General features: G+C 67.9%; 59 protein-coding genes (1 of these 59 running past the window's edge). 36 read left to right on the top strand and 23 right to left on the bottom strand.

What is annotated here, in order from left to right; translation table 11 throughout:
* Nucleotides 1-384 carry the final stretch of a ribosome biogenesis GTPase Der gene (der, locus tag QNJ67_16990; GenBank protein MDJ0610674.1) on the top strand. 1008 nt of this gene lie to the left of the window's left edge, so only the last 384 of its 1392 coding nucleotides appear in the window; the start codon falls outside the window, past its left edge; it ends in the stop codon at nt 382-384.
* A gap of 58 nt (nt 385-442) precedes the next feature.
* Here the strand turns inward: der and QNJ67_16985 are convergent, their stop codons facing one another.
* The 7 genes from QNJ67_16985 to QNJ67_16955 all read right to left on the bottom strand — a co-directional run bounded on the left by QNJ67_16985 (nt 443) and on the right by QNJ67_16955 (nt 5757).
* On the bottom strand, nt 443-1003 hold the full coding sequence (locus QNJ67_16985) for a hypothetical protein (GenBank protein MDJ0610673.1): 561 nt from the start codon (nt 1001-1003) through the stop codon (nt 443-445).
* A gap of 100 nt (nt 1004-1103) precedes the next feature.
* Complete coding sequence (locus tag QNJ67_16980) at nt 1104-1766, bottom strand: DUF1523 family protein (protein MDJ0610672.1); 663 nt, start codon at nt 1764-1766, stop codon at nt 1104-1106.
* A 130-nt stretch (nt 1767-1896) separates the two neighbouring features.
* Nucleotides 1897-2178, bottom strand: a complete 282-nt coding sequence (locus tag QNJ67_16975; GenBank protein ID MDJ0610671.1) for a hypothetical protein — start codon at nt 2176-2178, stop codon at nt 1897-1899.
* Nucleotide 2179: 1 nt separating this feature from the next.
* Nucleotides 2180-2905 (bottom strand): DnaA/Hda family protein, encoded by a 726-nt coding sequence (locus QNJ67_16970; GenBank protein MDJ0610670.1) that lies wholly within the window; start codon nt 2903-2905, stop codon nt 2180-2182.
* Nucleotides 2902-4029, bottom strand: a complete 1128-nt coding sequence (locus QNJ67_16965) for an AI-2E family transporter (protein MDJ0610669.1) — start codon at nt 4027-4029, stop codon at nt 2902-2904. The genes QNJ67_16970 and QNJ67_16965 overlap by 4 nt, the downstream gene beginning before the upstream one ends.
* Nucleotides 4026-4589 carry a CDP-alcohol phosphatidyltransferase family protein gene (locus QNJ67_16960; GenBank protein ID MDJ0610668.1) on the bottom strand — a complete coding sequence of 188 codons (564 nt, stop codon included), beginning with the start codon at nt 4587-4589 and terminating at the stop codon, nt 4026-4028. Before QNJ67_16960 ends, QNJ67_16965 begins: the two co-directional genes overlap by 4 nt.
* 7 nt (nt 4590-4596) lie before the next feature.
* Entirely contained in the window at nt 4597-5757 is a 1161-nt protein-coding gene (locus tag QNJ67_16955) for a DUF2066 domain-containing protein (GenBank protein MDJ0610667.1), read from the bottom strand.
* 4 nt (nt 5758-5761) lie between these two features.
* On the opposite strand from QNJ67_16955, the gene purM reads away from it, so the two are divergent.
* From purM to QNJ67_16940, 3 genes are all read left to right on the top strand, one after another.
* On the top strand, nt 5762-6916 hold the full coding sequence (gene purM, locus QNJ67_16950) for a phosphoribosylformylglycinamidine cyclo-ligase (protein ID MDJ0610666.1): 1155 nt from the start codon (nt 5762-5764) through the stop codon (nt 6914-6916).
* A complete protein-coding gene (gene purN / locus QNJ67_16945; protein ID MDJ0610665.1) occupies nt 6913-7563 on the top strand; it encodes a phosphoribosylglycinamide formyltransferase in 651 nt (216 codons plus the stop codon). The genes purM and purN overlap by 4 nt, the downstream gene beginning before the upstream one ends.
* Nucleotides 7564-7648: 85 nt before the next feature.
* Nucleotides 7649-7771, top strand: a complete 123-nt coding sequence (locus QNJ67_16940; protein ID MDJ0610664.1) for an aa3-type cytochrome c oxidase subunit IV — start codon at nt 7649-7651, stop codon at nt 7769-7771.
* 7 nt (nt 7772-7778) lie between these two features.
* Here QNJ67_16940 and ndk read toward each other — a convergent pair whose 3' ends face one another.
* Complete coding sequence (gene ndk / locus QNJ67_16935; protein ID MDJ0610663.1) at nt 7779-8201, bottom strand: nucleoside-diphosphate kinase; 423 nt, start codon at nt 8199-8201, stop codon at nt 7779-7781.
* 158 nt (nt 8202-8359) lie between these two features.
* Here ndk and QNJ67_16930 point away from each other — a divergent pair, with 158 nt between their 5' ends.
* From QNJ67_16930 to QNJ67_16915, 4 genes are all read left to right on the top strand, one after another.
* Complete coding sequence (locus QNJ67_16930) at nt 8360-10249, top strand: ABC-F family ATP-binding cassette domain-containing protein (protein MDJ0610662.1); 1890 nt, start codon at nt 8360-8362, stop codon at nt 10247-10249.
* Entirely contained in the window at nt 10246-10416 is a 171-nt protein-coding gene (locus QNJ67_16925) for a hypothetical protein (protein ID MDJ0610661.1), read from the top strand. The genes QNJ67_16930 and QNJ67_16925 overlap by 4 nt, the downstream gene beginning before the upstream one ends.
* Before the next feature lie 21 nt (nt 10417-10437).
* Complete coding sequence (locus QNJ67_16920) at nt 10438-10944, top strand: hypothetical protein (protein ID MDJ0610660.1); 507 nt, start codon at nt 10438-10440, stop codon at nt 10942-10944.
* Nucleotides 10945-11097: 153 nt separating this feature from the next.
* Complete coding sequence (locus QNJ67_16915; GenBank protein MDJ0610659.1) at nt 11098-12051, top strand: DMT family transporter; 954 nt, start codon at nt 11098-11100, stop codon at nt 12049-12051.
* Between the two features lie 40 nt (nt 12052-12091).
* Here QNJ67_16915 and QNJ67_16910 read toward each other — a convergent pair whose 3' ends face one another.
* The 3 genes from QNJ67_16910 to QNJ67_16900 are packed head-to-tail and all read right to left on the bottom strand — an operon-like array spanning nt 12092 to nt 14519.
* Nucleotides 12092-12541 (bottom strand): DNA polymerase III subunit chi, encoded by a 450-nt coding sequence (locus tag QNJ67_16910; GenBank protein ID MDJ0610658.1) that lies wholly within the window; start codon nt 12539-12541, stop codon nt 12092-12094.
* 2 nt (nt 12542-12543) lie between these two features.
* A complete protein-coding gene (locus tag QNJ67_16905) occupies nt 12544-13011 on the bottom strand; it encodes a GNAT family N-acetyltransferase (protein ID MDJ0610657.1) in 468 nt (155 codons plus the stop codon).
* 11 nt (nt 13012-13022) lie between these two features.
* Nucleotides 13023-14519 (bottom strand): leucyl aminopeptidase, encoded by a 1497-nt coding sequence (locus tag QNJ67_16900; protein MDJ0610656.1) that lies wholly within the window; start codon nt 14517-14519, stop codon nt 13023-13025.
* Between the two features lie 386 nt (nt 14520-14905).
* On the opposite strand from QNJ67_16900, the gene lptD reads away from it, so the two are divergent.
* The 3 genes from lptD (at nt 14906) to rsmA (ending at nt 19439) form a co-directional block, all read left to right on the top strand.
* Complete coding sequence (gene lptD / locus QNJ67_16895; GenBank protein MDJ0610655.1) at nt 14906-17137, top strand: LPS assembly protein LptD; 2232 nt, start codon at nt 14906-14908, stop codon at nt 17135-17137.
* 141 nt (nt 17138-17278) lie between these two features.
* Complete coding sequence (locus tag QNJ67_16890; protein MDJ0610654.1) at nt 17279-18541, top strand: peptidylprolyl isomerase; 1263 nt, start codon at nt 17279-17281, stop codon at nt 18539-18541.
* Between the two features lie 37 nt (nt 18542-18578).
* Nucleotides 18579-19439, top strand: a complete 861-nt coding sequence (gene rsmA, locus QNJ67_16885; GenBank protein ID MDJ0610653.1) for a 16S rRNA (adenine(1518)-N(6)/adenine(1519)-N(6))-dimethyltransferase RsmA — start codon at nt 18579-18581, stop codon at nt 19437-19439.
* A gap of 25 nt (nt 19440-19464) precedes the next feature.
* Here rsmA and gmk read toward each other — a convergent pair whose 3' ends face one another.
* A complete protein-coding gene (gene gmk / locus QNJ67_16880) occupies nt 19465-20070 on the bottom strand; it encodes a guanylate kinase (protein ID MDJ0610652.1) in 606 nt (201 codons plus the stop codon).
* Between the two features lie 53 nt (nt 20071-20123).
* Nucleotides 20124-21008, bottom strand: coding sequence for a YicC/YloC family endoribonuclease (locus tag QNJ67_16875; protein MDJ0610651.1), 885 nt, complete (start codon nt 21006-21008; stop codon nt 20124-20126).
* Between the two features lie 146 nt (nt 21009-21154).
* On the opposite strand from QNJ67_16875, the gene QNJ67_16870 reads away from it, so the two are divergent.
* A complete protein-coding gene (locus QNJ67_16870; protein ID MDJ0610650.1) occupies nt 21155-21922 on the top strand; it encodes an SDR family NAD(P)-dependent oxidoreductase in 768 nt (255 codons plus the stop codon).
* Nucleotides 21923-21939: 17 nt separating this feature from the next.
* Here the strand turns inward: QNJ67_16870 and mltG are convergent, their stop codons facing one another.
* The 5 genes from mltG to fabD all read right to left on the bottom strand — a co-directional run bounded on the left by mltG (nt 21940) and on the right by fabD (nt 26450).
* Nucleotides 21940-22938 carry an endolytic transglycosylase MltG gene (gene mltG / locus QNJ67_16865; GenBank protein ID MDJ0610649.1) on the bottom strand — a complete coding sequence of 333 codons (999 nt, stop codon included), beginning with the start codon at nt 22936-22938 and terminating at the stop codon, nt 21940-21942.
* A gap of 11 nt (nt 22939-22949) precedes the next feature.
* Complete coding sequence (gene fabF / locus QNJ67_16860; GenBank protein ID MDJ0610648.1) at nt 22950-24215, bottom strand: beta-ketoacyl-ACP synthase II; 1266 nt, start codon at nt 24213-24215, stop codon at nt 22950-22952.
* A gap of 77 nt (nt 24216-24292) precedes the next feature.
* Nucleotides 24293-24529: an acyl carrier protein gene (locus QNJ67_16855; protein MDJ0610647.1), complete on the bottom strand. Its 237-nt coding sequence runs from the start codon at nt 24527-24529 to the stop codon at nt 24293-24295.
* 185 nt (nt 24530-24714) lie between these two features.
* The gene (gene fabG, locus QNJ67_16850; protein ID MDJ0610646.1) at nt 24715-25452 is read right to left on the bottom strand and encodes a 3-oxoacyl-[acyl-carrier-protein] reductase; all 738 of its coding nucleotides are present in this window, start codon (nt 25450-25452) and stop codon (nt 24715-24717) included.
* 38 nt (nt 25453-25490) lie between these two features.
* Complete coding sequence (gene fabD / locus QNJ67_16845; protein MDJ0610645.1) at nt 25491-26450, bottom strand: ACP S-malonyltransferase; 960 nt, start codon at nt 26448-26450, stop codon at nt 25491-25493.
* Nucleotides 26451-26769: 319 nt separating this feature from the next.
* Here fabD and rpsF point away from each other — a divergent pair, with 319 nt between their 5' ends.
* From rpsF to QNJ67_16780, 13 genes are all read left to right on the top strand, one after another.
* Entirely contained in the window at nt 26770-27243 is a 474-nt protein-coding gene (gene rpsF, locus QNJ67_16840; protein MDJ0610644.1) for a 30S ribosomal protein S6, read from the top strand.
* Nucleotides 27240-27497 carry a 30S ribosomal protein S18 gene (gene rpsR, locus QNJ67_16835; protein ID MDJ0610643.1) on the top strand — a complete coding sequence of 86 codons (258 nt, stop codon included), beginning with the start codon at nt 27240-27242 and terminating at the stop codon, nt 27495-27497. The genes rpsF and rpsR overlap by 4 nt, the downstream gene beginning before the upstream one ends.
* Before the next feature lie 20 nt (nt 27498-27517).
* Complete coding sequence (rplI, locus tag QNJ67_16830) at nt 27518-28150, top strand: 50S ribosomal protein L9 (GenBank protein ID MDJ0610642.1); 633 nt, start codon at nt 27518-27520, stop codon at nt 28148-28150.
* Between the two features lie 347 nt (nt 28151-28497).
* On the top strand, nt 28498-29730 hold the full coding sequence (locus tag QNJ67_16825) for a cyclopropane-fatty-acyl-phospholipid synthase family protein (protein ID MDJ0610641.1): 1233 nt from the start codon (nt 28498-28500) through the stop codon (nt 29728-29730).
* Nucleotides 29731-29820: 90 nt separating this feature from the next.
* Entirely contained in the window at nt 29821-31350 is a 1530-nt protein-coding gene (locus QNJ67_16820) for a replicative DNA helicase (GenBank protein ID MDJ0610640.1), read from the top strand.
* Nucleotides 31343-32449, top strand: a complete 1107-nt coding sequence (gene alr, locus QNJ67_16815; protein ID MDJ0610639.1) for an alanine racemase — start codon at nt 31343-31345, stop codon at nt 32447-32449. Before QNJ67_16820 ends, alr begins: the two co-directional genes overlap by 8 nt.
* Nucleotides 32450-32453: 4 nt before the next feature.
* Nucleotides 32454-33227 carry an ABC transporter permease gene (locus QNJ67_16810; protein ID MDJ0610638.1) on the top strand — a complete coding sequence of 258 codons (774 nt, stop codon included), beginning with the start codon at nt 32454-32456 and terminating at the stop codon, nt 33225-33227.
* On the top strand, nt 33224-34003 hold the full coding sequence (locus QNJ67_16805) for an ATP-binding cassette domain-containing protein (protein MDJ0610637.1): 780 nt from the start codon (nt 33224-33226) through the stop codon (nt 34001-34003). The genes QNJ67_16810 and QNJ67_16805 overlap by 4 nt, the downstream gene beginning before the upstream one ends.
* A 51-nt stretch (nt 34004-34054) precedes the next feature.
* On the top strand, nt 34055-35500 hold the full coding sequence (radA, locus tag QNJ67_16800) for a DNA repair protein RadA (GenBank protein MDJ0610636.1): 1446 nt from the start codon (nt 34055-34057) through the stop codon (nt 35498-35500).
* 58 nt (nt 35501-35558) lie between these two features.
* Nucleotides 35559-36197 carry a CvpA family protein gene (locus QNJ67_16795; GenBank protein ID MDJ0610635.1) on the top strand — a complete coding sequence of 213 codons (639 nt, stop codon included), beginning with the start codon at nt 35559-35561 and terminating at the stop codon, nt 36195-36197.
* Between the two features lie 20 nt (nt 36198-36217).
* Nucleotides 36218-37675: an amidophosphoribosyltransferase gene (gene purF, locus QNJ67_16790; GenBank protein MDJ0610634.1), complete on the top strand. Its 1458-nt coding sequence runs from the start codon at nt 36218-36220 to the stop codon at nt 37673-37675.
* A gap of 37 nt (nt 37676-37712) precedes the next feature.
* The gene (locus QNJ67_16785) at nt 37713-38222 is read left to right on the top strand and encodes a DUF2937 family protein (GenBank protein ID MDJ0610633.1); all 510 of its coding nucleotides are present in this window, start codon (nt 37713-37715) and stop codon (nt 38220-38222) included.
* Nucleotides 38219-38950 carry an SDR family NAD(P)-dependent oxidoreductase gene (locus QNJ67_16780; GenBank protein ID MDJ0610632.1) on the top strand — a complete coding sequence of 244 codons (732 nt, stop codon included), beginning with the start codon at nt 38219-38221 and terminating at the stop codon, nt 38948-38950. Before QNJ67_16785 ends, QNJ67_16780 begins: the two co-directional genes overlap by 4 nt.
* 10 nt (nt 38951-38960) lie before the next feature.
* Here the strand turns inward: QNJ67_16780 and rnd are convergent, their stop codons facing one another.
* Nucleotides 38961-40118, bottom strand: a complete 1158-nt coding sequence (rnd, locus tag QNJ67_16775) for a ribonuclease D (protein MDJ0610631.1) — start codon at nt 40116-40118, stop codon at nt 38961-38963.
* A 184-nt stretch (nt 40119-40302) separates the two neighbouring features.
* Between rnd and aspS the strand changes: the two genes are divergently transcribed.
* Both aspS and QNJ67_16765 read left to right on the top strand, forming a co-directional pair.
* Nucleotides 40303-42090 carry an aspartate--tRNA ligase gene (gene aspS / locus QNJ67_16770; protein MDJ0610630.1) on the top strand — a complete coding sequence of 596 codons (1788 nt, stop codon included), beginning with the start codon at nt 40303-40305 and terminating at the stop codon, nt 42088-42090.
* 71 nt (nt 42091-42161) lie between these two features.
* Nucleotides 42162-42731, top strand: a complete 570-nt coding sequence (locus QNJ67_16765; protein MDJ0610629.1) for a pentapeptide repeat-containing protein — start codon at nt 42162-42164, stop codon at nt 42729-42731.
* A 196-nt stretch (nt 42732-42927) separates the two neighbouring features.
* Here QNJ67_16765 and QNJ67_16760 read toward each other — a convergent pair whose 3' ends face one another.
* Nucleotides 42928-43128: a hypothetical protein gene (locus QNJ67_16760; protein MDJ0610628.1), complete on the bottom strand. Its 201-nt coding sequence runs from the start codon at nt 43126-43128 to the stop codon at nt 42928-42930.
* 83 nt (nt 43129-43211) lie between these two features.
* On the opposite strand from QNJ67_16760, the gene QNJ67_16755 reads away from it, so the two are divergent.
* Together QNJ67_16755 and QNJ67_16750 are read left to right on the top strand one after the other, a co-directional pair.
* Nucleotides 43212-43460: a hypothetical protein gene (locus QNJ67_16755; protein ID MDJ0610627.1), complete on the top strand. Its 249-nt coding sequence runs from the start codon at nt 43212-43214 to the stop codon at nt 43458-43460.
* On the top strand, nt 43427-44428 hold the full coding sequence (locus tag QNJ67_16750) for a DMT family transporter (GenBank protein ID MDJ0610626.1): 1002 nt from the start codon (nt 43427-43429) through the stop codon (nt 44426-44428). The genes QNJ67_16755 and QNJ67_16750 overlap by 34 nt, the downstream gene beginning before the upstream one ends.
* Nucleotides 44429-44436: 8 nt before the next feature.
* Here the strand turns inward: QNJ67_16750 and QNJ67_16745 are convergent, their stop codons facing one another.
* The 3 genes from QNJ67_16745 to QNJ67_16735 form a co-directional block, all read right to left on the bottom strand.
* A complete protein-coding gene (locus QNJ67_16745) occupies nt 44437-45366 on the bottom strand; it encodes a dihydrodipicolinate synthase family protein (protein ID MDJ0610625.1) in 930 nt (309 codons plus the stop codon).
* Nucleotides 45367-45429: 63 nt separating this feature from the next.
* Nucleotides 45430-45642 carry a hypothetical protein gene (locus tag QNJ67_16740; protein ID MDJ0610624.1) on the bottom strand — a complete coding sequence of 71 codons (213 nt, stop codon included), beginning with the start codon at nt 45640-45642 and terminating at the stop codon, nt 45430-45432.
* Between the two features lie 80 nt (nt 45643-45722).
* Nucleotides 45723-46598, bottom strand: a complete 876-nt coding sequence (locus tag QNJ67_16735; protein ID MDJ0610623.1) for a LysR family transcriptional regulator — start codon at nt 46596-46598, stop codon at nt 45723-45725.
* Between the two features lie 230 nt (nt 46599-46828).
* Here QNJ67_16735 and QNJ67_16730 point away from each other — a divergent pair, with 230 nt between their 5' ends.
* The 7 genes from QNJ67_16730 to QNJ67_16700 form a co-directional block, all read left to right on the top strand.
* Nucleotides 46829-47308: a hypothetical protein gene (locus tag QNJ67_16730; protein MDJ0610622.1), complete on the top strand. Its 480-nt coding sequence runs from the start codon at nt 46829-46831 to the stop codon at nt 47306-47308.
* A 113-nt stretch (nt 47309-47421) separates the two neighbouring features.
* Entirely contained in the window at nt 47422-48849 is a 1428-nt protein-coding gene (locus QNJ67_16725) for a mercuric reductase (protein ID MDJ0610621.1), read from the top strand.
* Nucleotides 48850-48878: 29 nt separating this feature from the next.
* Complete coding sequence (locus QNJ67_16720; protein ID MDJ0610620.1) at nt 48879-49634, top strand: VTT domain-containing protein; 756 nt, start codon at nt 48879-48881, stop codon at nt 49632-49634.
* 96 nt (nt 49635-49730) lie between these two features.
* Nucleotides 49731-50636 (top strand): phytanoyl-CoA dioxygenase family protein, encoded by a 906-nt coding sequence (locus QNJ67_16715; protein ID MDJ0610619.1) that lies wholly within the window; start codon nt 49731-49733, stop codon nt 50634-50636.
* Between the two features lie 43 nt (nt 50637-50679).
* Nucleotides 50680-51093 carry a hypothetical protein gene (locus QNJ67_16710; protein ID MDJ0610618.1) on the top strand — a complete coding sequence of 138 codons (414 nt, stop codon included), beginning with the start codon at nt 50680-50682 and terminating at the stop codon, nt 51091-51093.
* A gap of 154 nt (nt 51094-51247) precedes the next feature.
* The gene (locus tag QNJ67_16705) at nt 51248-51751 is read left to right on the top strand and encodes a hypothetical protein (protein ID MDJ0610617.1); all 504 of its coding nucleotides are present in this window, start codon (nt 51248-51250) and stop codon (nt 51749-51751) included.
* Between the two features lie 297 nt (nt 51752-52048).
* Nucleotides 52049-54185, top strand: a 2137-nt coding sequence (locus QNJ67_16700; protein ID MDJ0610616.1) for a PKD domain-containing protein, incomplete at its 3' end; no start/stop codon positions are given.

Raw genomic sequence — 54185 nt, 5'->3', positions numbered from 1 at the left:
ACCAAGGGCCTGCCGGTGGTGCCGATCTCGGCGCTCTACGACCGCCGGCTCGATAAGCTGCTCGACGCGGTGCTCGCGGTCTACGAGACCTGGAACAAGCGTATCCCGACGGCGCGGCTCAACCAGTGGCTCGAGAGCGTCACCGCGAGCCACCCGCCGCCCGCGCCCGGCGGCCGCCGCATCCGCCTGAAGTACATGACCCAGGCCAAGTCCCGCCCGCCGACCTTCGCGGTCTTCTGCACCAAGCCGTCGGACCTGCCGGACTCCTATATCCGCTATCTCGAAAACACCCTGCGCGAGGACTTCAAGCTGCCCGGCACGCCGATCCGGATACAGCTCAGGAAGGGGGAAAATCCCTACGCCAAGAAAAAGCGGCGGAGATGATCTTCTCGTAGGCTTGGGGCCTTCCGGGACGAGACTAAACGGCTTTCCATGCCTCTCCTCAAGTTCCGAGGAAGAATAGGTTCAGCATGACCCTTCCCTTGTCGAATTCCTTCTCCCAGTCTTCTTCGGGGGCCTCGAACAAGATCATCGTCCACGTATCGCTGGAGTCCATGCCAATTGAGAGGTAGTGGATGATCGTGTTCTTCTCACCGTTGTTTCCACGAACTCGAGAAAAATACATGCTGTGCGAGTTTCCCTCGATCGCACCAGTCTTAATCACGTTCTTTTCTGAGTTGATCTTGCTGATGAATACCGGCGCGTAGGCCGCCGCTAGAGTTGAAGTTGACTCCGACCAAGACCGGAACTGGTTCACGGTGAACCCGGTGGTGAACCTGCCGGCTTCATCGAAGCTCTTGGCGATGAAGACTGACCTGGTCTTGCCGGCGTCTTCCTCTTTGGCCACCCAATCGGTCGGCATCAGGAAATCGCCCGCGCCGTTCTTGGCCGTGTACCACTGGAAGCCAGCGGGAGCTGGCGGGAGGGAGCTCTGTTGCGTCGTGCAACCGACCGGAATCAGGAGCAGAGCCAAAAAGCAGTAGAGCTTTCCACGAGATCTCATGCCTTGAGGCCTTTCCCCCTTATTCCAGCGATGCCGCGTGGCCGCTCGGCATGCTCTCACTGACTATGAAAGGAGCTGGTTGAAGTTTCGATGCGGGCGCTCACGCCTTCTTGTCGAACTTGTCGCGCATGTTTGCCTTCATCCAGCGGCTGACCTGGCCGGCGGAGTTGGAGGCGTTGTCGAAGCGCTCGTCGAGCTCCAGGCGCTCCAGGAAGGGCTTCCACCAGTTCTCGACCCAGGCGCGCCACAGGCGCCAGAGGAAGATCAGCGTCAGGCCCAGGATCACGAAGAAGCCGATGTTGAACCAGGGAACGGGCGTGTCGTCGGGGCTGGCCACCGGCTCGATCGCGATCGCGTTGGGGAACATGGAGAAGAGCTCGATGCGCCAGCCGTAGTGGGTGATGACGACCCAGGCCGGGCTCTCTTTGGTCGAGCGCAGGTCCTGGGCCAGGGTCTGGAGGTTCCCCGAATCGAACTTGAAGTACCAGGGGAAGCCCCAGTTCGTCTCCTCGTTTCGGTAGACCCTCGGCTTGCCGTCGGGCCAGGCGGCGTTGATGAAGCGCACGTCGCGGGTCCGTGTCGCCTGGCTGCCGCTGTCCTCCTGAACCAGGTCCTTGGACTGAACGTCCATGCGCTTGACGTCGGTGTCGACGATGCGCACCACGTCGTGGCTCGGCAGGTAGAAGTGCAGGAAGGCCGCGATCACCGCCACCGGCAGCAGGCGGAGGAACCAGAAGAAGGCGGTCCAGGCGAAGGAGTTCATGGGGCGGGGCCTTGGTTCACTTTACTCGTCATTGCCGAATGTGAGCCGGCAATCGGGGGGCGGCCGGCATCCCCGAATGCCCGGCTAGCGTCCGGGTAAGAAAAGCCGGGGTGATGGAAGCGCTCGTCAATCATAGTTGGGCGAGCGCGACCAGGAGCGCAATGGCGCCGAAGGGAATCAGGTAGACCAGAATCACCAGCTTGCGGCGCAGCGAGCGCTCGTAGTGGTTCATGCCTTCGGCGACGAAGGCGTCGCGGCCGCCGGCCGGCGCGCCCTCCTCGGCCTCCCTCCGGGAGTACTCGGCGGCGAGCCGCCGCCGCTCGGACCAGCGGTTGTAGAGCGAGAGCCCGATGTAGAGCGCCGTGAGCACGGCGAAGAGGCCGACGATGCGCCAGATCCAGGCCAGGAACATGTCAGGGATGCTCGTTGCCCGTTTTGTCGCTCAACAATGCAGCCTCACCCTCGGCCTGGTCTCGCAGGACGGCGCGCGCCAGGGGCACTGTGACGGCGCGGCCGGTTTCCAGGGCCCGGCGGTCGAGCGCCTCGACCAGGGCCCGGGCGGCGGCCGCCGAGCGGTCCATGCGGGCCGAGAGGAAGCGGATGACTTCGGGCGCGACGGCGATCTGCCGGTCGGCGAAGAGCTTGACCAGCAAGGCTTCCAGCAGGGTGTCGTCCGGCGCACCGAGCGCGGCCGCCTGGACCGCTGCGAGGCGTGAGGCGAGGTCGGGCAGGGCGATCGGCCAACGCCCCGGCGCCTCGCGCCCAGTTATCAGCAGGTGGCCCCGGCGCTCGGCGACCAGGTTGTAGAGGTGCAGCAGCGCCTCCTGGCGCGCCGGGGAGCCGGGCAGGGCGCGGTCCAGGTCGTCGAGCGCGGCCGCCCGGGCCGGCCCGAGGAGACCGGGCGGCGGCGTGCGGTCGAGGTCCCGGGGATCGATCGCTACCGCGCCGCTGGTACCCAGCCAGACGTGCAGCAGGTGGGTCCTCCCGCATCCGGACGGCCCATGGAGTGCCAGCGCCGGCCCCGGCCAGTCGGGCCAGCGGTCGATCCAGGCGACCGCCACCTCGTTGGCCGGCGTGACCAGGAAGTCCTCGCGGTCCAGGGCCGGCCTCTGGCCCAGGTCGAAGGCGAGTTGGGTCACGCCTGATCTCCGGCCGCGTCGCCGTCCGCCTCGCCGAGTTCGCCCGCCTGGTCGCCCCGATGGAAGGTGCTGTCCAGGTATTGGGCCAGGAGGAAACGGGTCAGGACGCCGACCACGGCGGCCACGGGCACGGCCAGCAGCACGCCGACGAAGCCGAAGAGAAAGCCGCCCGCGAGCAATGCGAAGATGACCCAGACCGGGTGCAGGCCGACCCGGTCGCCGACCAGCTTCGGCGTCAGGAAATTGCCCTCGACCGCCTGCCCGATCACGAAGATGGCGGCGACGATGCCGATGCGCAGCCAGTCATCGAACTGGACCAGCGCCATGCCGACCGAGGCGACGAAGCCGACCGCGGAGCCGACGAAGGGGATGAAGGACAGCAGCCCGGCCACCAACCCGATGACAAGGCCGAAATTGAGGCCGGCGACGGTCAGGCCAATAGCGTAGAACAGCGCCAGCACTACGCAGACCGAGGATTGGCCGCGCACGAAGCCGGCCAGGATCTCGTCCACGTTGCGCACCTCGCTGCGCACGGTCTCGGCGTAGTGCCGGGGCAGCCAGCTGTCGATCTTGGCCACCAGGTGGTCCCAGTCGCGCAGGAGGTAGAAGGTGACCACCGGGGTGATCACCAGCAGCGAAGTCAGGCTGAGCGCCGCGTCGACCCCGCTGATCAGGCCGCTGACGGCCTGGCCGATCCACTTGACCAGGTCCTTGGCCGAGCCGGCGACCGCGCTCTCGATCTTGCCCAGCAGTTCCGGGTCGATCCGCGCCTCGACCAGGTCCAGGACCTGCGCCGAGGTCGCCTGCAGGTAGGCGAGGAGCTCGGGAAACTGCGCGCCCAGCCCGGCGATCTGGTTGACCAGCAGGGGGACCGCGACGAGCAGCGCGCCGACCAGGATGAGCAGGAAGGCCAGCGTGAGCAGGCTGGTCGCCGCGGTGCGTGACAATCCCTTTTTTTCCAGCCAGTCGCAGGACGGATCGAGCAGATAGGCGACCGCCATGCCGGCCACGAAGGGCAGAAGGATGCCGCTCAGGAGGTAGACCGTGGCGAAGAAGACGGCGAAGCAGATCAGCCAGAAGCGAAGCTCGCGGCCCAGCTCGGCGGTCGCTCGAGTTCGGTTCATGGCCTTTGCTCCCGGTGGTACCTGCGACCCCAGGTGACGACGTAGGCCACGCCAGAGGCGACGGTCGTCGCCGTCGTGACATAGACCATGACGTGAATCAAGGCGGGCAAGCCGATCCCCAAGCCGAGCTTGGCCATGACCAGCGCCGCCAGGACGATCTGGGCCAGGGTGTTGGTCTTGCTGACCATCAGCGGCTCCATGCGCAGAGCGCGGGTCAGCGCGTGAAACAGGATCGCGCCGCAGATGATCAGAAGATCGCGAAACACGATCAGGACGACGAGCCACATGGCGACATGCCCGAGATACCCCAGCGTGATGAAGATCGACACCAGCAGAGCCTTGTCGGCCAGGGGGTCGAGGTAGGCGCCCAACTCGCTGGTCAAGCCGAAACGCTTGGCGATGATGCCGTCGAGGGCGTCGGATACGCCGGCGGCGACGAAGAGCCAGAAGGCCTCGGTATGGTGGTTCTCGAGCAGCAGGTAGACTGTGACCGGCACGGCCAGCAGGCGGGCCAGGGTGATCAGGTTGGGCACCCAGGCCAGCACACCTCGCAGGCTCACCTCGGGCCTATTCGATTGCGGAGGCCGACGCCGAGGCGAGGTCGAGGCGCCACCAGCCCTCGTTCAGGTCCTGGGTCAGCCGCAGTTCCTGCTGGGCCAGCGCACGGGTCAACTGGTCCTGCCCGCCGACGTAGGTGATCTTGAGATCGACGCTGCTGCGCGTCATGTAGGCGAGCTCGCTCTCGACCACGGTCACGACCTGATCGAGCCGCTCCTTGACCTGCAGCCACTGCCCCAGGTCGGTCACGGGCACGGTGACCATGATGCTGCTTTGCTCGGCCAGGCGCAGCAGGTTCTGCTGCTTCCAGACCTCGGTGATCTCGACGATCGCCGCGCGCGCGATGCGCTGCAGGAAGCCGTTACGGCTCTCGTCCTCCCGCTGCAGGTGGGACTGATAGATCGGCGCCTCGGGCTGGAGCGCGCCGAAGCGGCGCAGCGTCAGCTCAGCGGTGGCCAGCCCCGTCGAAGGGTCGACGCCCAGCACGAGGTGGCAGAGGTAGATCCGCGAGACGTTGTAGCGCTGCGCCAGGGATTCCAGCGGGATGGTGTCGCCGGCGAGCGCCTGCGACGCCTTGACCGTGGAAATGTCCGTCAGATCGCCCAGGGGCAGCAGCATGGGGACGAGCTCCGCGCCGAGCTGGAAGCCGTCCCAGGCGCGCCGCCACTGGTTGGGCTGGCGCCACAGATAGACCTGCCGGTTCTCTTCGAGGATCGGCAGGATCAGGACCGGTTCGCTGCGAATCTCGGCGAAGGGGATCTGCTGGCTGCCCAGGAAGTTGCGCACGGCCTCGGGATTGAAGCGGAAATTCAGCGTCGCCAGGTAGCGAACGGCCGAGGTGCGCTCGTTGTCGACCGAGAACTCCTGGACCAGGGCGCCGATCCCGGCCGGGTCGAGTTGGGGTACGTTGAAGATCTCGTCTTCCGGGACCAGCCGCGCCACCAGCATCTCGAAGGCGATCAGGTGGCCGCTGTCGTGAGCCGCGACGCGTGCCGACGCCGCGTTATCGTCGGTGGCGTCGACCGGAATGTTGGACACGGCATAGAGATCGCTCTGGGCCTGGACCGCCGCCGGCGCCAGACCGAGGCCCGCCAGAAGAAACAGGGCCGCCGTCAACAGCCGCCGCGACGGCGGGAGGGGGTGGCCGAGCAAGAGGGAGCGAATCCGCATTGCAATGAACCCCGGTTCAAGTATTTTCCGCAAGAGGCGTCGGCGCGCGCCGAGCCCGCGGCGTCCTAGATACTCCAACTTCCCCGAGGACGCCATAACCAGCCGAAACCACATCACCTACAAGGACGCCGGTGTCGACATCGATGCCGGGGCGCGCCTGGTCGAGGCGGTCAAGCCACTGGCCCGCGCGACCGCGCGCAAGGGCGCTGAGCCGGCGCTCGGTGGCTTCGGCGGCCTGTTCGATCTCAAGCAGGCCGGCTTCCAGGACCCGGTCCTGGTGGCCAGCACCGACGGGGTTGGCACCAAGCTGACCGTGGCGAAAGAGGCGGGAAGCCATCGCGGCGTCGGCATCGACCTGGTCGCCATGTGCGTCAACGACCTGGTGGTCCAGGGCGCCGAGCCGCTCTTTTTCCTGGACTACTTCGCCACCTCGGCGTTGGACGTCGACCAGGCGCGCGAGGTGATCGCCGGGATCGCCGAGGGATGCCAGGCGGCGGGTTGCGCGCTGATCGGCGGCGAGACCGCCGAGATGCCGGGTCTCTACGGGCCGGGCGACTACGACCTGGCCGGCTTCGCCGTCGGCGCGGTCGAGCGCGGCCGGGCGCTCAGCGGGGCGGAAATCTCGCCGGGCGACGTGGTGCTCGGTCTGGCCTCGAGCGGCGTCCACGCCAACGGCTTCTCCCTGGTGCGCCGCCTGGTCGCGGCGGCCGGGCTCGACTACGGCGAAACCGCCCCCTTCGACCCGGACCGCGGCCTGGGCGAGGCCCTGCTGGCGCCGACCCGGATCTACGTCAAGGCGTGCCTGGCGGCGCTGGAGGCCGGTGGACTTCATGGCTTGGCTCACGTCACGGGTGGTGGGCTGTCGGAAAACCTGCCCCGCGTCTTGCCGGAGACCTGCCGGGCCGCGCTGAACGGCCAAGCCTGGCCTCTGCCGCCGGTCTTCGCCTGGCTGGCCGAGACCTCCGGCCTGCCGGAAGACGAGCTGATCCGAACATTCAATTGCGGCATCGGTATGGCGGCCGTGGTCGAGGCCGGCGCCGCGGAAACCCTGACCAGCGTGTTCCGGGAGGCGGGCGAGACCGTGTTCCCGATCGGCGTCATCGAGGCCCGCGGCGCGGGGGAAAGCCAGTTCCGGCTCTCTGCGCCGGTCTTCCCATGACCAAGCGCCGGGTCGCGGTCCTGATTTCCGGTCGGGGCAGCAACCTGGCGGCCCTGATCGAGGCCGCGCGCGCCGCGGATTTCCCGGCCGAGATCGTCCAGGTCATCTCCAACCGGCCCGCCGCCGCCGGTCTGGACCTAGCCCGCCGCGCCGGGATCGAGGCCTTGACCATCGATCACACACGCTTCGACGGCCGGGCCGCCTTCGAGGCCGAGGTCGGCGCGGCGCTGGAGCGGGCCGGTGCCGAGCTGGTCTGTCTGGCCGGCTTCATGCGGCTGCTGACCGGCGGCTTCATCGCCCGCTGGCGCGACCGCCTGATCAACATCCATCCCTCGCTGCTGCCGCTGTTCCCGGGCCTGGACACCCACGCCCGCGCGCTGGCCGCCGGGGTCAAGCTGGCCGGCTGCACCGTCCATTTCGTCCGGGAGGAGACCGATAACGGGCCGATCCTCGGCCAGGCGGCGGTCCCGGTGTTGCCGGACGACACGGAGGAAAGCCTGGCGGCCCGGGTGCTGGAGGCCGAGCACAGGCTCTACCCCGCCTGCCTTCGCCTGGTCGCCGAAGGCCGGGTCTCCGTGACCGGCGAGACCGCCCGGGTCGACGCGGCGGGCCCGGCGGAGGCCCGCCTCATCAACCCCTTACCTTAGCCCGGGAGCCGGATCGAGGGTTGCAGGCGGCGGCATCCGGGGCTATTAGACCTGGGTGGCCAAGCAGTCACCAAACGGGGGAACGATGTCCGACGATCAGATGCTCAAGGAGCACCAAGCGACCTGGGACGGCTTCACCAAGCTGATCCTCTGGTCAACCGTGGCCATCGTGATCACCCTGATCATCCTCGGCCTCTGGCTGCTCTGACCTTCGGTCAGCCGACGATCTCATCGGCCGAGAAGAAAAAGGCGATTTCCCGGGCGGCCGTGTCCTGCGCGTCGGAGCCGTGCACCGAGTTGGCCTCGATGTTCTCTGCAAACTCGGCCCGGATGGTTCCCGGCGCCGCTTCGGCCGGGTTGGTCGCGCCCATGACCTCGCGGTTGCGCTCGACCGCGTTCTCGCCCTCCAGGACCTGAACCACCACCGGGCCGGAGGTCATGAAGGTGCAGAGGTCGTTGTAGAACGGCCGCTCCTTGTGGACCTCGTAGAAGGCCTCGGCGCGCTCGCGGGTCAGATGGATCCGCTTCTGGGCCACCACGCGCAGGCCGGCCTCCTCGAGCTTTGCGACGATCTTGCCGGTGATGTTCCGGCGGGTGGCATCGGGCTTGATGATCGACAGGGTGCGTTCGGCGGCCATCGCGGGGTCTCCTCGCTGTGCGGTTTTGGGCGGATTTTGGTCCGGAAGAACCTGTGCCGGGGCAGGATTTCGGCGGTGTATAGCGGCTTTGCCGCCGGGCGGCAACCGCCCCCAAGGGGCGCTTTTGGCCGGCCGCCCGGCGTGCTAAGACCCGGCCCATGCTGAACCTCGAGGCCCTCTCTTACCGCGTCGAAGGGCGGCCCCTGGTCGAGGGCGCTTCGCTGACGGTCTACAAGGGCGACCGCCTCGCGCTGATCGGCCGCAACGGCAGCGGTAAGACCACCTTGCTGCGGCTGATCACCGGCGAGCTCCAGCCCGACGCCGGGGACGTCACCCTGGCGCGCGGGGTACGGGTCGGCACGGTGGCGCAGGACGCGCCCTCGGGCCCCGAGAGCCTGATCGACACCGTGCTGGCAGCCGACCGGGAACGCAGCGCGCTGCTCGCCGAGGCCGAGGAGGCCGAGGATCCGGCCCGGATCGCCGAGATCCACGAGCGGCTGGCGACCATCGAGGCGGAGAGCGCGCCGGCGCGCGCGGCGCGTATCCTGGCGGGCCTCGGCTTCGACCACGAAGCCCAGACCGGGCCCTGCTCGGCGCTCTCCGGCGGCTGGCGGATGCGCGTCGCCCTGGCGGCCCTGCTGTTCTCGGCGCCCGACCTGTTGCTGCTCGACGAACCGACCAACCACCTCGACCTCGAGGCGACGCTCTGGCTCGAGGGCTTCCTCAAAAGCTACCGGGGCACGCTGATCCTGGTCTCCCACGACCGGGATCTCCTGAACCGCGTGCCCGAGCGCGTGGTCCACCTCGAGGGCCGCAGGCTGACCGCCTACAAGGGCAACTACGACTTCTTCGAGAAGACCAGGCGCGAGCGGCTCGAGCACCAGGCGGCGCTCAAGTCCAAGCAGGAGGCCCAGCGCCGCCACATCCAGGCCTTCGTCGACCGCTTCCGCTACAAGGCGAGCAAGGCGCGTCAGGCCCAGTCGCGCCTCAAGGCCCTGGCGCGCATGGAGCCGATCGCCAGCGTGGTCGAGGCCCACACCGTGGCCTTCCGTTTTCCCGAGCCGGAGGCGCTGGCGCCGCCACTGATCACCATGGAGGACGCCGCCGTCGGCTACGTGGAGGGCAAGCCGGTGCTGAGCGGCCTCGACCTGCGCCTCGACATGGACGACCGCATCGCGCTGCTGGGCGCCAACGGCAACGGCAAGTCGACCCTGGTCAAGCTGCTGGCCAAGCGGCTTCCGCCCATGGCGGGCACGATGAACCGCTCGAACAAGCTCAAGATCGGCTACTTCGCCCAGGACCAGGCCGAGGAGCTGGACCTCTCAGCCACGCCGCTGGACCACATGGCCCGGCTGATGCCCCTGGCCACGCCCGAGAAGCTGCGCGCCCAGCTCGGCGGCTTCGGCTTCGTCCAGGACAAGGCCAACACCGAGGTCGGGCGCCTCTCGGGCGGCGAGAAGGCCCGCCTGCTGTTCGCCCTGATGAGCCGCGAGGCGCCGCAGATCCTGCTGCTCGACGAGCCGACCAACCACCTGGACGTCGATTCCCGGGAGTCGCTGATCCAGGCGCTGAACGACTACCCCGGCGCGGTAATCCTGGTCAGCCACGACCCCCACCTGGTCGAGCTGGTCGCCGACCGGCTCTGGCTGGTCGCCGGCGGCGCGGTGCGGCCCTTCGAGGGCGATCTGGACGACTACCGCAAGCTGCTGCTCGAGCAGCGGCGCGCCGAGCGGCGCGGCCTCGCCGGCGAGCAGAAACGGCCGAAGGCCGAGAACCGCAAGGAGAAGCGCCGCGCCGCGGCCGAGGCCCGCGCCGCCGCGGCCGACCTGCGCAAGGCCATCAAGACGTCGGAGAGGAAGATCGAGACCCTGTCGCAGAAGAAGCAGGCCCTGGAGGCCAAGCTGGCCGAGCCCGAGACCTACAACGGCCCGACCGCGGCTCTGCAGGAACTGCAACTGGAGCACGGCGCCCTCAAGCAGGCCATCGAAGAGGCGGAGCAGGCCTGGCTCGAGGCCCAGGCGGCGCTCGAGGAAGGGGCCGCCACATGAGACGCCGGCTGGCGGGCGGGGCAGGCAGGGCGCTGATCCTGGCGGCGGCGCTGTCCATTCTGCTCGGCGCCTGCACCGCCCAGCAGATCGGCCAGACGATCTACAACTCCATGAAGGCCCACTGCGACAGCAATCCCGACGTCTGCACGGCTCTCGACGATTACTGAGTCGGCCGGCGGTTCAGACCGATGGCTCTCGACAACCTCATTGCCCGGGCCTTCGCCATGGACGACCGGGTCTGGGCGCGCCACGCCAATCCCTGGAGCGTCTGGACGCGTCTCCTGATCTTGCCGCTTCTGGCAGCGGCGATCTGGAGCCGGGTCTGGATCGGCTGGTGGGCCCTCGTGCCTTGCCTCCTCCTGGCGCTCTGGACCTGGCTCAATCCGCGCGTCTTCCCGGAGCCCACATCGACAGACAACTGGGCCTCGAGGGGCGTTCTCGGCGAGCGGGTCTGGCTCAACCGCGGGTCCGTGCCGGTGCCGGCCTATCATGGCAGCATGGCCATGTTCCTCGCCCTGCTGTCGGGCCTCGGCCTGCTGCCGCTGATGTGGGGCCTGGTCGGCCTGGCGGTGCTGCCGACCCTGCTGGGCCTGATCGTGGTGGTCGGCGGCAAGCTCTGGTTCCTCGACCGCATGAACCGGCTGTTCGAGGAAATGAAGGACGCCGACCCGCGCTATCGCGCCTGGCTCTACTGAGGGGCGGCGAAGAGGCGAGACCTTAAGATCCGGTGAGCGATGGGCGCCGTTCGGCCCGCGAGGGCCGCGACGCCGGGTTGCAATAAGTGCAAGGCTCGCCGCTGCCCGGAAGGCCTATGTTCCGGCTATTCCGAATCCCGAGAGAGCTTTCCCATGTCCGCCGCCTCGCAGAGCGCATCCGAACCCCTCGCCACACCGACACCGGACCGGGAGGCGGCCCGCCGCGGCCGGGCGATCGCCCTGATGATCCTGGGGGTCGGCCTGTTCTCGATCATGGACGCCCTGGTGAAGTGGCTGGGCGAGAGCTACCCGACGGTGCAGCTGGTCTTCTTCCGCAGCCTCTTCGCCTTCATCCCGCTCGGCTTCCTCATGTTCCGCGACGGCGTTTCCCAGGCCCTGCGCATGAACGACAGGCAGGGCCACTTGCTGCGCGCCGTGGTCGGCGTCCTGGCGCTCTGGGCCTTCTTCTACGCCTTCGCCCATATGCCTCTGGCGGACGTGATCGCCATCACCTTCGCCGCGCCGGTCTTCGTGACGGCGCTTTCGGTGCCGCTGCTGGGCGAGCGGGTCGGCCTGCGCCGCTGGTCCGCCGTCCTGGTCGGTTTCCTCGGCGTGCTGATCATGATTCAGCCGGGCGCCGGCGTGTTCCAGACCGTCGCCCTCGTGCCCCTGGGCGGCGTTGTGTTCTACGCGCTCGCCATGGTCTTCGTGCGCAAGCTGAGCCGGACCGAGACCAGCGCCTCGATCGTCTTCTACTTCACCCTGGCCTGCACTCTCGTGTCCGGGGCCGCGCTGCCCTTTTCCTGGGTGACGCCGGAGCCCTGGGACTGGGCGCTGCTGGTCGCGCTCGGCCTGATCGGCGGCATGGCGCAGATCACCTTCACTCGCGCCGTGTCGCTCGCCGACGTCTCGGTGATCATGCCCTTCGAGTACACCGCCATGCTCTGGGCCGTGGTGCTCGGCTTCTTCATCTGGGGCGAGGTGCCGGGGAACAACATCTGGATCGGCGTCGCCATCGTCATGGCGAGCGGACTCTATATCCTTTACCGCGAGGCCTCGCTCGGACTGGTGCGCGGCAGGGCCAGGAAGCTGCACGCGCGTAGGTAAGATCTTTCCGCTTTCGCGGAATCTCGCTCCTAGACCGAACTCACGCCTTCTGCGACCAGCGGCCGGACTCGTCCTGTTGCCAATAAGTGACCGTGTGTCCGGCGTCCTTGCAGGCCTTCCACTGCTCCCGGGCCTTGGCCACGGCGGCCTCGTCGCGGCCGTCGAAGAGGTTTGCGCAGATCTCATAGTCGGCAAGCCGCCCGCTGGTCGCCCCATCGGTCAGGAAGAGGAAACGGGCGCCGTTGGGGTTCTCGTCCTTCGCTGTGAGCCAGATCGGCTGGTCTTCCGCGAAGCCGTCCTTGGCCGAGCCGTGGGGCAGGAAGTTGCGGTCGTTGTAGGCCCAGAGGTGGACCGTGAGAGCCTCGACCCGCTCCTCCGAACCCGCTATGACCACCGCCCTGGCCTCGCGCTGTAGCGTCTTCTCCAGGAGCTGCGGCAAGGCCGCCTCCAGGCTGCTGCGGGTCAGGTGATAGAAGCGCACGTCGGTCATGGTTACTCCAGCACGAGCTTGAGGCGCGGCCCGACCTCGACGAAGCCGCAGCCGCGGTAGAAGTCGACCGTGCGCTGCCAGCGCGGCAGGCCGGGGGCGCCCACCTCCAACCGCGGCCAGTTCCGTTCACGGGCGAAGTCGCAGACCGCTTCGACCAGGCGCCGGCCGAGGCCGGACGAGCGATAGGCGGGATCGACGTAGAGCTCGCAGATCTCGCCGAAGCGGCCGCCGGCGTAGATCGCGGCGCACTCGTTGACCGTGATCAGCCCGACCGGCCGTTCCTCCGCGTCGAGGGCGAGCCACGCGGCAACGGTGCCGTCCGCCAATAGATCGCGGGTCACGGCGGCCAGGTGTTCCCGGTCGCTCCCGCCGCTTCCGCCTGCGAGCTCACCGAGCAAATGTGAGGCGGCCGCCGCGACCCGGAGGCTGTCGCCCGCCTCTGCCCGGCGAATCGTCGGCTCGGCGATCATGGCGCCTGGGGCTAGTTCTCCAGGTTGTCCGCGACCAGGCGGTCGAGCAGGCGCACGCCGAAGCCTGTCCCGCCTTTCGGCACGGTCGGCTTGTCCTTGCTCGACCAGGTCACGCCGGCGATGTCCAGATGCGCCCAGGGCGTGCCTTCCTTGACGAAGCGCTGGAGGAACTGGGCCGCCGTGATCGAGCCGGCCGAGCGGTTGCCGACGTTCTTCATGTCGGCCGCGTCGCTGTCGATCTGCTTGTCGTATTCCTTGCCCAGCGGCAGGCGCCAGACCGGCTCGTCCGTCGCCTGGCCGGCCGCGCGCAGCTGTTCGGAGAGATCGTCGTCATTGGAGAAGAGGCCGGCGTGCTCGTGCCCGAGCGCGATGATGATCGCGCCGGTCAGCGTGGCGAGATCGATGATGCCGCGCGGCTTGAAGTTCTCCTGGACGTACCAGAGCGCGTCGGCCAGCACCAGCCGGCCCTCGGCGTCGGTGTTGATGACCTCGATGGTCTGGCCGGACATGGAGGTGACGATGTCGCCGGGCCGCTGGGCCGTGCCCGAAGGCATGTTCTCGACCAGCCCGCAGATGCCGATCACGTTGGCCTTGGCCTTGCGCGCGGCGAGCGCGTGCATCAGGCCGATCACCACGCCGGCGCCGCCCATGTCCCATTTCATGTCTTCCATGCCGCCGGCCGGCTTGATCGAGATACCGCCGGTGTCGAAGGTCACGCCCTTGCCGACGATCGCGAAAGGCTGCTTGTTCTTGCCGGTCGCCGCGCCTTTCCAGTGCATGGTGACCAGTTGCGACTCGCGGTCCGAGCCCTGGCCGACCCCCAGCAGGGCGCCCATGCCGAGCTTGGTCATCTCCTTGACTCCGAGCACCTGGACCTCGACGCCCAGCTTTTCGAGCTTCTTGGCCTCGGCGGCCAGGGTCTTGGGATAGATAATGTTGGCCGGTTCGGACACGAGGTCCCGGGTCACGAAAACGCCGCCGGCCACCTTGGCGGCCACCCCGTGGTGTTTGCGGGCCGCTTTCACGTCCTCGACCAGGATGTCCAGCTTGGTCAGGCTCGGCTTCTTCTCGGCCTTTTCCTTGGTGCGGTAGCGGTCGAAGCGATAGCTGCGCAGCCAGGCGCCGGCCGCCAGCGCGGCGGCATGGGCCGCGTCGGCCTCGGCGTCGCCCAGTGCGTCGCACAGCACCGAGGCCTTGGTCTCGCCGCTCGCATTGAGCACGGCGAGCAGGCCGCCCCCGATCGCCTCGCTGTCCAGCGGCTTCAAGTCCTTCGGATCGCCCAGGCCGAGCAGGACGACGCGGCTGTTCTTCAATCCCGGCGGCGCGAGCACCTCGAGCACCTGCTTGGGCTTGCCCTCGAAACGGCTGGCCTTGATTGCCCGGGTCAGAGCGCCTTTGGTCGTCTTGTCGAGCTCGGCGGCGGCGCCGAGCAGCTTGCTGTTCTTTGCGGCGAACACGGCCAGCGCACCGTCCTCGGGCAGGCCGGGGGTAGCGAAAGAGATTTTCATCGCGGTCCTCGTCAGAGTGTACTCGGGCGGATATACGAAAGCCGCGATGGTACGGACCGTCATTCGGGCCGGTCGGCGAAGGCAGATCGCTTCCGCGCCGCGCGAAAGCCGTGGGATCCGATCTGCACGGCGCCGGAGGCCGAGGCTTTCTGACTCCGGGCCCCTGCGATATCCGCTCGACCGTTGCTCTGTCAATGCCTGCGCGGTCCGGCGCCGCGCCGTGACACGCTCTCTCGTCACATCCTCTTGCGGCTGCGGAATTTCGTTTGCGGTGCCGCAATGTCGGGTAAGATCGACGGCGCCGGGCGCGGGGGTCGCCCGAACGAGCCGCTGCGAGGGGGACGAGCACGGTGAAGCGGTATCAGGGGTTTCCTTGAATCGGGATCATGCGGGGGGCGTTGGGTAACTCGATCGGAGGTCTGGCGGCGGGCCTCTTGGTCTTCGCGGCTCTGTCCGCGTCCGCGCTCGCCCAGAGCGCCGGCCCGGCCGCCGCTACCGGCGTAGAGACGATACCTCCGGCGCCGGGTCGCGACGCCGGCCTGATCAGCGCCGACGAGATCGTCTACGACGAGGATCTGGCCATCGTTACCGCGCGCGGGAGAGTCGAGATCTCCCAGGACGATCGCGTCCTCATGGCGGACACCGTGTCCTACAACCGGCGCAGCGATGTTGTGACGGCCTCGGGCAACGTCGTCCTGATCGAGCCCGACGGCGAGGTGATCTACGCCGAGTTCGCCGAACTCACCGGAGACCTGCGCGAAGGCTTCATTCGCGACATCGGCATCATGCTGAGGGACCAGAACCGCATCGCGGGGGCCAGCGCGCTGCGCACCGGGGGCAACTTGACGGTGGTCCGCAACGGCGTTTACAGCCCCTGCAACTTGTGTCGGGAGAATCCGGACGAAGCGCCGTTCTGGCAGCTCAAAGCGACCAAGGTGATCCACGACGAGGAAGACAAGACGGTCCGCTATTCCAATGCCTGGCTGGAGATGGGTGGCCTGCCCGTGCTCTACCTGCCGTACTTCGAGCATCCCGACCCGACGGTCGACCGAAAGAGCGGTTTCCTGGCCCCGACCGTGGGTCGCTCGAGCCAGTTGGGCACCGTCGTCCAGATCCCTTACTACTGGACACTGGGGGATACGGCGGACATCACCTTCGAGCCGATCTTCACGACCGACCAGAGCGCCGTGGCCGCGGGCGAGTACCGCCAGCTCTTCAAGTTCGGCAGGCACGAGTTCCGCGGTAGCGCCACCATTGCCGACCGCGAGGCCAACAACGGCGAGACCAAGAGGAACGAGTTCCGCGGCCACATCGAAGCCGAGGGCCTCTACGAGCTCGACGAGGCCTGGCGCTCGGGTTTCGACTTAAATCGGACGACCGACGACACCTACCTGCGGCTCTATGGCTTCAGCGACGCCAGTTTCCTGACCAGCCGAGTTTTCACCGAGTACTTCGACGGTCGGGACCACGGCGAGATCGAGGCGATCGCCTTCCAGGGGCTGCGCGAGGAGGACGTTGACGAGGAGGAGCCCATCGTCGCCCCCTTGATCGACTACAGCTACAAGAGCGAGCCCCTGTTCGGCAATGGCGTGCTCAGGCTGGACCCGAACCTCGCCATCCTGACACGGGTCGAGGGCCGGGATACGCGGCGGGCGTCTCTCGTCAGCGAGTTCGAGATGCCCTTCACCGACCCGATAGGCGGCGCCTACACCTTCACGGCGCGGCTGCAGACCGACGGCTATTGGACTCAGGATTTCGAGCCTGGCAGCGACGACGTCAATCCGCCCGGCGTCGACGATTCGGAAGTGGCCGGCCGCTTCTTTCCCCAGGCCGCGCTGAGCTGGCGGCTGCCCATGGTTAGGCATTCGGAGTTCATGGATCAGTTGATCCAGCCCTCGTTCCAGGTGGTGGCCGGGCCGGACTTCGGCAATCCGGCCGAGATCCCGAACGAAGACAGCCTCGACTTCGAGTTCGACGATACGAACCTCTTCAGCCTCAACCGATTTTCGGGACGCGACCGTGTCGACGAGGGACAGCGGATTGACTATGGCTTCCTGTGGGAGGGCACGACGCCGGAAGACCGGGGCGCCGAGGTCTTCGTCGGTCAGAGCTATCGTCTGCGGGAGCAGGAAGACCTCTTCACCGAACAGTCGGGCGTGCGGGACAACCTCTCAGATATCGTCGGTCGGGTGAGGATCCAGCCGATCGCGGAACTCGACCTGCTCTACCGCTTCCGCCTGGACAAGGACGACTACGCGGCCCGGCGCCACGAAATCGACATGAACGTTGGCCCGCCGGCCTTGAACTTCCAGATCGGCTACCTGTTTACCGACGAAGAAGCCAGCACCGACACCGAGATCTTCGACAAGCGCGAGGAGATCAAGTTCAACATCTCCAGCCGGCTGACCGAGGAACTGTCGACCTCGTTCTTCCTGCGCCGGGACCTCGATCAAGACGAGAACCTGCGGGCGTCGATTGGTCTGGTCTACCAGAACGAGTGCTTCACCTTCGAGCTCGTGGGCGAACGGAACTTCTTCAATGACCGGGAAATCGATTCCGAGGACTCGGTGTTCTTCCGGGTGGAGTTCAAGAACCTCGGATCCTTCTCGCCGCTCTAGTATCTGTGGAATCACCGGGGTTTGGTTAACCCCTGCGCCCCGATAGCCGGCGCCGGGCGCATTGTTCCAGGGGCCGCTTCACACTATATTTCAAGATGACCGGGCAGCCACGGCATCGGAGATCGCTGCGGGTTTTTCGCGATGATTAGAAGCTTCAGAGTCAGCGCCTTCGTGTTCGCCCTCGCCCTCGCGGCATCGTTCAACGGGCCGGTCGAGCGGGCGGCGGCACAGGAGGTCCACCGGGCCGCCGCCGTGGTCAACGACGAGATCATTTCCCTCTTCGACCTGGTGATGCGGACCCGTCTCGCCGTTCTGGCCGCGGGATTGTCGGATCCGCAGAACCAGTACGATCGTCTGCAGCAGCAGGTCCTGCGCGGCCTGGTCGACGAGCGGCTCAAAATGCAGGAGGCCCAGAGGCTCGAGATTGCCATCACCGAGCAGCAGTTGGGCGAGGCGATCCGCCGTCTGGCGAACCAGAACAAGATGAGCGGCCCGGACTTCCAGCAGTACCTCGTGCGCAACAACGTCGCGCCCCAGGCGCTGGCGGACCAGGTCCGCACCACCTTGACCTGGCAGAGCGTCATCCAACGTCGCCTGCGCCCGACGGTCGACATCAGCGACGAGGAGGTCGAAGAGGTGGTCGACCGCCTGCTGACCAGCCAGGGCGGCATGGAACTGCGGATCTCGGAGATCTTTCTGGGCGTCGATTCGGTCAACCAGGAGAACGAGGTCGAACGCGGCGCCAGGCGCCTGATTCAGGAAATCCGCAACGGCGCAGACTTTCGGGCCCTGGCGCAGCAGTTCTCGCGCGCGGCGACGGCGGCCGTCGGCGGCGACCTGGGCTGGCTGGAGGAAAGCCAGCTGCCGGACGAGTTCCGCAATGCCCTGAGCGGCGCGCGGCCCGGCACGCTGGTCGGGCCGGTCCAGACCTTCGGCGGCTACTACATCCTGTTGCTGCGCGACCTGCGCCGTATCGCCACGGGCAACCCGACCGTGCAGCTCAAGCAGCTCCTCGTCGGCGTGCCCAGTGGGGCCGGAGCGGACGAATGGGAAGCGGCGCGACTGAAGGCGGAGGAGAGCATTGCGCTAATCGACGGCTGCATCGGCTTTGATGCCTTCGCCAAGGAGAACGGATCGCCCGGCTCGGGCGACCTCGGGCGGATCAAGCTCGCCGATCTCTCGCCCATGTTGCGGCGCACAATTACCGGCCTGGAGATCGGAGAACCCAGCGACCCGGTCAAGCTGCCGTCCGGGATCAGCGTGCTGTTGGTCTGCGACCGCGAGAACGACGGCATCGACCGGGAAAAGATCCGGGAATCCCTGGTCGCCCAGCGGCTCGATCTGCTCTCCCGACGCTATCTGCGGGACCTGCGCCGCGCGGCAAACGTGGACATGCGCCTTTGACGCCTGTCCCGGCCGGGCGGCGGCTCGCCTCGGCACCATGACCGCGCGCAGGAGATCCGGTGCCGACGCTTTGCCGCCTTTGCGCGAAGTCATCGCCCTGCACGGCCTGTCGGCGGCCAAGCCGCTCGGCCAGCACTTCCTGCTCGACCTCAACCTGACCGGGCGCATTGCCCGCGCCGCCGGAGACCTGGGCGGCGGAACCACGATCGAGATCGGTCCGGGTCCCGGCGGCCTGACCCGCGCCCTGCTGGCCGAAGGCGCCGGCCGGGTGGTCGCGGTCGAGAAGGACCGGCGCTGTTGTGCCGCGTTGCAGGCGCTGGCCGAGGCCTATCCAGGCCGTCTAGAGCTGGTCGAGGGCGATGCGCTCGCGCTCGGTCTTCGGACGCTCGGCGCACCGCCGCGGCGCATCGTGGCGAACCTGCCCTACAACATCTCCACGGCGCTCTTGGTCGCATGGCTGCGGCAACTGGCGGCGGACAGCGAGGCCTACGAGTCCCTGACCTTGATGTTCCAGAAGGAAGTCGCGGCGCGGCTCGCGGCGGCGCCGGGCGAAAAGGCCTACGGCCGCCTCTCGGTCCTCGCCCAGTGGCTCACCGAGGTGGTCCGCCTGTTCGACGTTCCCGCCCGGGCCTTCACCCCGCCGCCGAAGGTTAGCTCGACGGTCGTGCAGCTGCGGCCGAGGCCTCAGCCGCTCGCGCCGGCGTCCCTCGATTGGCTCGAGCGGGTCACGGCGTCGGCCTTCGGCCAGCGCCGCAAGATGCTGCGCCAGAGCCTGAAGACGCTGACCGGCGACCCGAAGCGCCTCCTGGCGGCGACCGGCATCGCCGAGACCGAGCGGGCGGAAGACCTCGATGTCGCCCAGTTCTGCGCCCTGGCGCGGTGCTGCGAAGAAACCTGAGCCACCGTGGTGCGGCGGCCCGGCCTCAGCCCGCGCTGCGCAGCGCCTCGACGAAGTCGTGCAGGCCGGTCACCCGCTCCCGGCGCAGCCGTTCCGCCGCGAGGATCGCGCTCACCTGGGCCACGCTCTCTTCCACGGAGCGGTTGATGATGACGTAGTCGTACTCCGCCCAATGGCTCATCTCGTCCGAGGCGCGTGCCATCCGTCCCTGGACGACGACCTGGGGATCTCTGGCGCGCGTCTCGAGCCGGCGTCGAAGCTCCTCCGTGGAGGGCGGCAGAATGAAGACGCGGACCAAATCTTCGCGGGCCTTCTCCGAGAGCTGCTGGGTCCCCTGCCAGTCGATGTCGAACAGAACGTCCCGTCCTTCCGCCAAGGCCTTTTCGACCGCCGCCCGCGGCGTCCCGTAGCGGTGATCGAACACGCGGGCGTGCTCCAGAAAGTCGCCGGCGGCCACCATCTGCTCGAAGCGCTCCGCCGTGACGAAATCGTAGTCCACGCCGTCCTGCTCGCCCGGACGCTTCGGCCGGGTCGTTGCCGATATGGAAAGTTCCAGGTTCGGGTCGCGGTCCAGCAAGGCGCGAGAGATCGTGGTCTTGCCGGCGCCGGAGGGCGAAGAGAGCACCAGCATCAGCCCGCGGCGCTTCAGTTGGCCTTGATCGATCGACACCTGGTCCCGGCCCGCTATTCGAGGTTCTGGATCTGCTCGCGGAGCTGATCGACGACGGTCTTGAGCTCCAGGCCGATGCGCCTCAGGTCGACGTCCGGCGCCTTGGCGCAGAGCGTGTTGGCCTCCCGGTTGAGCTCCTGGCACAGGAAGTCGAGGCGGCGGCCAACCGGCCCGCCGCCGGCCAGCAGTTCCCGCGCCGCCTCGATGTGCGCGGTCAGCCGATCGAGTTCCTCGCGGACGTCCGCTTTGGTCGCGAGCACCGCCGCTTCCTGGGCCAGGCGGTCCTCTGGCAGGGCCGGGGAGGCCGCCAGCAGTTCCTCGACCTGGGCGCGCAGCCGGGCGCGCAGGGCGTCGGGCTGTGCCGCGGCAGATTCCGCCGCCTTGTCGACCAGTGCCTGCAGGCTCGCCAGGTGGCCCGAGACGACCTGATGAAGACGCGCGCCCTCGGCGCGGCGCGCCTCGGCGAGCGCCGCGAGAGCGTGTTGGAGATCCGCCGCCAGCGCCGCCTCGCGGGCCGCCTTGGCGTCGGGCTCGTCTTCTTCCTCGGCGACCTCGACCACGCCGCGCACCGCCAAGAGGCCGTCCAGGCTCGCCGGCGCCACGGCGGCGGTCCCGCCCCGCTCGGCGGTGAGCTCGCCGGACAGGGCCAACAGCCGGTCCAGCAGCTCGCGATTGATCCGATAGCTCTGGGCCGCCGCCGCCGCCTTCATTGTCAGGGAGACCTGCAGGTTGCCGCGCGCGCAGGCCTGGGCGGCCGCGGCCCGCGCGCCGCCTTCCAGGGCATCATAGCCCGGCGGCAGGCGGAACCTCACGTCCAGGGATTTCCCGTTGACGCTCTTGATCTCCCAGGTCCAGTTGAAGCGGTCGTCGCCGCCCTCCTGGCGGGCGAATCCGGTCATGCTGGAAACGGGCTTTTCGTCTGCGGCTCGTCGATTGGCCATGACGCGGCGTGATCGGTCGGAAATGCGTTGCCTGGGTGCTAGGGTCGCTCCTTATATACGCGCGTCCACCGGCCAACAAGTGAACGAGGGAAGCCCACCGACCCATGGGAGATTTCAAGACTGTCCTGATCACCGGCGCGTCCAGCGGGATCGGCGAGGCGCTCGCCCACGCCTATGCTGGGCCCGGCGTGACCCTGGCGCTCACCGGGCGCGACCGTGAACGCCTGGCCCAGGTCGCCGCGGTCTGTCGCGGCCGCGGCGCCGAGATCGTCACGGCCGCACTCGACGTGACCGATCAGGAAGCGCTCTCGGCCTGGATCGCCGAGGTCGATCGCAGCGCGGGCTTGGACCTGGTCGTGGCCAACGCAGGAATCTCGGCGGGCACCGGGGACGTCGACGAGAAGGACGCGCAGACCCGGAGGATCTTCGCCGTCAACCTGGACGGCGTGATCAACACGGTCCTGCCCGCCGTCGCCTGCATGCGCCCGCGCGCGCGCGGCCAGGTGGCGATCATTTCCTCCCTGGCGTCCTTCCGGGGTTTTCCCGGGGCGCCGGCCTACTGCGCCTCGAAGGCGGCGGTCAGGATCTGGGGCGAGTCCCTGCGGGGCCACCTTGCCCGCAAGGGGATTGGCGTGAGCGTGGTCTGTCCGGGCTTCGTCAAGAGCCGCATGACCGCGGTCAACTCGTTCAAGATGCCCTTTCTGATGGAGACCGACCGGGCCGCGGAGATCATCAAAAGCGGTGTCGCCCGCAACAAGGCGCGGATCACCTTTCCCTGGCCCCTAGCGGCGGCAATCTGGGCGCTAGCGGCCCTGCCGCCGGGCCTGACCGACACGGCCCTGAAAAAGCTGCCGAAGAAAAGACGCAGCTGATGGGGCCCGGCGGCGCGCTAGTTCTTCGACCTTCGCTTCCTGCGCTGTTCGCGCTGGAACTTGCGCCACTTGGCGACGTTTCGGTTGTGCTCGGTCAGCGTCTTCGAGAAGGCGTGTCCGCCGGTGCCGTCGGCGACGAAGTAGAGGTAGGGACTCTCGGCGGGATTCAGCACCGCCTCCAGGGAGGCGCGCCCAGGGTTGGCGATCGGTCCCGGCGGCAGCCCGCGGTTGAGATAGGTATTGTAGGCTGACGGCGTGTCCAGGTCGCGGTAGGTCAGGGGGCGGCCCAGCTCCCGCTCGCCCTGGGTGATGCCGTAGGCGACGGTGGGATCGGACTGCAGACGCATCCGGCGCCTGAGGCGGTTCACGAAGACCGAGGCCACGAGGGGCCGCTCTTCGGCGACACCGGTCTCTTTCTCCACGATCGACGCCAGGATGACGGCCTCTTCCGGCGTATCGATGGGCAGGCCTTCGGCGCGGTTCGGCCAGAGCTCGGCCAAGGTCTCCTCGAGCGACGCCTCCATGCGAGAGACCAGGGCGGTACGGTCGTCGCCGAAGGAGTAATGGTAGGTTTCCGGCAGGAGGGTGCCTTCCGCCGGAACCTCAGAGACCTCGCCGACGAGGCCCTCGGCGGCCGCCAGCAGGACGACGACCTCGGTGCTGGTCAGGCCTTCCGCCAGCGTGATCCAGCGGTCCACGGTCTCCCCGCTCTTCAAGATGGCGTAGGCTTGGCGCATGGAAACGCCGGCGGGGAAGCCGTACTCGCCCGCCTTGAGGTCGCGGGACGAGCCGAGGATCCGAACCCCGAGCTGGAACAGTTTGGCGCTCTCGATGATGCCTTCGTTGGCGAGTTGCCGCGATATGGCGTTCAATCCGGCGCCGCGCGGGATCACCAGCGTCCTGTCCGTGCCGAGCGGTCCGCTGCGGTCGAAGCGCTGGGCGCCGTAGAGCAGGCTGCCGCCGAAGACGATGGCGACCGCCGCGAAGACGCCGATCAGGTAGACGCGGCGCTGCACGCTTGCCTCGCTCAGTTGTGGGCGGCGAGCACCAGAGAGGCGTTCGTGCCGCCGAAACCGAAGGAATTGGAGAGTGCCGCGCGCACCTTGCGTTCCTTGGCCCGATGCGGAACCAAGTCGATGCCGTCGCACCCCGCCGAGGGCGTGTCGAGGTTCAAGGTCGGCGGCACGATCCCTTCCTTGATGGCGAGGATCGAGAAGATCGCTTCGACCGCGCCTGCCGCCCCGAGCAGATGGCCGACCGCCGACTTGGTCGATGACATCGACAGCGTGGCGCAGTGCTCGCCGAACAGCCGCTTCACCGCGCCCAGCTCGATCTCGTCACCCAGGGGCGTCGAAGTGCCGTGCGCGTTGATGTAGTCGATGTCTTCCGGGTTCATGCCGGCGCGCTTGAGGGCGGCGCGCATCGAACGGAAGCCGCCGTCGCCGTCTTCCGCCGGCGCGGTGACGTGGTGGGCATCGCCCGACAGGCCGTAGCCGACGACCTCGGCATAGATCCGCGCGCCTCGGCGCTTGGCGTGCTCCAACTCCTCGAGCACGAGGGCGCCGGCGCCTTCGCCCATGACGAAGCCGTCGCGATCCTGGTCCCAGGGACGCGACGCGCGCTCCGGCGTGTCGTTGAAGTGGGTCGACAAGGCGCGCGCCGCCGCGAAGCCCGCGACGCCGAGCCGGCAGACCGCGGCTTCGGCGCCGCCGGTGATCATCACGTCGGCGTCGTCCAACGCGATCAGCCGCGCGGCGTCGCCGATCGCGTGGGCGCCGGTCGAGCAGGCCGTGACCACCGAGTGGTTCGGCCCCTTGAATCCGAAGCGGATCGACAGCTGGCCCGATACCAGGTTGATCAGCGCCGCCGGGATGAAGAAAGGCGAGATCCGCCGCGGACCCTTGTCGTTAAGGATCAAGCTGGTTTCGTAGATCGTCTCGAGGCCGCCGATGCCGGAGCCGACGAGAACGCCCGCGCGTTCGCGGCTGGCGTCGTCCTCCGGCAGCCAGCCGCAGTCGTCGACCGCCTGCTGACCGGCGGCGATGCCGTAGAGGATGAAGCGGTCGATCTTGCGCTGGTCTTTAGGCTGAAGGTAGTCGTCGGCGTTGAAGCCGCCGTTCTTCGTTTCGCCGATCGGCACTTGGCCGGCGATCTTGGCCGGCAAGTCGGAAACGTCGAAGTTCTGAATGCCGCCGATTCCCGACGCGCCCTCGATCAGGCGATGCCAAACGTTCTGGACGCCGGTGCCAAGCGGCGTGACCAGTCCAAGTCCCGTGACGACGACTCGTCTCATAGGAAGCTGACGATTGATGTTCCGTGGAGAGCAACCGCAGGATGCCGGTCGTGAGATCCTGCTTCAAGCTTTCGCGTTCAGGCGTGCTCGGAGATGAAGTCGATGGCGTCCTTGACCGTCACGATCTTCTCGGCGGCGTCGTCCGGGATCTCGCAACCGAACTCCTCTTCGAACGCCATGACGAGTTCGACGGTATCAAGGCTGTCAGCGCCAAGATCATCGATGAAGCTTGCCCCGTCGTTGACCTTTGCATCGTCGACGCCGAGATGTTCGACCACGATCTTTTTGACGCGATCGGAAATGTCGTTGCTCATGTCCACCAACCTCGATTTCTTGAAAGCCCGTTAGCGAGCGAAAGGTTCTCGTAACCTAGGTCTAAGCTTGTTAACAAGACCTTGCTTCGGCCGCCGTGATTTCTTGCTGCGCACGGGGCGTTTTTTGCCTCATATCACAGTTGTCAGCGCCGGAAAAGCGCCGCGAGCGCAACGCCGCCCGCGATCTACAGCATCGCCATTCCGCCATTCACGTGCAGGGTTTGGCCGGTGACGTAGGCGGCTTCCTCGCTGGCCAGGAAAACGGTGCAGGCCGCCACGTCGTCCGGCGAGCCGAGACGGCCCGCCGGCACCGCGGACAGGATCTTCTCCTTCTGCGCTTCGCTGAGGGCGTCGGTCATGGCCGTCTCGATGAATCCGGGCGCGACGCAGTTCGCCGTAATGCCGCGCGAGGCGACTTCTTGTGCGAGCGCCTTCACCAGGCCCGTCGTCCCCGCCTTGGAGGCGGCGTAGTTGGCCTGTCCCGGGTTGCCCGTCGTCCCGACGACGGAGGTGATCGCGATGATGCGGCCCCAGCGGCGTTTCATCATGCCGCGCAGGCTCGCTCGCGCGAGCCGGAAGCCGGCGCTCAGGTTAACTTTCAGCACCTTGTCCCAATCCTCGTCGCTCATTCGCATGGCCAGGTTGTCGCGGGTCAGGCCGGCGTTGTTCACGAGGATGTCCAGCTGGCCAAGGTCCTTCTCCACTTGGCCCGGCAGCCCGACCACGGCGTCGTCGTCCGACAGGTCGCAGGGCTCGATGGCGACGCGTTCGCCCAGCTCCTCGGCCAGTTCGGCGAGCGCGTTCTCCCGCGTCCCGGAGAGCGCGACGGCCGCGCCGCAGGCGTGCAGCCTGCGGGCGATGGCGCCGCCGATACCGCCCGATGCCCCGGTGACGAGCGCGACCTTGCCGGAAAGATCGAACATCATGGACTTAAATCCTCTCTTGTCTCGCGCCGCCTGCCTCAGAGCGCGGCGGCCAGCGACTCGACCGCATCGGGCGTGCCGACGGCGCTCGCGGTGAGCTCCCGGTCGATGCGCCGGGCCAGACCGGTCAGCACCTTTCCGGAGCCGAGCTCGACCAGCTCGGCCACGCCGGCCTGCTTCATGGCGAGCACTGATTCGCGCCAGCGGACCAGACCGGTTACCTGCTCGACCAGCAGCCGACGAATCGTCTCGGGACTGTCGACCGGCTCGGCCGTGACGTTGGCGACCAGCGGCACCGCGGGCGGGCGCAGGACGGTCTCGGCCAGCGCCTCGTTCATGACCTCCGCGGCCGGCGCCATGAGCGCGCAGTGGAACGGCGCCGATACCGGCAGAACAACGCAGCGCTTCGCACCTTGCTCCTGGGCCAGCTCGACCGCCCGCTCGATCGCCTCTTTATGGCCGCTTATGACGACCTGGCCCGGCGCGTTATCGTTGGCCGGGTCGCACACCCGGCCGCCGGCGCCCGGAGCGCCCGAGCGGGCCTCCTCGGCGATGGCCCGGGCCGCGTCCAGGTCGAGCCCGATCAGCGCCGCCATTGCCCCCTCGCCGACAGGCACGGCCGCCTGCATGGCCTGACCGCGCCGGCGCAGGAGCCTCGCCGTGTCGCCCAGCTCCAGAGTGCCCGCGGCGGCCAGCGCCGAGTATTCGCCGAGCGAATGGCCGGCGACGAACATCGCGGCCCGGCCCAGGTCCAGGCCCGCCTCCTGCTGCAGGACGCGGACCACGGCCAAGCTCACTGCCATCAGGGCGGGCTGGGCGTTCTCGGTCAGGGTCAGCTCGTCCTCGGGGCCCTCGAACATGAGCCTGGAGAGCTTCTGGCCCAGGGCGTCGTCGACCTCTTCGAAAAGGTGCCGGGCCGGCTGGAAGGCCTCGGCCAGGGCGGCGCCCATCCCAACGGCCTGGGAACCCTGCCCAGGAAAGACGAAAGCCCGGCCCATCGATGTCTGCCCCCACCGCTCCCGAGGCACATTTCGCGCCTCGAATCCTTGATCGCGTCAGAGATAGCGGCTGTTCTTCCTCTGTCAAGCTCGGCCGGTCCGGGTTGGCTAGGGACCGGCCGGCGAGCGCTTGCAAGCCCTAAAGCTTCGTGTATAGTCCGGCGCCGTCGCGGCCAGGCCGTGACGTTTACATAGCTCCTTGCCGGTCCGCGCGGCTCTGACGTGGCGGGTCGGCTCTGGTCCGGGCGGCCGTCGACAGGCCCGCCCCGAGAGGCTGGCAGAGGCTCCGGACCGTCAACCCGAAAGGAGAGCGCGCGAGATGCCGCTTTACGAGAACGTTTTCATTGCCCGCCAGGACGTGTCCGCCGCCCAGGTCGATACCCTGGCCGACCAGTTCACCAGCCTGCTCCAGGAGCACGGTGGTGAAGTCAAAAAGAAGGAATACTGGGGCCTTCGCAGCCTGACCTACCGGATCAAGAAGAACCGGAAGGGGCACTACGTCCTGCTCAACATCGATGCGCCGACCGCGGCGGTCCAGGAGATGGAGCGCACCATGCGGATCAACGAGGACGTGATCCGCTACCTCACCGTCCGAGTCGACGAGCTCGAGGAGGAACCCTCGATCATCCTGCGCAGCAAGGGCAGCCGGGACGACCGGGGCCGGGGTCCGAGGCGCGGCCCGCCGCCCGGCCGTGGCAGGGATTTCGACGAGGGGCGCGGACGGCCCGGCGGGCGCGGCGGGGCCGAAGCCTCGGAGAAGCCCCAGGCCAAGAGTGAAGGAGACGACAAATGACGGTGCAGATCGTTAGCAAGGGCGCCGCCGTCCGGCGGCCCTTCTTCAGGCGCAGAAAGAGCTGTCCCTTCTCCGGGCCGAACGCGCCGAAGATCGACTACAAGGACATTAAGCTGCTCAACCGTTTCGTCTCGGAACGCGGCAAGATCGTGCCGAGCCGGATCACCGCGGTCTCGGCGAAGAAGCAGCGTGAACTGGCCCAGGCGATCAAGCGGGCCCGCTACCTGGCCTTGCTGCCCTACGTCGTGGACTAGGGTCGGCGGAAGGAACCATCATGGACGTGATACTTCTGGAACGGATCGAGAAGCTCGGGCAGATGGGCGACGTGGTCACCGTCAAGCCGGGCTACGCACGGAACTTCCTGCTGCCCAAGCGCAAGGCGCTGCGCGCCAACAAGGAGAACATGGCGTTCTTCGAGACCCAGCGCGCGCAGCTCGAGGCCGAGAACCTGAAACGCCGCGAGGACGCCGAAGCCGTCGCCGCCAAGCTCGGCGGGACGAGCGTCGTCCTGATCCGCCAGGCCGGCGATTCGGGGCAGCTCTACGGCTCCGTGTCCGCGCGCGACATCGCCGACGCGGTGACCGAGGCCGGTATCTCGATCGAGCGCGGGCAGGTCGCTCTCGACAGGGCGATCAAGGTGCTCGGGTTGCACCAGGTCAAGGTTCGACTGCACCCCGAGGTCGGCGTCGAGGTGACCGCGAACGTGGCCCGCTCCGACGCGGAAGCCGAACGTCAGGCCGAGACCGGTCACATGGTCAGCGCCGAGGAGCAGCGCGAGGCCGAGGAGGCCGCGGTCGAAGCGGTCATCGCCGAGGTCGAGCAGGCCGAGGTCGAGGAGGCCGAGATCGCCGAAGCGTCGGACGAAGCTGCGGACGAGCCGGCCGAAGACACCGCGAAGCCGGCCTGAGGCGGCCGAACGGCGGGGCGCGCCGCGGCGCGTCCCGTGTCGCCGCCCGCGTGAGGGCCCGGCGAGTCTCTCTATCCCCTTCTTTTTCACGCCCCGGAACCGCGGCGGCCGGCTCGGCTGCGGGCGGGACCAGCTCGCTTGCAGCCGGCGGAACGTCCGCTCCGCCGGACCGATCCATTGCTTGTCGCGCGCTGGACGGAGGCCGAGGCTGCCGCTATCCTACTGTTATTGAGACAATTTACCTCTGCCGACCGAGCCGCTTTGTATGCCGGGCGGGTGGTGGAACGGAACAGGCGCGAAAGAAAGGAAAAGGCAGGCGCCTTGGAACGAGCATTGGGGGTTAGGCCATGTTGCTGCGAAAGATGCTCGAGCTATTGATCAAGGAGGGTAGCTTCACCCTCATCGATGCCGCGGGAAAGACTTGGACCCTGGGAAACGGAGACGAGCCCCGCTGCACGATCCGCATCCTTGACCGCGCGACCGAGTACAAGATTCCGATCAATCCGGCGCTGCGGTTCGCCGAAGCCTACATGGACGGCCGGCTCGACATCGAGGAAGGGAGCCTCGAAGACTTTCTTGCCCTCTCCCTGCAGAACTGGCCCCACCTCGAGAAGCACTGGACCTTCAAGGTCGGCCGCGCGATCCACACCTTCGGGCGCCGCCTGGGGCCCTACAATCCGATCCCCAAGGCCAAACGCAATGTGGCGCACCACTACGACTTGTCGGGCCAGCTCTACGACCTCTTCCTGGACGAGGAACGGCAGTACTCCTGCGCCTACTTCACCGAGCCGCACAACGACCTGGACCGGGCGCAGCGGGACAAGCTCAGGCACCTGGCGGCCAAGCTGCTGATCGACCGGCCGAAGCTCCACGTCCTCGATATCGGGTCCGGCTGGGGCGGGCTCGGGCTCTACCTGGCGCAGGTCGGCGACTGCGACGTCACCGGACTGACCCTGAGCACGGAGCAGCTGAACCGGGCCCGCGCACGGGCCAAGAGCGCCGGCCTCGACCAGCGGGTGCGGTTCCACTACCGGGACTACCGCGAGCAGGAGGGCCGCTTCGACCGCATCATCTCGGTCGGCATGTTCGAGCATGTCGGCCAGAGGCACTACAAGGAGTTCTTCCGCAAGGTTGGCGAATTGCTGCGCGACGACGGGGTATGCGTGATCCACGCGATCGGCCGCTTCGTCGAATCGGGCCCGGTCAACGGCTTCATCACCAAGTACATCTTTCCCGGCGGGCAGCTGCCGAGCCTCTCCCAGGTACTGCCGGCAATCGAGCAGAACCGGCTGCTCGTCACCGACGTCGAGATCCTCCGCCTGCACTACGCGGAGACCCTGCGTCTCTGGCACGATCGCTTCATGGCCAATCGGGACAAGGTGAAGGCGCTCTACGACGAGCGCTTCTGCCGCATGTGGGAGCTCTATCTCAAGGGTTGCGAGATCGCGTTCCGGACCCAGGACCTGATGGTGTTCCAGATCCAGCTGGCCAAGACCAAGGATAGCGTGCCGCTGACCCGCGACTACCTCTACCAGTGGGAGCAGGGCACGCCGGCGCAGCGGATCGTGGCCGCCGAGTAGCGCGGTGGCCGGTCTTGTCCCCGTGATCCACACGCTTCCCCGCTTTCCTTCTATGGCGCGAAGCGAATCGCGTGCATAATGTTGTCGGCTATGGACGCACAAGGCGCTGGCACTTGGGCGACGCTGGCAACGGCGAACGCCACTTCCGACCACAATCGCGAACCGCCGGTCAATTACGAAGCCGAGCAGGCTCTGCTCGGTGCGATCTTGGCCAATAACGCGGCTTTCGAGCGGGTCGCCGATTTCCTGCGCCCGGAGCACTTCGCGGAGCGCACCCACGGCGAGATCTACGAGGCCTGCGGCGCGCTGATCGACCGCGGACAGGTCGCGAACGCCATCACCCTGAAGAACTACTTCGAGCAGAGCGAAGCTCTGGCGCAGGTCGGCGGCGCGAAGTACCTGAGCGCGCTGCAGGGCAACTACATCTCGATCATCAACGCTCGGGACTATGGGCAGACGATCCACGATCTCCACCTTCGCCGCCAGCTGATCGCCGTCGGCGAGGACGTGGTCAACGACGCCTTCGACCACGATCTGGAGGAGACGGCGGTCGACCAGATCGAGCGGGCCGAGCAGAAGCTCTACAGCCTGGCGGAGGACGGCCAGACCGAGGGCGGCCTCAGGGACTTCCGCTCGGCGGTGATCGAATCCATCCACTTGGCCGACGCGGCGCATAAGCGAGAGGGGCATGTCGCCGGGGTGGCGACGGGCTTCGCCGACATGGACCGCCTGCTCGGCGGGCTGCACAGTTCCGATCTGGTGATCGTGGCGGCCCGCCCGTCCATGGGCAAGACCTCGCTGGCGACCAACATCGCCTACAACGTGGCCGCGACCGCCGGCCTCGAGCGCGACGCCGAGGACAATCTGATCGAAAGCCGCCAAGTGGTCGCCTTCTTCTCGCTCGAGATGTCGACGGAGCAGCTGGCCACGCGGATTCTGGCCGAACAGGCGGCGGTCCGCTCCGACTCGATCCGCCGGGGCCAGATGAAGAACGAGGAGTACGATCGCCTGATCCAGGTGAGCAACGGACTCTACCGCCTTCCTCTCTTCATCGACGATACCCCGGCGCTCACGGTGCCGGCCCTGCGTATGCGCGCCCGGCGGCTGAAGCGCCAGCACGGGCTCAGCCTGATCGTGGTAGACTATCTGCAGCTGATGCAGGGTGCCGCGGGCAGCCGCAGCGACAACCGGGTCCAGGAGGTCTCGGAGATCACCCGCGGCCTCAAGGCGATCGCCAAGGAGCTCGACGTGCCGCTGGTCGCGCTCTCGCAGCTCTCCCGTCAGACCGAGCAGCGCGACGACAAGCGGCCGCAGCTGGCCGACCTCCGGGAGTCCGGCTCGATCGAGCAGGACGCCGACGTCGTGCTCTTCATCTACCGCGAGGAGTACTATCTGGCGCGCGAGCGCCCGACCCAGAGGGCGAACGAGACCGACGACGCTTTCACCAAGCGACGGGCCGGCTACGAGCAGCGTACGCGCGACGCGGCCAACCTGGCCGAGATCATCGTCGCCAAGCAGCGGCACGGCCCGATCGGCACCGCGGTGCTTCATTTTGACGGCGCGTTCACCCGCTTCAGCGACTACGAGCCGAGCGACCATCTCCCCGAGGTTCATGGCTGACACCGGCGCGCGGGCCGGGGCGCTGTTGCGGATCGACTTGGCGGCGATCCGGGCGAACTACCGTAGGCTGGTCCAGGAGCTCGGCGGCGTGCCCTGCGCGGCGGCGGTTAAGGCTGACGCCTACGGCCTGGGCATGGCGCGGGTCGCGCCCGCGCTTCGTGCCGCCGGCGCCCGGCACTTCTTCGTCGCCCTGCCGGACGAGGCCCTCGCGCTGCGGGCGACGCTCGGCCCCGAGGCCGAGATCTACCTCTTGGCCGGCGCCATGCCGGGGACCGAAGCCGACCTCCTGGCGCACGACGTGGCGCCGGTCCTGAACAGCCTCGGCGACCTGGAGCGCTGGCGCGGGCTCGCGCGGCGAGAGGGGCGGCGTTTGGCGGCCGCCCTCCATATCGACACCGGGATGAGCCGGCTCGGGCTGCCGGAGGACGAGCTCGCCGCGCTCGCGGACGATCACGGGCTGCTCGACGGCGTCGACTGCCGCTACGTGATGAGCCATCTGGCCTGCGCCGAGGACGCCGGCCACGCGCTCAACCGGGCGCAGCTTGATGCCTTTCGCGCGGCCCGGCGGCGCCTGCCCGACCTGCCGGCGAGCCTGGCCAATTCCTCCGGCATCTTCCTCGGGGCCGCCTACCATTTCGATCTCGGCCGGCCCGGCGCCGCGCTCTACGGGGTTAATCCGACCCCCGGCCGGCCGAATCCCATGGCCTCCGTGGCGCACCTGGAGGCTAGAATCCTGCAGGTTCGCGACGTTGACGCTCCACAGAGCGTTGGATATGGTGCGACCTACCGCGTGACGGGCCCGAGCCGTCTCGCGACGGTTGGGTTGGGCTACGCAGACGGTATCTTTCGCTCTCTTTCAAACCGGGGAACAGGCTTCATCGGCGGCATAAAGGTTCCCGCGGTCGGACGTGTCTCCATGGATCTCGTAGTGTTCGACGTCTCCGCGGTGCCCTCGGAAGCTGTCCGCCCCGGCGCTATGGTCACGCTGCTTGACGACACCCATGGCGTCGATGCCCTTGCAGAGGAGGCGGGCACCATCGGCTACGAGATCTTGACGGCGCTCGGCCGGCGTTACCACCGGACTTACACGGACAGCTGAGCCCGTGCCAATCCTCCAGCCCATTGGCCGGGCCTTCATCGGATTCCTGGCCGCCACGGGTCGCCTCGTCTGGTTCGCCGGCATGGGCGTCTCCCACTGCGTCCGGCCGCCGTTCTTCCTGCGGATCGTCGGGCGCCAGATGGTTGAGATCGGCTACTACTCCCTGCCGGTGGTCGGCCTGACCGCGATCTTCACCGGCATGGTGCTGGCGCTGCAGAGCTACACCGGCTTCGCCCGCTTCTCCGCGGAGAGCGCCATTCCCCAGGTCGTGGTGGTCTCGATCACCCGGGAGCTGGGACCGGTTCTGGCCGGGCTCATGGTGACCGGGCGGATCGCGGCGGCCATGGCGGCCGAGATCGGCACGATGCGCGTGACCGAGCAGATAGACGCGCTCGACACACTGGCGACCAACCCCTTCAAGTATCTGGTCGCGCCGAGGCTGATCGCCGGCACGGCCATGCTGCCGCTGCTGGTCGTGGTGGCCGACTCGATCGGCGTTTTTGGCGGCTACGTCGTGTCGATTTTCAAGCTCGGCTTCAATCCCGGCAACTATATCCGCAACACTATCGAATTCGTCGAGGTGACCGACGTCGTCTCGGGCCTGGTCAAGGCCGGCGTCTTCGGCTTCATCATCACGCTGATGGGCTGCTACCACGGCTACCATTCCAAGGGCGGCGCCCAGGGCGTCGGTACCGCGACCACGAACGCCGTCGTCTCCGCGTCGATCCTGATCTTCTGCTTCAACTATTTCATCACCGAGATCTTCTTCGCGCGATGACCCAGCCGGTCCCCAAGATCGCCATCAGCGGCCTGTCCAAGGCCTTCGACGACAAAATCGTGCTGGACGGCCTCGATCTCAATGTCGGCCAGCGGGAGTCCGTGGTCGTGATCGGCGGTTCGGGCACCGGCAAGTCGGTCATGCTGAAGTGCATCCTGGGCCTGCTCCACCCCGACCGGGGCAGCATCAAGGTCGACGGCGAGGAGGTCGTCGGCCTTCAGGGCTCCGACCTGGAGCGGGTGCGCAAGAAGTTCGGCATGCTGTTCCAGAACGCGGCGCTGTTCGATTCCATGCCGGTCTGGGAGAACGTCGCCTTCGGCCTGATCCAGGGCCAGGCCATGGCCCGCCCCGAGGCCAAGGAAATCGCGCTCGAGAAGCTGGCCGCGGTCGGTCTCGGGCCCCAGGTCGGCGAGCTCTGGCCGGCGGAGCTGTCCGGCGGCATGCGCAAGCGGGTGGGCCTGGCGCGGGCGATCGCGACCTCGCCGGAGATCATCTTCTTCGACGAGCCGACCACCGGCCTCGACCCGATCATGGGCGACGTCATCAACGACCTGATCGTCAAGTGCGTCCGCGAGCTGGGCGCAACCGCGCTCTCGATCACCCACGACATGGCCAGCGCCCGCAAGATCGCCGACCGCATCGCCATGCTCTACGAGGGCAAGATCATCTGGCAGGGGCCGACCGGGGAGGTCGACCGCTCGGGCAATCCCTACGTGGAGCAGTTCATCAACGGGCTCGCCGAGGGACCCATCGAGATGCAGGTCCGCGCCGTGTGACCAAGCGGCGCGCCGGGAACGGAATCGTGCACGCCAAGCGGCTTGGAGGTGATGGCTAATCGGACCGCCCGCTACGCCTGCCAGTCTTGCGGCGCCTCCTACGCCAAGTGGAGCGGGCGCTGCGAAGCCTGCGGCGCGTGGAATACGATCACCGAGGAGAGCACCGGCGTCGGCGCCCCCGGGGGTCTGGGCCAACGCCGGGGCCGCCCGCGGCCGCTCGATTTCGTCGCCCTGAAGGGCGAGAGCCGGGAAGCGCCGCGCCACTCGACCGGGCTCGCCGAGCTCGACCGTGTCTGCGGCGGCGGCTTCGTCGAGGGCTCCGCCATCCTGATCGGCGGCGATCCCGGGATCGGCAAGTCGACGCTGCTGCTCCAGGCCGCGGCCAGCCTGAGCCTCGGCGCGGCCGGCGCAGGCGAGGCGGCGGGCCCACCGATCTACGTCTCGGGCGAGGAGTCGATCGAGCAGATCCGCCTGCGGGCCCGGCGCCTGGGCCTCGCGGACGCGGCGGTCCGGCTCGCCGCGGCGACCTCGGTGCGCGACATCGCCGCCGCGCTGGAGACGGGCGAGCCGCCGGGCCTCGCCGTCATCGACTCCGTGCAGACGCTCTTCGTCGATACCCTCGATTCGGCGCCCGGCACCGTGGCCCAGGTGCGGGCCAGCGCCCAGGAACTGATCAGGTTGGCGAAACGCCGCGGCTTCGCGCTCTTTCTCGTCGGCCACGTCACCAAGGAAGGCGCGATCGCCGGCCCCAAGGTTTTGGAGCACATGGTCGATACGGTTCTTTACTTCGAGGGAGAACGGGGCCATCAGTTCCGTATCCTACGCGCGGTGAAGAATCGATTCGGTCCGACCGACGAAATCGGCGTGTTCGAGATGACCGACGCAGGTTTGATGGAGGTGGCCAATCCCTCGGCCCTGTTCCTGGCGGAACGGCGCGGGCAGGTGGCCGGTGCCGCGGTCTTCGCCGGCCTGGAAGGCACGCGCCCCCTGCTGGTGGAGATCCAGGCCCTGGTCTCGCCCTCGCCCCTGGCGACGCCGCGCCGCGCCGTGGTCGGCTGGGACTCCGCGCGCCTCGCGATGGTTCTTGCGGTGCTCGAGGCCCGATGCGGGCTGGTGCTGGCCGGCCGGGACATCTATCTCAACGTGGCCGGCGGCCTCAGGATCAGCGAACCGGCGGCCGACCTCGCCGTCGCCGCCGCGCTGGTGTCGGCCGCGCTGAACGCGCCGGTGCCCGAGGATACCGTCATCTTCGGCGAGGTCGGCCTGTCCGGCGAGGTCCGCTCGGTCGGGCGCAGCGACGCCCGCCTGAAGGAAGCGGAGAAGCTCGGCTTCACCAGAGCCCTGATGCCGCGGCGCCGGTCGAGCGGTGAGGGCGCGGCGAAGCAAGGACTGGAGCGGATCGAGATCGGCCATCTGCGGGACCTGCTGGCGCGCTTTGAGGCCGGGCCGCGGGACGCGCCCGCCGGCTGGCCCGGCCCGGCGGCCGGAAATGCCTGAGGCCGCGGCGGGCCGAACCGGCCGGCGACCGGCGCCCCCGCTGCGGGAGGAGAGCTGATTGGCTGTCTTGGATGTCGTGATCCTGGTCGTCCTGGCCGTCTCGGCGCTGTTCGCCTTCCTGCGCGGTTTCGTCCACGAGCTGCTGGCGATCGCCGCCTGGGCCGGGGCCGTCGCCGCCGCGCTCTACGGCTTCACGCCTCTGGCGCCGATCGTCCGGGACCTGACAGGCCTGGGCGCCATGGCCGACTTCGGCGCCGCCATGGCGATCTTCTTCTTCGTCCTGATCATCCTGACCCTGCTCAACCGCTTGATCGCCAAGCGGGTCCAGAGCAGCTCGCTCAGCACTCTCGACCGCTCGCTCGGTCTCGTATTCGGGATCCTGCGCGGTGCCCTCCTGATCTGCATCCTGTGGATCTTCGTCGTCTGGGCCGTGCCGAGCCGGGACTTCCCGGACTGGGTGACCGAGGCGAGAATTCTACCAGTAGTAGAGAAAGGTGCCAGCTATCTCTATGCATTGGTGCCGGAAGAGCTGCAGCCCGATGACGAGCCCGATCTCGACAACTCGGCCCTGGACTTCGAGCAGAGCTTCCAGCTCCTGGTCCGGCCGGAGCCAAAAAGTGATGGTTCCTTAGGTGTCAGCGGGTATAACGAGCGCGAACGCAAAGAAATGGAACGGCTCATCGAGGCCCAGCAGTGAGTAACGCGGAGTCATCCGGGCTGCCTCGGACCAACCCCTTCGACGACGACAAGCTGCGCGAGGAATGCGGCCTGTTCGGGATCTTCGGGGAGGACGCCGACGCGGCGGCTCACACGGCCCTCGGCCTCCATGCGCTCCAGCACAGGGGACAGGAAGCGGCCGGGATCGTCACTTGGGACGGCGAGCACTTCCACGCCCACAGAGACCTGGGCTACGTCGGCGACATCTTCTCGGACGAGCGCGTGATCACGCGCCTGGCGGGCGGCGCGGCCATGGGCCATGTCCGCTACTCGACGGCGGGCGATACGGTGCTGCGCAACGTCCAGCCGCTGTTCGCCGACCTTCAGTTCGGCGGCTTCGCCCTGGCCCATAACGGCAACCTGACCAACGCGGTCAGGCGCCGGAGCGAGCTGGTCGAGCGCGGCTCGCTGTTCCAGTCGACCATGGACACCGAGGTGATCGTTCACCTGGTCGCCACCTCGCGCGCCGCGACCACGGTCGACCGGGTGATCGAAGCCCTGCGCCAGGTCGAGGGCGCCTACGCCCTGGTCGCCATGACGGCGAACTGCGTGATCGGCGTGCGCGACCCGCTGGGCGTGCGCCCCCTCGTGCTCGGGCGGCGCGGCGGCTCCTATATCGTGACCTCGGAGACCTGCGCGCTCGACATCATCGGCGCCGAGTTCCTGCGTGACGTCGAGCCCGGCGAGATGGTGGTGCTCGACGAGAGCGGCGTCCACTCGCTGCGCCCCTTCCCGCCGTCGTCCTGCCGGTTCTGCATCTTCGAGCACATCTATTTCGCCCGGCCCGATTCCCTGGTCGAGGGCGCCAGCGTCTACGAGACGCGCAAGCGCATCGGCGCCGAGCTGGCGAAGGAGAGCGGGGTGCCGGCGGACGTCGTCATCCCCGTCCCCGACTCCGGGCTCCCCGCGGCAATCGGCTACGCCGAGGCGGCGGCGGTGCCCTTCGAGCTGGGCATCATCCGGAACCACTACGTCGGCCGCACCTTCATCGAGCCGGCGCAGACCATCCGGAACCTGGGCGTGAAGCTGAAGCACAACGCCAACCGGACGTCGATCGAAGGCAAGCGCGTCGTCATGGTTGACGACTCGATCGTGCGCGGCACCACCTCGATAAAGATCGTCGAAATGGTGCGCGCGGCCGGAGCGGTCGAGGTCCATATGCGGATCGCCGCGCCGCCGACCACCCACTCCTGCTTCTACGGCATCGATACGCCGGCGCGCGACGAGCTTCTGGCCGCGCGGATGGATCTGGACGAGATGGCCCGGCACATCGGCGTCGACAGCCTCGCCTTCATCTCGCTCGACGGGCTCTACCGGGCCATGGGCGAGACGGGACGCAACAACAACGCGCCGCAGTACTGCGACGCCTGCTTCACCGGGGACTATCCGACCCGGCTGACCGACAGGGAGGTCACGGGCCAGCAGGCCCAGCTAACCCTTTTGGCGGAGCTCGCCTAGGAGCCGCACGCTCCGGGCTCCGGGAAAGAGGTCTCCTATGATCGGTCGCATTCTCAACGGCATGATTGCCATCATCGGCGCCCTGGGCTTCGCCCAGTTTCCCGCCTTCTTCCAGCAGTACCTCCAGCGCCTGGGCGGCCGGCTCGACCAGGCGCGCTGGGACATGCAGCGCACGCTCGACGACGCGACCAGCGCCGGCCGCACTCTGGAGGCCTACATCGCCGAGCTCCAGACCGCCGACTCCGAGGCGGCCCGGCTCGCCGCCAGGCGCGAGCTGGAACGGCTCGAGAGCTTCGGCGCCCTGCAGCACGCCTACGAGAGTCTGGCCCTGGCCGGTGTCTGGCAGCGGCCTGTGACCTTCGCCCGCAACTTCGACCACTCGATCGCAGAGGAGACGCTCCGGGTCTTCGAGCCGGCCCTGCTGATGACGCCCGAGGCGCTGTCCTACGCCGCCTTCGGCATGGTGCTCTGTCTCTTCCTCTACGCCGGCGGAGAGCTGGGCGCCCGCAAGGTGGCCTTCAGGATCAGGGAAGGAACCTGGATATAGCGGACGAGGGCAAAGCGGCGGGCGGACGCCTCGACGGACGGATCGCCCTGATCACCGGCGCCTCGCGCGGCATCGGCGCCGCGGTCGCGCGGCGCTTCGGCGACGAGGGCGCGCAGGTCGTGCTGACCGCGCGCACGGTCGGCGGCCTGGAGGAGGTCGACGACGAGATCCGCAAGGCCGGCGGCCGCCCGGCGGTCCTGGTGCCGATCGATCTGCGCAAGGGCGAGAAGATCGACCAGCTCGGCGCGGCGCTCTTCGAGCGCTTCGGGCGGCTCGACGTCCTGGTCGGCAACGCCGCCGTGCTCGGCGCCCTCTCGCCGACCGGCCATCTCGCGCCGCAGACCTGGGCCGAGACCATGGAGGTCAACGTCAACGCCAACTGGCGCCTGATCCGCTCCCTGGATCCCCTGCTGCGCCAGTCCGACGCCGGCCGTGCGATCTTCGTGACCTCGGGGGTCACCCAGAAGGCCTTCGCCTACTGGAGCGCCTACGCCGCCTCCAAGGCGGCGCTCGAAGCCCTGGTGATGAGCTACGCCGCCGAGGTCGAGAAGACGGCGCTCAAGGTCAACCTGATCGATCCGGGCATCCGGCGCACCCGCCTCCGGGCCCAGGCTTTCCCGGGCGAGAACCCGGCGAGCCTGCCCGAGCCGGACAGCGTGGCGCACCACTTCGTTCCGCTGGCCGCCGTCGACTGCACACGCCACGGCGAACGGGTCCGCACGACTTGAGAGGCGCGGCTCAGCCGCTCTCGACCGGGACGGCGCGCACCTTGCGGCCCTCGATCCCCAGCGCCAGGCGGCCCTCCTTGAGGGCCAGCGCATCCTTGCCGAAGATCTCGTAGCGCCAGCCCTTGAGGGCGGGCACGTCGGGCGAGGGTCCGGCCGCGATCAGCTCCAGGTCCGAGGTGCTGGCGACCAGCCGCTGGGCGACGTCCTCCTGCTCGCAGCGCATCTTCAGGAGCACCCGCAGCAGGTCGATCATCGGGCCGATGCCCTTGGGCGGCTCGAAGCGCTCCGGCGCCTGCGGGCAGTCCTCGTCGGGCACCGCCTTGCCTTCTTGGACCGCGGCCAAAATGGCCCGCCCGAAGCGCCCCGTCGCCATTTCCCGGTTCAGGCCGCGGCTGCGGGCCAGCGCCTCCGGCGTCTCCGGGATGTGGGCGGCGATATCGAACAGCTGCTCGTCGCGCAGGACCCGGCCGCGAGGCACGTCGCGCCGCTGCGCCTCGGTCTCCCGCCACGCGGCGAGCGACCGCAGGACAGCGAGGTAGCGGGGGTTGGACGAGCGGGTCTTGAGCCGCCGCCAGGCGTTCCAGGGGTCCGTATCGTAGGTGCCCGGATCGGTCAGCAGCGCCATCTCCTCGGACAGCCACTCGCCGCGCCGGTTCTTCGCCAGGTGCTTCGCCAGCTGCCGGTAGATCGGCCGCAGGTGGTCGACGTCGGACAGGGCGTAGCGCAGCTGGCGCGCGGTCAGCGGCCGGTGAGCCCAGTCGGCGAAGCGCGAGGCCTTGTCCAGCTTGGCCCCGACCAGCTTGCGGGCGAGGGTGTCGTAGGCGACCGACTCGCCGAAGCCGCAGACCATGGCCGCCACCTGGGTATCGAAGATCGGCGCCGGCAGGGCGCCCCAGAGGTGATAGAAAATCTCCAGGTCCTGGCGTGCCGAGTGGAAGACCTTCAGGACCGAGGGATCGAGCAGCAGCGCCTTGAGCGGTGCGAGATCCAGGTCCGGCGCCAGGGCGTCGACCGCGGCGAGCTCCTCGGGGCCGCCGACCTGCACCAGGCAGAGCTGCGGCCAGTAGGTCCGCTCGCGGATGAATTCCGTGTCGACGGTGATGAACTCGGAGTCCGCTTGGCGCGCGCAGAAATCGGCCAGGGCCGATGACTCGGAGATCAAGGTCATGGCCTGCGGTATACAAGCTGGACGCCCGGCGCGAAAGCCATCTTCGAGCCGTCGCGGCAGAGGGCAGGGGCCTCCAGCTCCTCCGCCCGGCCCGGACCGGCCCCGGCCTTGACAAAACCCGGGCCGCTGTGCCTCTTGCGCGCGGTCTTTCGATCGCTCATTTCCGACCTCTGGGAAACGTTCCATGCACCTCTACCGCACCCACACCTGTGGAGAGCTGCGCCTGTCCGACGCGGGCGCCGAGGCCCGGCTGTCCGGCTGGGTGCACCGCAAGCGCGACCACGGCCAGCTGCTGTTCATCGACCTGCGCGACCACTACGGGCTGACCCAGTGCGTGGTCGACGTCTCCAGCCCCCTGCTGGAGGCCCTCGAGGCCCTGAAAAACGAGAGCGTGGTCACCGTGACCGGGTCGGTGGTCAAGCGCGACGCGGAGACCGTGAACCCCCGGCTGCCGACCGGCGAGGTCGAACTCAAGATCGAGACCTTCGAGCTCGTCTCCGCCGCGGAGTTGCTGCCGCTCCAGGTCAACGCCGAGGAAGACGCCGGCGAGGAGACCCGCCTGCGCTATCGCTATCTCGACCTCCGGCGCGAGAAGATGCAGGAGCGCATCGTCCTGCGCTCGCAGATCATCTCCTCGATCCGCCGGCGCATGATCGAGCAGGGCTTCACCGAGTTCCAGACGCCGATCCTGACCGCCAGCAGCCCCGAGGGCGCGCGCGACTACCTCGTGCCGAGCCGGATCCATCCGGGCAAGTTCTACGCCCTGCCGCAGGCGCCGCAGATGTTCAAGCAGCTGCTGATGGTCGCGGGCTTCGACCGCTACTTCCAGATCGCGCCCTGCTTCCGCGACGAGGACGCGCGCGCCGACCGCTCGCCCGGCGAGTTCTACCAGCTCGACTTCGAGATGAGCTTCGTCACCCAGGAGGACGTCTTCGCCGCCCTGGAGCCGGTGCTGCACGGCGTCTTCGAGGAGTTCGGCAAGGACCGCGAAGTAACCGCGCCGCCCTTCCCGCGTATCCCCTTCGACGAGGCCATGCTGAAGTACGGCACCGACAAGCCGGACCTGCGCAACCCGATCGAGATCGTCGACGTGACCGAGGCCTTCCGGGGCGGCGGCTTCGGCATCTTCGCCAAGGCGATCGAGGGCGGCGCCGTGGCGCGGGCGATCCCGGCGCCGGGCGCGGCCGCGCGGCCGCGCAGCTTCTTCGACAAGCTGAACGACTGGGCGCGGAGCGAGGGCGCGGCCGGCCTGGGCTACATCATCTTCGCCGACGGCGAGGCCAAGGGCCCGATCGCCCGCAACCTGGAGCCGGAGCGCGCGGCGGCGATCAAGCAGGCCGCCGGCCTCTCGGACGGCGATGCGGTCTTCTTCGCCTGCGACAAGCCGAAGGCGGCGGCGCGCTTCGCCGGGACCGTCCGTGACCGCCTGGGCCAGGACCTGGATATCCTGGAGCCGGGCGTTTTCCGCTTCTGCTGGATCGTCGACTTCCCGATGTACGAGCTGGACGAGGACACCGGCGAGATCGAGTTCAGCCACAACCCCTTCTCCATGCCCCAGGGCGGCCTCGAGGCTCTGGAGAACCAGGACCCGCTGGCGATCAAGGCCTATCAGTACGACATCGTCTGCAACGGGGTGGAGCTCTCTTCCGGGGCCATCCGGAACCACCTGCCCGAGGTCATGATCAAGGCCTTCGGCATCGCCGGCTACGCGCCCGAGGAGGTCGAGAGCCGCTTCGCCGGCCTGTTCACGGCGCTCCGCTACGGCGCGCCGCCCCACGGCGGCTCGGCGCCGGGCATCGACCGGATCGTCATGCTGCTGGCCGAGGAGCCGAACATCCGCGAGGTGGTCGCCTTCCCGATGAACCAGCGGGCCGAGGACCTGATGATGCAGGCCCCCGCCGAGGTCGAGCCGAGGCGCCTCAAGGAGCTCTCGATCAAGCTGGCCCTGCCGCCGCGCAAGGCCGAGAGCTGAGACTTCCTTTACCCTCATCTGTGCTATGGTGCGACCGGTTCGAACCTGCGGGATCGGGGAGTCGAGGATCCATGAGCAGATTGTCTAAGGGAATCAGGGGGGTCGCAGCGCTGGCGCTGCTCGGCCTCGCGGCGGCCTGCGCGCCGACCAACCTCGAGGCCTACAAGTCGCCGAACTGCACGACCGACCCAAACACCACCTGGGGCGAGGTTCTTGGCAGCGGATCCGTGGTCGTGAACTGGTCCGGCTGCGACAAGTCCGGGGCCGACCTCTCCGGCCTCGACCTGAGCGCGGCGGACCTCTCGGGGGCGAACCTCAGCGGCGCGGACCTCAGCGGCACCGAGCTGGCCGGGGCCATCCTGGTCGAAACCGACCTGAGCGGCGCGAACCTCGGCGGCGCCGACCTGACCGGCGCCTCGGTGGCGCGCGCCGACCTCAGCGAGGCAGACCTGCGCGGCGCGCGGCTGCGCGGTATCAGCCTCCTGCGGTCGAACCTCTCGGGCGCCATCTTGGAGCAGGTCGACCTGACCGGCGTGAACCTGCGCGATACCGACCAGACCGGGACGATCTTCTACGGCGCGACCTGGATCTACGGCATCTACATCTGCGGCCCGGACTCCGTCGGCGGCTGCCGGCGCTGAGGCTGCCCGGCCGGGGCCCGGCGAAAACCTGGCCGGCTGCTCGAAAGGTGCTCAGTCTGGACCCTCACCCTTCGACAAGAGTGCGGAGCACTCGCGCTACGCGCGGGTGAGGGCGATGGTTTCAGACACTTACCCTCATCCTGAGCTTGTCGAAGGATGAGGGTGATCAGGGGCTCCAGGTTCTTTTGTCAACCTGCTAGCGGTCGGTGCCGTTCACCTGCATGGGCACGCCGCCGGCCATGGCGCTGGTGTGCCTGCACTTGAGCGAATCGGGCGCGACGTAGCAGGCGCTCTCGTCCGCGGGGCGTTCCGCGGCTTCCGGTGGGGGCGGGGCGCAGGCGCCTAGAGCGAAGAGCCAGATGCCCGAGAGAAGTGCGGCCGTCCTGTGCCTCGACATGGAATGGGTCTCTCGTTGTAGTCTGTCCGGCGGGCGGCCGGCCCGGACCCGCGTCCGGAACGACGCCGTGCCTCCTTTATCCCATGGCTGAACACGACGAAGAACCCTTTACACTGACGGTCGAGTGCTATGCTGGGCACCGGGGCGAAGAGACGCCGCGGCGCTTCCGGCTCGGTCAGCGCAGCATCGAGGTGGCCGAGCTGCGCGACAGCTGGCTTGCGCCGGACCACCGCTACTTCAAGGTCGCCGATGCCGAGGGGCGCTGCTACATTCTGCGGCACGACACGGCGACCGGACGATGGAGCCTGACCAGCTACAAGGCCGAGGAATAGCCCGCGCCCGCGAGGAAACTCTCGACGGCGCCGCCGACACGCTCCCGGACCGGCCGCAGGCCGCGCGCGCCGCCGCCGCGTCGCGCAACGGCATCGTCTGCATGGTGCTCGGCTCGGCGCTGCTGACCATGAACGACGCGATCCTGAAGTGGCTGACCGCCGGCTACCCGGTCGGCGAGCTGATGTTCCTGCGCGGCCTCTTCGTCGCGCTGCCGATCACGCTGCTCGCGTGGCGCGACGGCGGCGTCGCCTCTCTGCGCCTGGTCAGACCGGTCGGCACGATCTTCCGCGCCCTGCTGGTCGTGGCCTCGGCCTTTATGTTCATCACCGGGCTCAGGTACCTGCCGCTGGCCGACGCCTACGCGATCGCCTTCGCCGGCCCGCTCTTCATGACCCTGCTCGCCATGGTCTTCCTCGGCGAGAAGGTTGGCTGGCGCCGCTGGCTGGCGGTCATCGTCGGCTTCCTCGGCGTCTTGGTGATCATCCGGCCGGCCGGCGAGGGCCTCGGCTGGGTCGCCCTCCTGCCGCTCGGCGCCGCCGTCTTCGGCGCGCTGCGGGACGTGGTGACCCGGCGCATTTCGGCCGAGGAGTCGTCGACCGCCATCCTCGCGGTCACTACCCTGGCCGTGACCCTGGCGGGCCTCGCTACCTGGCCCTTCGGCTGGCTGATGCCGACCGCGCGGGACGTCGCCCTCATGGCGCTCTCCGGTCTCTTGATCGGCGGCGCCCACTTCCTGCTGATCGAGGCGGTGCGCCTGGCCGAGCTCGGCCTGGTCGCGCCCTTCAAGTACAGCGCGCTGATCTGGAGCGTCCTGCTCGGCTTCCTGATCTGGGGTGACCTGCCGGACTTCTGGACCTGGGTCGGCTCGGCCATCGTGATCGCCAGCGGCCTCTACATCCTCCGGCGCGAGGCCGTGCTCCGGAGGCCAGAGCGCACGGTGCCCCGTCCCAGCCCGGATCCGAGTTGAAGAAAGATCTACTGCGCCGCCACCGGCCGGTCTTGGGCGTCCAGCAGGCCGATGTCGCGTAGGATCGCGCGCAGGATCTCGCGCTGGCCCTCGTCGAAATCCATCATGGGCGGCCGGGTGTGCCCGCCGGGCTTGCCCAGCAGGTTCATGGCCTCCTTGATCGCCACGTAGGAATTGCCGGCCGCCGAGAGGATGTCGTAGGCCCGCGCCATCCTGTTGTGCAGCGGGCGCGCGCGCGCGTAATCGCCGGCGCGCGCCGCTTCGTAGAGCTCGACCGCCATGGTCCCGACCACCTGGGGCAGCATGGCCACGGCCCCGGCCGCGCCCAGGGCGACCCCGGGCAGCAGCAGGTCCTCGAGGCCGACGAAGACCTTGAGCTCGGGCCCGCAGGTCCGGATCAGGTCGGACACCGGGTAGATGTCGAAGGAGGTGTCCTTGATCGCCACGATGCCGTCGATCCGGTTCATCAGGTGGGCGACGAAGCGGGCTTCCAGGGTGACGTTCACGTAGCGTGGGCTGTTGTAGAGCATCACCGGCAGGCCGCTTTCCCCCGCCACCCGGCGATAGAATTCCTCCAGCTCCCGCTCGCCCGGCGAGGCGTAGACCGGCGGCAGCAGCAGCAGGCCGTCGCAGCCGACTTTCTGTGCATGACGGGCGAAATCCACCACCTCTTCGGTCCGGGTCGCCGCCGACCCGGCCAGGACCGGCACGCGCCCGGCCACCTGATCGGCCGCGATCTCGAAGACGCGCTTGCGTTCCTCGGCGCTCATCAGGAAGAACTCGCCGGTGCTGCCGGCCGTGATCAGGCCGTGGCAGCCGGCCTCGAGCACCAGGTCGACGACCCGGCGGTAGGCGGTCTCGTCCAGGTCGCCGTTCTCGGCGAAGGGCGTCACGATCACGGCGAAGGAGCCGTGCCAATCGACCTGCGGTCTGCCCATGCTCTTCTCCCCCAAAAGGCGCCCGCCCCGTGAACCTCCGGGGCTCTTCGCCGGAGAGCGCGGTCAGCCGGCGCCGTTGATGCGGCCGCAGGCCGAGACGCAGGAAGCCTGTGCTTCCGGGTCGGAAAAGAGGTTGGAGCAGGTCCGGAAGCACTCGGTGATCTCGTCCAGGCTGGGCCCGGTGCACCCATCTTGCGCGCCGGTCTCTCCCGGGTTCAAGAGCAGAAGGCACGAGGCCAGGACGATCGCGGCCGCGACGGCCGAAACGCGCTGCATGAGTCTCTCCCTGTCGCGCATTGCTGGGAGGCCACTATAGCGCGCGGGGCCCTTTCCGCCGCGTTAAAGCGGCGCCGGTCTCAGCCGTGCCACTCCATATGGCGGCTGAGGCGCAGAAAGGCCGAGACGGCGGGCGAGAAGCGGCGCCCCGCGACCGTCAAGAGGCTGATCTGCCGCTTGACCTCGGGTTCGACCAGGACGCGGGTCGAGAGACCCGGCAGCTGCGGCAGGTGCTCGGGCATGATCGAGCAGCCCAGCCCGGCCAGCACCAGGGCCTGCACCCAGTCTTCGCGCTCGCTGCTGTACCGCAGGTCGATGCGCGGCGGCTCGGTCAGGTCCAGATGGGCGAGGAAGTCCATGAACTCGCAGTTCAGCCGCTTCAGGTAGGCCTCGTTGTCCAGTTCGCGAAGCGGCACCGCGGGCATGTCGTTGAACCGGTGGTTAGCCGGGAAGGCGATCACATAGCGCTCTTCGAACAGCGGCAGGGCGTCGATCCGTTCCTCGTAGCTCGGCAGGCCGACGATCGCGACGTCCAGCTCGCCGGACAGCAGGTCCCGGACCAGGCGGTGCCCCGGCGCCTCGTGCAGCTGCAGTTCCAGCGAGGGGATCTCTCGGTGCAGGCGGCTGAAGAAGGGGACCAGGCGGTTCGGGGCGATGGTGCACATCATGCCGAGGCGCAGCGGCGCGCGCTCCAGGGCGTGGAATTCCTCCGCCTCGGCGCTGGCCGCGAGCGAGGCGTCGCGCACCGCGCGCAGGTGCGGCAGCATCAGGCGGCCGAGATCGGTCAGGTGGGTGCGGTTCCGTTCGCGCCGGAACAGGGGGCCGCCGAGCTCGTCCTCGAGCTTCTGGATCGCCCGGGTCAGGGACGGCTGGGCGACGTTGCAGCGCTCAGCCGCGCGGGTGAAGTTCAGGGTCTTGCAGACCGCCAGGAAGTAACGGACCTGGTGCATCTCCATGACCGGCTCCTCAGGGCTATCTTTAATGAATCTTTACACAAAAACTATCACGTTCCCGTGATTTTACCAGTCAATCGGCCAAAGTAAGGCCTAACTGATCTATATCGATACCGCATGGCTATTGAAACGGGAGCCATCCGATATTTCCATTAAGGCCGGGGTGGTCCTACCTGATAGCCAACGGAACGTTATTCAGACCCATACGCCCGAGGGGCTAGGAGAGGATTATCATGACTGCTTCCAAACAAAGGACCACGATCAAGTCCGTACTGGCCGCTGGCGCGATGACGCTGGCTTTCGCGTCGGCCGGCGCCGCCGCAGAGCCGACGGTGATCGAGCTGACCCAGACCGCCTGCCAGTTCGTCGAGTCGGAGAACGGCGTCGACCACGGCTTCCAGACCAGCCGCAAGGCGGACTGCCAGGCGATCAACGAGAAGACCCTTGACGAGCGCGTGGCCAAGGCCAAGACGTTCGAGCTGAAGCCCGGCAAGTACATCTTCCGCGTCACCAACAAGAACGTGCCCTACGACCTGGGCTTCTGGGTCCGCGGCGCCAGCCTGGTCGGCCGGGCAACCCTGCCGAGCGTCTCCGGCGGCGGCCTCTCCCAGGGCGTGACCAAGGACTACGTGATCGAGCTTAAAGAGGGCGAGTACCTCTATTCCTGCCCGCTCAATCCGACGCCCGACTACAAGATCGTCGTGAAGAGCTGATCCCCTTTCCGGACCGGCGGCCCGCCAGAGAGATCTCCCGCCCGAGGAGGCGGGAACCGGCGCGGGTCCCGGACCGGGACATCCCGACAAGCGAGAGGAGAGGAGCTAGACCGATGACCGACGTCATCAAGTGCGACATCTGCGTGATCGGCGCCGGCTCCGGCGGGCTTTCGGTAGCCGCCGGCGCTTCTCAGATGGGCGCGAAGACCGTGCTCATCGAAAAGGGCAAGATGGGCGGCGACTGCCTCAACACCGGCTGCGTCCCCTCCAAGTCCCTGATCGCCGCCGGCCATGCGGCCGAGTCGATCCGCAACAGCGGCCGCTTCGGCGTGAACGGCCACGAGCCGAGCGTCGACTTCGCCAAGGTCAACGATCACGTTCACAATGTCATCGGCGCCATCGCCCCGCACGACTCGGTCGAGCGCTTCGAGGGTCTGGGAGTCCAGGTGATCAAGGAGACCGCCAGGTTCGTCGGCCGCAACGAGGTCGAGGCCGGCGGCAAGCGCATCCGCGCCCGCCGCTTCGTGGTCGCGACCGGCTCCTCGGCCGCCGTGCCGCCGATCCCCGGCCTCGACGGCGTGCCCTACATGACCAACGAGACGGTCTTCGAGCTGCGCGAGCGGCCCGAGCACCTGATCGTCATAGGCGGCGGACCGATCGGCGCCGAGCTCGCCCAGGCGCACCGGCGCCTCGGCTCCGAGGTCACCATCCTCGAGATGTTCCGCATCCTTGGCCGGGACGACCCCGACGCCGCCGAGGTGGTCCGCAAGCGCATGGCCGCCGAGCGGATCGCCATGCTGGAAGGCATCTCGATCACCGGCGTCGCCAAGAAAGGCAACGGGATCGCGGTCACCATCGAGAAGGACGGCGAGCAGAAGACCGTCTCCGGATCCCACCTGCTGGTCGCCGCCGGGCGACGTGCCAACGTCGATGGGCTCGGCCTCGAGGCCGCGGGCATCGAATACACGCCCAAGGGCATCACGGTCGACGCGCGCCTGCGCACGACCAACAAGAAAGTCTTCGCCATAGGCGACGTGGCCGGCGGCCTGCAGTTCACCCACGTGGCCGGCTACCACGCGGGCATCGTGATCCGCAACGCGCTCTTCTCCCTGCCGGCCAAGGCCGACAAGGCGGTGGTGCCCTGGGTCACCTACACCGATCCCGAGATCGCGCACGTCGGGCTGACCGAGGCCGAGGCGCGCAAGAGCCACGGCGACGGCATCAAGGTGCTGACCTGGTCGTTCGAGGAGAACGACCGCGCCCAGGCCGAGCAGGAGACCGAGGGTCTGGTCAAGGTCGTGGTTGGCCCGAAGGGTCGCATCCTGGGCGCGACCATCGCCGGTCCCCACGCCGGCGAGCTGCTGCAGCCCTGGGTGCTCGCGATCACCCAGAAGCTCAAGATCGGCGCCATGGCCAACATCATCGCCCCCTATCCCACTCTGGGCGAGGTCAACAAGCGGGTCGCCGGCAGCTACTACACGCCCTCGCTATTCAGCGAGCGCACCCGCCGCGTGGTTGGCTGGCTGCAGATGCTGCCGTGACCGGGCACAGGAAAGAGGAGACGGAAGAGATGTCGCAAGCTCAGAACGGCGAGGCGCTCGCCATGCCACCTCAGAGATCCAACGGCCTGGTCAAGCGCTTGGCGCCGCTCGGCGTCCTGGTCGCCGGCACCGCCGCGTTCTTCGGCTTCGGACTCCAGGATTACGTCACCTTCGAGGCCCTGCGCGAGCACCGCGCCTTCCTGGCCGACTTCGTGGATCGCCAGATCGTCGCGGCGGTCGCTGTCTTCGTCGTCGCCTACGCCGTCTCGACCGCGCTCTCCCTGCCGCTGGGCGCTCTGCTCAGCGTGACCGGGGGCTTTCTCTTCGGCAGCCTGCTGGGCTCATTCTGGATCGTGGTCGGCGCCACGATCGGGGCGGCCGGCATCTTCCTCGCCGCCAAGACCGCGTTCGGCGACGTGCTGCGCGCCAAGGCCGGTCCCTTCCTGGCCAAGATGGAGGCGGGCTTCCAGGAGAACGCCTTCAGCTACATGCTGGTGCTGCGCCTGGTGCCACTGTTTCCCTTCTTCATCGTCAACCTGGTGCCGGCCTTCCTCGGGGTGAACCTCCGGACCTATGTCGTCGCCACCTTCATCGGCATCATCCCCGGGGCCTTCGTTTTCGCCACGGTGGGCGCCGGCCTCGGCAGCGTGTTCGACGCCAACGAGTCCTTCTCCTTCGCGGGCATCCTGACGCCCCAGGTCTGGGCCGCCCTGATCGGCCTGGCCGCCCTCTCGCTGCTGCCGGTCGCCTACAAGAAGTTCAAGGCGGGCAGGCAGGCGGCCTGAGCCTTCGTCGTTACCCGACCCCTGTATCGCGGCCGGTCCTTCCCTGGACCGGCCGTTTTCCTGTAGCCTCTGGCGATCAGCCACGCCGGAGGGGACATGACCAGCATTCGTGCGCTGCCGCCGCCAGAGCCGGATAAGCCCTTGAAGCGGCTTGCCGCCGAGCAAGTTGCGGCTTTCCAGGACGACGGTTTCCTCCTGTTGCCCGGGCTGTTCGCGTCCGACGAAGTCGCCTTGGTCCAGGACCTGCTGCGCCACGACTCCTCGGTCGGCGAACACAGCGTCGGGATCATCGATTCCTCCGGCGCGCCGGCGGAGATCTTCGGCTGGTCGGGCGCCAGCGAGGACGTGCTGGGGGCCTTCGTGCGCATCGCCCGCCTGGTCGAGGCCGCCGAGGACCTCCTGGGCGGCCAGCCGGTCTATCACTGGCATTCCAAGCTCAGCATGAAGCGGCCGGGCAGCGCCGGGCGCTGGGACTGGCACCAGGACTTCGGCTCCTGGTACCGGGAGGGCTGCCTCAGGCCCGAGATGCTGACCGCCATGGTGGCGGTCGACCGGACCACGCCGGAGAACGGCTGCGTCCAGCTGCTGCGCGGCTCGCACAGGCTCGGCCGGATCGACCACGTGCCCATCGGGCCGTCCCACGGCGCCGACCCCGCGGTGGTCGCCCGGGCGCTGGAAGCGCTGGAGACTGTCGCCTGCGTCATGGAGCCGGGCGACGTGGTCTTCTTCCACGGCAACACGCTGCACGCCTCGGGCGGCAACACCAGCGAGACCAGCCGTACGCTGCTCCACGTCTCCTACAACACGGTGCGCAACCAGCCTACGGACCCGCTGGTGATCCACGCCTTCGAGCCGCTCGAGGTGCTGCCCGACGACGCGCTCCTGACCGGCGCCTTCGCGCCCAGGCTGGACCAGGCTGCGCTCACCCGCCGCATCGAGCTGCGCCGCAAGCAGAAGATCGGCGAGGTCTACGGTTACCAGGTTGCCGGCCCGAAAGGTTGAGCGGTTGGTGTCTGCAGTCGGTGATGAGAGGGTGACGGAAAGAATGCGAAGCCTGCGCACCACGGCAATCATGGCGCTGCTGTTCATCGTCGGCGCCTGCACGATCAATCTGAAAGACATCCGCCGCACCGAGCCGGTCCGTACGGTGAACTACACCGGCTCGTTCGAAGAAATGGCGCTATGCGTGGAAGCCCGCCTTGGCGGCAAGTGGAACCGTGATCTCTATAAGCCGGAAATCTCGATCTACGACAGCGTCAAGGCTCACACCAACCGGGGCGTTTCCCACTATGCCATGACGATCACCCAGACCGACAAGAAGGGCGGTTTCGTCGTATGGCAGAAGATCCCGGAAGGCGAGATGGACCAATTCGTGGTCGACAGGTTCTGGTCGCCCGTCGTTGCCTGCGCCGAAGAGGTCGGCAGGCAGGCCGACCCCGGGGAATCCGCAGCGCTCTAGCTTGAGGAGAGTGGCCTGTCGGCGCCGAGGGGCAGCATGACGATGACTTTCTGCGCGTAATTCAGGCTTCGAAATTGTTTCTCAAAATGCCGGAGAGCAGCCGCGAGGAACAAGCGCTCGAACTACTCGGATAGTGGTGGCTCTGGTGAGGTCCATGAAGTTTGTCTTTTACGCGTTGGTGGTTTTCCCCCTGGTACTGGTGGTGATCTTCTCCGGCTGGAAATGGATCGACAACGCCCGCTTTGCCCGCAACTTCTTCCAGGACAAGGTCGAGATTGTGCGGGTCGTGGCCTCCAAGAAGTGGCACGACTTTTCAGACGACCATTTCGCATGCACCTATGCGGCGGTTGAGTTCTCGGAGGCGAGCGCCGACCTGCTGCGCGCTCAGGGCCCTCGGGCGCTGATCGGCAGAGGCTGGTTCGATGGCGGGGTCGAGCAATGGAACTTGTCGTGGGAGCCGACCCCGACCGAAGCGCCCTACATAGACCACCTCGATACCTCATCGTGGTGGTGTCTGCAGTTTCTTCCGAAGCGGGAATTCGATCAGATCTCCGATAGTCTCACGAAGCCGGGATCCTGGTTCTACCGGGACCATCAAGTGCGCGCGATCCTCTCGGCGGAGCACCGCCTGGCGGTGACCCTCCGCTTCGGCGACTAGACGCGACAGGCATTCTCACCAGCGCCGTACCGCACGCAATAGTTGTAGCGCTATGAGGCTGTAAGCAACCGGTGCGGTCGACTGGTGGCCGAAACCACGCCAAATAAGAACTAAAAGTCCACATCGGTATGCGTATTACACGTATAAATAGTGACGTGAAAAACCCTACCCTTGAAGTGGATACCATATCGCGTTACCGTTTCACTCATAGTCAAAGTTTTTCGTCATGACGGGCGCGAATTCATCCGGGGGGATGAGAAACCAGCGGCCCGAAAAGAAGTTTAGGGGGAAGCAGCCATGTTCACGCTCTCATTGCGCCTTCTCCCGGTCTTGGCAGGCCTGTTCGCTTTAGCGCTTACGGGCGGCACAGCCCGCGCGCAGGCCGATCTGGAGGTCCTCGTCGCGACGGGCGATCCGGCACCGGGCACGGCGCCGGGTGTCGTGTTCTCCAGTTTCGGCACTCCCGTGACCAACGCGTCGGGGCAGGTTGCGTTTTTTGGTGTGGTGGACGGGCCCGGTGTCTTCAGCTCCAACAGGTTGGGCATCTGGGGCCCGGGCGCCATTGGCGCACTCGACCTGCTGGCGCGCTCGGGCAATCAGGCGCCAGGGACGCCGCCTGGCACCGTTTTTTCCAGTTTCAGTACCCCCTTGATCAACGCGGCGGGGCAGGTGGCGTTTCTAGGCTTGTTGACCGGCTCGGGCGTTCACGGGTCCAACAGGTTCGGCATTTGGGGCCCGGACGCCTCGGGTGCGCTCGGCCTGCTCGCGCGCGCGGGCGACCGGGCGCCGGGGACGAATGACGTGTTCTCCACCTTTAGCAGCCTCTTGCTCAATGAGGCAGGGCAGGTGGCGTTTAGGGGTTCTCTGCCCCGCGGCCAGGGCCCTTTCGGGGGTCTGAGACGCGACTTTGGCATCTGGGGGCCAGACGCCTCTGGTGCGCTCGGCTTGCTCGCGCTTGAGGACGCTCGTGCGCCGGGGACGGCGCCGGGTGCCGTGTTCTCTGCCTTCGGCGACCCCGTGCTCAACGCGGCGGGGCAGGTGGCGTTTGTAGGCATCTTGACCGGGTCGGGCGTCCACGGGTCCAACAGGTTCGGCATTTGGGGCTCGGACACCATGGGCGCGCTGGACCTGCTCGTACGTGCGGGCGATGAGGCGCCAGGAACGCTGCCGGATGTCGTGTTCGGAAGCTTTAGCAGCACCATTGCGCTCAATGCGTTGGGACAGCTGGCGTTTCAAGGGTCGTTGACGGGGCCGGACATCGATTTCTCGAACAGTAACGGCATTTGGGGTCCGGACGCCACGGGCGCACTCGGCCTGCTTGCGCGGAGCGGGGATCCGGCGCCGGGGACGCCGCCGGGCACCACCTTCTCCGGTGTGTTCAACCCTGTGCTCAATGCGGCGGGGCAGGTAGCATTCTTGGGTGACTCGAGGGGCGCGGACGTCAACGCCTCTAATGTTCGCGGTCTCTGGGGCTCAACCGCCACGGGCGCGCTCGGCCTGCTCGCACGTGTGGGTGATCCGGCGCCGGGGACACCTCCGGATGTTGAGTTCTCCCGCCTCTTCTCCCCCGTGCTAAATGCCGCGGGGCAGGTGGCCTTCATAGGCGATTTGAGGGGGCAGGGCGTCAACAGCGCTAACGATCGCGGCGTCTGGGGCCCAGCCGCTGCGGGCGCGCTCGGCCTGATCGCCCGGGAAGGCGATGTGATAGAAACTTCACCCGGCAGCAGTGCGCCAATAAGGTTCATTTCCTTTCGCACTGGTTCCGGCAACGAGGACGGCAGACCTTCCAGTCTGAGCGACAACAGCCAGACGGTCTCATCTGCTGGTCTGACGTCGGGTGGTTTCGTCATTCTACTGTCGAACGTGAACGCGCCTCCCGTTGCGGATGCGGGCCCCGACCAGCATCTCGAGTGCGCCGGTCCCGCCGGGACCCCGGTCGAGCTCAACGGCTCGGGCTCTTCAGATCCGGACGGCGACGCCTTGATCTATGCCTGGTCGCTCACCGAGGTTCCGCCGGTCAGCGCCGCGGCGCTCGACGATCCGACGGCTGCCAAGCCGAGCTTCAACGCGGACCGGCTGGGGGACTACACGGCCACCCTCGTGGTCAACGACGGCACGGTAGATAGCGGTCCGGACGTGGTCGCCGTCGCCGTGGAGGACAGCTTGGCGCCCGGCGTCGTCGCCGCGCTCACGCCCTTGGGCGAGGGGGACGACGACGGCGACAGCGACGAGGGCTTGTTCCGGATCGAGTTCGCCGCCGCCGACACCTGCGATGCCGCCCCCGCCTTGGCGGCGGTCCTGGACGTGGGCAACGGCGTCGAGCTTCCGGCCGTCGACGGCCAGACGATCGAGTTCGAGTTCGAGGACGAAGGGGTCGAGATCGAGCAGGAAGACGGCATCCTCGAAATCGAGGCGCCAAGCCTGACGCTCCGGG

The organism is Kiloniellales bacterium, assembly GCA_030064845.1.
GTDB lineage: Bacteria > Pseudomonadota > Alphaproteobacteria > Kiloniellales > JAKSDN01 > JASJEC01.
Note: the sequence above shows the minus strand (reverse complement) of the source record. Positions and strands in the feature narration are given on the sequence as shown.

Excerpts from the sequence above, each read along its gene's own strand:
- QNJ67_16985 (MDJ0610673.1), bottom strand. The coding sequence starts at position 1,003 with ATGAGATCTCGTGGAAAGCTCTACTGCTTTTTGGCTCTGCTCCTGATT.
- QNJ67_16980 (MDJ0610672.1), bottom strand. The coding sequence starts at position 1,766 with ATGAACTCCTTCGCCTGGACCGCCTTCTTCTGGTTCCTCCGCCTGCTG.
- QNJ67_16975 (MDJ0610671.1), bottom strand. The coding sequence starts at position 2,178 with ATGTTCCTGGCCTGGATCTGGCGCATCGTCGGCCTCTTCGCCGTGCTC.
- QNJ67_16965 (MDJ0610669.1), bottom strand. The coding sequence starts at position 4,029 with ATGAACCGAACTCGAGCGACCGCCGAGCTGGGCCGCGAGCTTCGCTTC.
- QNJ67_16955 (MDJ0610667.1), bottom strand. The coding sequence starts at position 5,757 with ATGCGGATTCGCTCCCTCTTGCTCGGCCACCCCCTCCCGCCGTCGCGG.
- purM (MDJ0610666.1), top strand. The coding sequence starts at position 5,762 with ATGAACCCCGGTTCAAGTATTTTCCGCAAGAGGCGTCGGCGCGCGCCG.
- purN (MDJ0610665.1), top strand. The coding sequence starts at position 6,913 with ATGACCAAGCGCCGGGTCGCGGTCCTGATTTCCGGTCGGGGCAGCAAC.
- QNJ67_16940 (MDJ0610664.1), top strand. The coding sequence starts at position 7,649 with ATGTCCGACGATCAGATGCTCAAGGAGCACCAAGCGACCTGGGACGGC.
- ndk (MDJ0610663.1), bottom strand. The coding sequence starts at position 8,201 with ATGGCCGCCGAACGCACCCTGTCGATCATCAAGCCCGATGCCACCCGC.
- QNJ67_16930 (MDJ0610662.1), top strand. The coding sequence starts at position 8,360 with ATGCTGAACCTCGAGGCCCTCTCTTACCGCGTCGAAGGGCGGCCCCTG.
- QNJ67_16925 (MDJ0610661.1), top strand. The coding sequence starts at position 10,246 with ATGAGACGCCGGCTGGCGGGCGGGGCAGGCAGGGCGCTGATCCTGGCG.
- QNJ67_16920 (MDJ0610660.1), top strand. The coding sequence starts at position 10,438 with ATGGCTCTCGACAACCTCATTGCCCGGGCCTTCGCCATGGACGACCGG.
- QNJ67_16915 (MDJ0610659.1), top strand. The coding sequence starts at position 11,098 with ATGTCCGCCGCCTCGCAGAGCGCATCCGAACCCCTCGCCACACCGACA.
- QNJ67_16910 (MDJ0610658.1), bottom strand. The coding sequence starts at position 12,541 with ATGACCGACGTGCGCTTCTATCACCTGACCCGCAGCAGCCTGGAGGCG.
- QNJ67_16905 (MDJ0610657.1), bottom strand. The coding sequence starts at position 13,011 with ATGATCGCCGAGCCGACGATTCGCCGGGCAGAGGCGGGCGACAGCCTC.
- QNJ67_16900 (MDJ0610656.1), bottom strand. The coding sequence starts at position 14,519 with ATGAAAATCTCTTTCGCTACCCCCGGCCTGCCCGAGGACGGTGCGCTG.
- lptD (MDJ0610655.1), top strand. The coding sequence starts at position 14,906 with ATGCGGGGGGCGTTGGGTAACTCGATCGGAGGTCTGGCGGCGGGCCTC.
- QNJ67_16890 (MDJ0610654.1), top strand. The coding sequence starts at position 17,279 with ATGATTAGAAGCTTCAGAGTCAGCGCCTTCGTGTTCGCCCTCGCCCTC.
- rsmA (MDJ0610653.1), top strand. The coding sequence starts at position 18,579 with ATGACCGCGCGCAGGAGATCCGGTGCCGACGCTTTGCCGCCTTTGCGC.
- gmk (MDJ0610652.1), bottom strand. The coding sequence starts at position 20,070 with ATGCTGGTGCTCTCTTCGCCCTCCGGCGCCGGCAAGACCACGATCTCT.
- QNJ67_16875 (MDJ0610651.1), bottom strand. The coding sequence starts at position 21,008 with ATGACCGGATTCGCCCGCCAGGAGGGCGGCGACGACCGCTTCAACTGG.
- QNJ67_16870 (MDJ0610650.1), top strand. The coding sequence starts at position 21,155 with ATGGGAGATTTCAAGACTGTCCTGATCACCGGCGCGTCCAGCGGGATC.
- fabF (MDJ0610648.1), bottom strand. The coding sequence starts at position 24,215 with ATGAGACGAGTCGTCGTCACGGGACTTGGACTGGTCACGCCGCTTGGC.
- QNJ67_16855 (MDJ0610647.1), bottom strand. The coding sequence starts at position 24,529 with ATGAGCAACGACATTTCCGATCGCGTCAAAAAGATCGTGGTCGAACAT.
- fabG (MDJ0610646.1), bottom strand. The coding sequence starts at position 25,452 with ATGTTCGATCTTTCCGGCAAGGTCGCGCTCGTCACCGGGGCATCGGGC.
- fabD (MDJ0610645.1), bottom strand. The coding sequence starts at position 26,450 with ATGGGCCGGGCTTTCGTCTTTCCTGGGCAGGGTTCCCAGGCCGTTGGG.
- rpsF (MDJ0610644.1), top strand. The coding sequence starts at position 26,770 with ATGCCGCTTTACGAGAACGTTTTCATTGCCCGCCAGGACGTGTCCGCC.
- rpsR (MDJ0610643.1), top strand. The coding sequence starts at position 27,240 with ATGACGGTGCAGATCGTTAGCAAGGGCGCCGCCGTCCGGCGGCCCTTC.
- rplI (MDJ0610642.1), top strand. The coding sequence starts at position 27,518 with ATGGACGTGATACTTCTGGAACGGATCGAGAAGCTCGGGCAGATGGGC.
- QNJ67_16825 (MDJ0610641.1), top strand. The coding sequence starts at position 28,498 with ATGTTGCTGCGAAAGATGCTCGAGCTATTGATCAAGGAGGGTAGCTTC.
- QNJ67_16820 (MDJ0610640.1), top strand. The coding sequence starts at position 29,821 with ATGGACGCACAAGGCGCTGGCACTTGGGCGACGCTGGCAACGGCGAAC.
- alr (MDJ0610639.1), top strand. The coding sequence starts at position 31,343 with ATGGCTGACACCGGCGCGCGGGCCGGGGCGCTGTTGCGGATCGACTTG.
- QNJ67_16805 (MDJ0610637.1), top strand. The coding sequence starts at position 33,224 with ATGACCCAGCCGGTCCCCAAGATCGCCATCAGCGGCCTGTCCAAGGCC.
- radA (MDJ0610636.1), top strand. The coding sequence starts at position 34,055 with ATGGCTAATCGGACCGCCCGCTACGCCTGCCAGTCTTGCGGCGCCTCC.
- QNJ67_16785 (MDJ0610633.1), top strand. The coding sequence starts at position 37,713 with ATGATCGGTCGCATTCTCAACGGCATGATTGCCATCATCGGCGCCCTG.
- rnd (MDJ0610631.1), bottom strand. The coding sequence starts at position 40,118 with ATGACCTTGATCTCCGAGTCATCGGCCCTGGCCGATTTCTGCGCGCGC.
- aspS (MDJ0610630.1), top strand. The coding sequence starts at position 40,303 with ATGCACCTCTACCGCACCCACACCTGTGGAGAGCTGCGCCTGTCCGAC.
- QNJ67_16765 (MDJ0610629.1), top strand. The coding sequence starts at position 42,162 with ATGAGCAGATTGTCTAAGGGAATCAGGGGGGTCGCAGCGCTGGCGCTG.
- QNJ67_16760 (MDJ0610628.1), bottom strand. The coding sequence starts at position 43,128 with ATGTCGAGGCACAGGACGGCCGCACTTCTCTCGGGCATCTGGCTCTTC.
- QNJ67_16755 (MDJ0610627.1), top strand. The coding sequence starts at position 43,212 with ATGGCTGAACACGACGAAGAACCCTTTACACTGACGGTCGAGTGCTAT.
- QNJ67_16750 (MDJ0610626.1), top strand. The coding sequence starts at position 43,427 with ATGGAGCCTGACCAGCTACAAGGCCGAGGAATAGCCCGCGCCCGCGAG.
- QNJ67_16745 (MDJ0610625.1), bottom strand. The coding sequence starts at position 45,366 with ATGGGCAGACCGCAGGTCGATTGGCACGGCTCCTTCGCCGTGATCGTG.
- QNJ67_16740 (MDJ0610624.1), bottom strand. The coding sequence starts at position 45,642 with ATGCAGCGCGTTTCGGCCGTCGCGGCCGCGATCGTCCTGGCCTCGTGC.
- QNJ67_16735 (MDJ0610623.1), bottom strand. The coding sequence starts at position 46,598 with ATGGAGATGCACCAGGTCCGTTACTTCCTGGCGGTCTGCAAGACCCTG.
- QNJ67_16730 (MDJ0610622.1), top strand. The coding sequence starts at position 46,829 with ATGACTGCTTCCAAACAAAGGACCACGATCAAGTCCGTACTGGCCGCT.
- QNJ67_16725 (MDJ0610621.1), top strand. The coding sequence starts at position 47,422 with ATGACCGACGTCATCAAGTGCGACATCTGCGTGATCGGCGCCGGCTCC.
- QNJ67_16720 (MDJ0610620.1), top strand. The coding sequence starts at position 48,879 with ATGTCGCAAGCTCAGAACGGCGAGGCGCTCGCCATGCCACCTCAGAGA.
- QNJ67_16715 (MDJ0610619.1), top strand. The coding sequence starts at position 49,731 with ATGACCAGCATTCGTGCGCTGCCGCCGCCAGAGCCGGATAAGCCCTTG.
- QNJ67_16710 (MDJ0610618.1), top strand. The coding sequence starts at position 50,680 with ATGCGAAGCCTGCGCACCACGGCAATCATGGCGCTGCTGTTCATCGTC.
- QNJ67_16705 (MDJ0610617.1), top strand. The coding sequence starts at position 51,248 with ATGAAGTTTGTCTTTTACGCGTTGGTGGTTTTCCCCCTGGTACTGGTG.